At 70.4% G+C, this 57,671-nt stretch carries 48 protein-coding genes, 1 tRNA gene and 3 pseudogenes (1 of these 52 running past the window's edge); 41 read left to right on the plus strand and 11 right to left on the minus strand.

Features of this window, described 5'->3' with window-relative positions; translation table 11 throughout:
* Positions 1-285: pseudogene (locus tag IG62_RS49145) on the minus strand (hypothetical protein); the annotation flags it as partial.
* Positions 286-787: 502 nt separating this feature from the next.
* On the opposite strand from IG62_RS49145, the gene IG62_RS0129325 reads away from it, so the two are divergent.
* From IG62_RS0129325 to IG62_RS42445, 16 genes and pseudogenes are all read left to right on the plus strand, one after another.
* A complete protein-coding gene (locus IG62_RS0129325; protein WP_030809819.1) occupies positions 788-2,470 on the plus strand; it encodes a sigma-70 family RNA polymerase sigma factor in 1,683 nt (560 codons plus the stop codon).
* 187 nt (positions 2,471-2,657) lie between these two features.
* Positions 2,658-3,662 (plus strand): C1 family peptidase, encoded by a 1,005-nt coding sequence (locus IG62_RS0129330; protein ID WP_030809822.1) that lies wholly within the window; start codon positions 2,658-2,660, stop codon positions 3,660-3,662.
* 351 nt (positions 3,663-4,013) lie between these two features.
* A complete protein-coding gene (locus IG62_RS0129335) occupies positions 4,014-4,781 on the plus strand; it encodes a DUF4232 domain-containing protein (RefSeq protein WP_030809824.1) in 768 nt (255 codons plus the stop codon).
* A gap of 1,132 nt (positions 4,782-5,913) precedes the next feature.
* Positions 5,914-6,117 (plus strand): cold-shock protein, encoded by a 204-nt coding sequence (locus IG62_RS0129340; protein WP_030809828.1) that lies wholly within the window; start codon positions 5,914-5,916, stop codon positions 6,115-6,117.
* A gap of 280 nt (positions 6,118-6,397) precedes the next feature.
* Positions 6,398-7,912, plus strand: coding sequence for a DEAD/DEAH box helicase (locus IG62_RS0129345; protein ID WP_030809831.1), 1,515 nt, complete (start codon positions 6,398-6,400; stop codon positions 7,910-7,912).
* Positions 7,913-7,972: 60 nt separating this feature from the next.
* Positions 7,973-8,362, plus strand: a complete 390-nt coding sequence (locus tag IG62_RS0129350) for a CBS domain-containing protein (RefSeq protein ID WP_030809834.1) — start codon at positions 7,973-7,975, stop codon at positions 8,360-8,362.
* Between the two features lie 61 nt (positions 8,363-8,423).
* Positions 8,424-8,732: an SCO5918 family protein gene (locus IG62_RS0129355; RefSeq protein WP_030809837.1), complete on the plus strand. Its 309-nt coding sequence runs from the start codon at positions 8,424-8,426 to the stop codon at positions 8,730-8,732.
* A 1,229-nt stretch (positions 8,733-9,961) separates the two neighbouring features.
* A pseudogene (locus IG62_RS49150) lies at positions 9,962-10,126 on the plus strand (MerR family transcriptional regulator); the annotation flags it as partial.
* A 678-nt stretch (positions 10,127-10,804) separates the two neighbouring features.
* A complete protein-coding gene (locus IG62_RS0129360) occupies positions 10,805-12,133 on the plus strand; it encodes an IS701 family transposase (protein ID WP_420711126.1) in 1,329 nt (442 codons plus the stop codon).
* 330 nt (positions 12,134-12,463) lie between these two features.
* Positions 12,464-12,763: a WXG100 family type VII secretion target gene (locus tag IG62_RS0129365; protein WP_030809844.1), complete on the plus strand. Its 300-nt coding sequence runs from the start codon at positions 12,464-12,466 to the stop codon at positions 12,761-12,763.
* On the plus strand, positions 12,760-13,947 hold the full coding sequence (locus tag IG62_RS0129370) for a hypothetical protein (protein WP_158795140.1): 1,188 nt from the start codon (positions 12,760-12,762) through the stop codon (positions 13,945-13,947). Before IG62_RS0129365 ends, IG62_RS0129370 begins: the two co-directional genes overlap by 4 nt.
* A gap of 49 nt (positions 13,948-13,996) precedes the next feature.
* The gene (locus tag IG62_RS49155; RefSeq protein ID WP_234326801.1) at positions 13,997-14,257 is read left to right on the plus strand and encodes a hypothetical protein; all 261 of its coding nucleotides are present in this window, start codon (positions 13,997-13,999) and stop codon (positions 14,255-14,257) included.
* Positions 14,258-14,265: 8 nt separating this feature from the next.
* Positions 14,266-14,628 (plus strand): hypothetical protein, encoded by a 363-nt coding sequence (locus tag IG62_RS0129375; RefSeq protein WP_030809850.1) that lies wholly within the window; start codon positions 14,266-14,268, stop codon positions 14,626-14,628.
* 358 nt (positions 14,629-14,986) lie between these two features.
* Positions 14,987-15,970: a tyrosine-type recombinase/integrase gene (locus IG62_RS0129380; RefSeq protein WP_234326802.1), complete on the plus strand. Its 984-nt coding sequence runs from the start codon at positions 14,987-14,989 to the stop codon at positions 15,968-15,970.
* A gap of 171 nt (positions 15,971-16,141) precedes the next feature.
* Positions 16,142-18,208, plus strand: coding sequence for a GNAT family N-acetyltransferase (locus IG62_RS0129385; RefSeq protein WP_030809856.1), 2,067 nt, complete (start codon positions 16,142-16,144; stop codon positions 18,206-18,208).
* A complete protein-coding gene (locus IG62_RS42445) occupies positions 18,205-18,684 on the plus strand; it encodes an ASCH domain-containing protein (protein ID WP_234326803.1) in 480 nt (159 codons plus the stop codon). The genes IG62_RS0129385 and IG62_RS42445 overlap by 4 nt, the downstream gene beginning before the upstream one ends.
* A gap of 95 nt (positions 18,685-18,779) precedes the next feature.
* Here IG62_RS42445 and IG62_RS42450 read toward each other — a convergent pair whose 3' ends face one another.
* Positions 18,780-19,526: a TIGR02391 family protein gene (locus IG62_RS42450; protein ID WP_037839592.1), complete on the minus strand. Its 747-nt coding sequence runs from the start codon at positions 19,524-19,526 to the stop codon at positions 18,780-18,782.
* A 361-nt stretch (positions 19,527-19,887) separates the two neighbouring features.
* Positions 19,888-19,961: transfer RNA gene (locus IG62_RS0129400), tRNA-Gly, on the minus strand.
* A 668-nt stretch (positions 19,962-20,629) separates the two neighbouring features.
* Here IG62_RS0129400 and dcd point away from each other — a divergent pair.
* The 3 genes from dcd (at position 20,630) to IG62_RS0129420 (ending at position 23,572) form a co-directional block, all read left to right on the plus strand.
* Positions 20,630-21,205, plus strand: coding sequence for a dCTP deaminase (gene dcd, locus IG62_RS0129410; protein ID WP_030809865.1), 576 nt, complete (start codon positions 20,630-20,632; stop codon positions 21,203-21,205).
* Between the two features lie 93 nt (positions 21,206-21,298).
* A complete protein-coding gene (locus IG62_RS0129415; protein WP_078872318.1) occupies positions 21,299-21,796 on the plus strand; it encodes a phosphoribosyltransferase in 498 nt (165 codons plus the stop codon).
* Between the two features lie 207 nt (positions 21,797-22,003).
* A complete protein-coding gene (locus IG62_RS0129420; protein ID WP_420711127.1) occupies positions 22,004-23,572 on the plus strand; it encodes a ricin-type beta-trefoil lectin domain protein in 1,569 nt (522 codons plus the stop codon).
* Positions 23,573-23,684: 112 nt separating this feature from the next.
* Here the strand turns inward: IG62_RS0129420 and IG62_RS0129425 are convergent, their stop codons facing one another.
* Both IG62_RS0129425 and IG62_RS0129430 read right to left on the minus strand, forming a co-directional pair.
* Entirely contained in the window at positions 23,685-24,611 is a 927-nt protein-coding gene (locus tag IG62_RS0129425; protein ID WP_030809874.1) for a Yip1 family protein, read from the minus strand.
* A 232-nt stretch (positions 24,612-24,843) separates the two neighbouring features.
* Positions 24,844-27,111 (minus strand): (Fe-S)-binding protein, encoded by a 2,268-nt coding sequence (locus tag IG62_RS0129430; RefSeq protein ID WP_030809877.1) that lies wholly within the window; start codon positions 27,109-27,111, stop codon positions 24,844-24,846.
* A gap of 277 nt (positions 27,112-27,388) precedes the next feature.
* On the opposite strand from IG62_RS0129430, the pseudogene dnaK reads away from it, so the two are divergent.
* The 4 genes and pseudogenes from dnaK (at position 27,389) to IG62_RS0129450 (ending at position 31,490) form a co-directional block, all read left to right on the plus strand.
* Positions 27,389-29,156: pseudogene (gene dnaK, locus IG62_RS42455) on the plus strand (molecular chaperone DnaK).
* A complete protein-coding gene (gene grpE / locus IG62_RS0129440) occupies positions 29,153-29,818 on the plus strand; it encodes a nucleotide exchange factor GrpE (protein ID WP_030809880.1) in 666 nt (221 codons plus the stop codon). The pseudogene dnaK and the gene grpE overlap by 4 nt, the downstream one beginning before the upstream one ends.
* 45 nt (positions 29,819-29,863) lie before the next feature.
* On the plus strand, positions 29,864-31,036 hold the full coding sequence (gene dnaJ, locus IG62_RS0129445; protein ID WP_030809883.1) for a molecular chaperone DnaJ: 1,173 nt from the start codon (positions 29,864-29,866) through the stop codon (positions 31,034-31,036).
* Position 31,037: 1 nt separating this feature from the next.
* Positions 31,038-31,490: a heat shock protein transcriptional repressor HspR gene (locus IG62_RS0129450; RefSeq protein WP_030809886.1), complete on the plus strand. Its 453-nt coding sequence runs from the start codon at positions 31,038-31,040 to the stop codon at positions 31,488-31,490.
* Positions 31,491-31,613: 123 nt separating this feature from the next.
* Here the strand turns inward: IG62_RS0129450 and IG62_RS0129455 are convergent, their stop codons facing one another.
* Positions 31,614-32,018 carry a hypothetical protein gene (locus tag IG62_RS0129455; RefSeq protein ID WP_030809889.1) on the minus strand — a complete coding sequence of 135 codons (405 nt, stop codon included), beginning with the start codon at positions 32,016-32,018 and terminating at the stop codon, positions 31,614-31,616.
* Positions 32,019-32,413: 395 nt separating this feature from the next.
* Positions 32,414-32,818: a pyridoxamine 5'-phosphate oxidase family protein gene (locus IG62_RS0129460; protein WP_030809890.1), complete on the minus strand. Its 405-nt coding sequence runs from the start codon at positions 32,816-32,818 to the stop codon at positions 32,414-32,416.
* Positions 32,819-32,992: 174 nt separating this feature from the next.
* Here IG62_RS0129460 and clpB point away from each other — a divergent pair, with 174 nt between their 5' ends.
* The gene (clpB, locus tag IG62_RS0129465; protein WP_030809893.1) at positions 32,993-35,629 is read left to right on the plus strand and encodes an ATP-dependent chaperone ClpB; all 2,637 of its coding nucleotides are present in this window, start codon (positions 32,993-32,995) and stop codon (positions 35,627-35,629) included.
* Between the two features lie 162 nt (positions 35,630-35,791).
* Positions 35,792-36,328, plus strand: a complete 537-nt coding sequence (locus tag IG62_RS0129470) for a YbjN domain-containing protein (protein ID WP_030414448.1) — start codon at positions 35,792-35,794, stop codon at positions 36,326-36,328.
* Positions 36,329-36,422: 94 nt separating this feature from the next.
* On the opposite strand, the gene IG62_RS0129475 is transcribed toward IG62_RS0129470, so the two are convergent.
* Positions 36,423-37,625, minus strand: coding sequence for a pyridoxal phosphate-dependent aminotransferase (locus IG62_RS0129475; protein ID WP_030809896.1), 1,203 nt, complete (start codon positions 37,623-37,625; stop codon positions 36,423-36,425).
* Between the two features lie 233 nt (positions 37,626-37,858).
* On the opposite strand from IG62_RS0129475, the gene IG62_RS0129480 reads away from it, so the two are divergent.
* The 14 genes from IG62_RS0129480 to IG62_RS0129545 all read left to right on the plus strand — a co-directional run bounded on the left by IG62_RS0129480 (position 37,859) and on the right by IG62_RS0129545 (position 51,883).
* Positions 37,859-38,128 (plus strand): hypothetical protein, encoded by a 270-nt coding sequence (locus IG62_RS0129480; protein WP_234326805.1) that lies wholly within the window; start codon positions 37,859-37,861, stop codon positions 38,126-38,128.
* A gap of 307 nt (positions 38,129-38,435) precedes the next feature.
* Complete coding sequence (locus IG62_RS0129485) at positions 38,436-38,957, plus strand: DUF2617 family protein (protein WP_030414451.1); 522 nt, start codon at positions 38,436-38,438, stop codon at positions 38,955-38,957.
* Between the two features lie 199 nt (positions 38,958-39,156).
* Complete coding sequence (locus tag IG62_RS0129490; protein ID WP_030809902.1) at positions 39,157-40,854, plus strand: polyamine aminopropyltransferase; 1,698 nt, start codon at positions 39,157-39,159, stop codon at positions 40,852-40,854.
* A 126-nt stretch (positions 40,855-40,980) separates the two neighbouring features.
* Entirely contained in the window at positions 40,981-41,826 is an 846-nt protein-coding gene (locus IG62_RS0129495; protein ID WP_030809905.1) for an SRPBCC domain-containing protein, read from the plus strand.
* A 58-nt stretch (positions 41,827-41,884) separates the two neighbouring features.
* Entirely contained in the window at positions 41,885-42,733 is an 849-nt protein-coding gene (locus IG62_RS0129500) for an aldose epimerase (protein WP_030809908.1), read from the plus strand.
* A gap of 10 nt (positions 42,734-42,743) precedes the next feature.
* The gene (gene pyrE, locus IG62_RS0129505) at positions 42,744-43,286 is read left to right on the plus strand and encodes an orotate phosphoribosyltransferase (protein ID WP_030414455.1); all 543 of its coding nucleotides are present in this window, start codon (positions 42,744-42,746) and stop codon (positions 43,284-43,286) included.
* A 217-nt stretch (positions 43,287-43,503) separates the two neighbouring features.
* Positions 43,504-44,526 carry a class II fructose-bisphosphate aldolase gene (gene fbaA / locus IG62_RS0129510; RefSeq protein WP_030809911.1) on the plus strand — a complete coding sequence of 341 codons (1,023 nt, stop codon included), beginning with the start codon at positions 43,504-43,506 and terminating at the stop codon, positions 44,524-44,526.
* A gap of 111 nt (positions 44,527-44,637) precedes the next feature.
* Positions 44,638-46,191, plus strand: coding sequence for an MFS transporter (locus IG62_RS0129515; RefSeq protein ID WP_037839594.1), 1,554 nt, complete (start codon positions 44,638-44,640; stop codon positions 46,189-46,191).
* Positions 46,192-46,326: 135 nt separating this feature from the next.
* Positions 46,327-46,740, plus strand: a complete 414-nt coding sequence (locus tag IG62_RS0129520; RefSeq protein ID WP_030809918.1) for a DUF3151 domain-containing protein — start codon at positions 46,327-46,329, stop codon at positions 46,738-46,740.
* A gap of 175 nt (positions 46,741-46,915) precedes the next feature.
* The gene (locus IG62_RS0129525; protein WP_030809928.1) at positions 46,916-47,758 is read left to right on the plus strand and encodes a tryptophan 2,3-dioxygenase family protein; all 843 of its coding nucleotides are present in this window, start codon (positions 46,916-46,918) and stop codon (positions 47,756-47,758) included.
* Positions 47,751-49,010 carry a kynureninase gene (gene kynU, locus IG62_RS0129530; RefSeq protein ID WP_030809931.1) on the plus strand — a complete coding sequence of 420 codons (1,260 nt, stop codon included), beginning with the start codon at positions 47,751-47,753 and terminating at the stop codon, positions 49,008-49,010. Before IG62_RS0129525 ends, kynU begins: the two co-directional genes overlap by 8 nt.
* A complete protein-coding gene (locus IG62_RS0129535) occupies positions 49,007-49,768 on the plus strand; it encodes an alpha/beta hydrolase family protein (RefSeq protein ID WP_037839596.1) in 762 nt (253 codons plus the stop codon). The genes kynU and IG62_RS0129535 overlap by 4 nt, the downstream gene beginning before the upstream one ends.
* Positions 49,769-49,916: 148 nt before the next feature.
* Positions 49,917-51,230, plus strand: a complete 1,314-nt coding sequence (locus tag IG62_RS0129540; RefSeq protein ID WP_030809937.1) for a sensor histidine kinase — start codon at positions 49,917-49,919, stop codon at positions 51,228-51,230.
* Positions 51,227-51,883 carry a response regulator gene (locus IG62_RS0129545; protein ID WP_030414463.1) on the plus strand — a complete coding sequence of 219 codons (657 nt, stop codon included), beginning with the start codon at positions 51,227-51,229 and terminating at the stop codon, positions 51,881-51,883. The genes IG62_RS0129540 and IG62_RS0129545 overlap by 4 nt, the downstream gene beginning before the upstream one ends.
* 186 nt (positions 51,884-52,069) lie before the next feature.
* Here the strand turns inward: IG62_RS0129545 and IG62_RS0129550 are convergent, their stop codons facing one another.
* Both IG62_RS0129550 and IG62_RS0129555 read right to left on the minus strand, forming a co-directional pair.
* Positions 52,070-53,707 carry an ABC transporter permease gene (locus IG62_RS0129550; RefSeq protein ID WP_030809940.1) on the minus strand — a complete coding sequence of 546 codons (1,638 nt, stop codon included), beginning with the start codon at positions 53,705-53,707 and terminating at the stop codon, positions 52,070-52,072.
* Positions 53,704-54,672: an ABC transporter ATP-binding protein gene (locus IG62_RS0129555; protein ID WP_030809943.1), complete on the minus strand. Its 969-nt coding sequence runs from the start codon at positions 54,670-54,672 to the stop codon at positions 53,704-53,706. Before IG62_RS0129555 ends, IG62_RS0129550 begins: the two co-directional genes overlap by 4 nt.
* 94 nt (positions 54,673-54,766) lie before the next feature.
* Here IG62_RS0129555 and IG62_RS0129560 point away from each other — a divergent pair, with 94 nt between their 5' ends.
* Entirely contained in the window at positions 54,767-55,318 is a 552-nt protein-coding gene (locus tag IG62_RS0129560; RefSeq protein ID WP_030809946.1) for a GbsR/MarR family transcriptional regulator, read from the plus strand.
* 84 nt (positions 55,319-55,402) lie between these two features.
* Here the strand turns inward: IG62_RS0129560 and IG62_RS0129565 are convergent, their stop codons facing one another.
* On the minus strand, positions 55,403-56,476 hold the full coding sequence (locus IG62_RS0129565) for a hypothetical protein (protein ID WP_030809949.1): 1,074 nt from the start codon (positions 56,474-56,476) through the stop codon (positions 55,403-55,405).
* Positions 56,477-56,712: 236 nt separating this feature from the next.
* On the opposite strand from IG62_RS0129565, the gene IG62_RS0129570 reads away from it, so the two are divergent.
* On the plus strand, positions 56,713-57,671 hold the 5' portion of the coding sequence (locus IG62_RS0129570; RefSeq protein WP_030809951.1) for an adenylosuccinate synthase. It continues 328 nt past the right edge of the window; the window shows 959 of its 1,287 coding nt (coding positions 1-959); its start codon is at positions 56,713-56,715; its stop codon lies off the right edge, out of view.

Raw genomic sequence — 57,671 nt, forward strand, 5'->3', positions numbered from 1 at the left:
GAAGAGACCATTTCCCACCTCCCCCGCACCGTCCCAGGAAAACACCACGAACTGCGGCGGCTTCTGACCCGGCGCCAACCGCTCCGGCCTGGACGGCTGGTGAGGCTGCTTACCGGTGTACGCGGTCGAACCATCACCGATCGGCCTGCCCTGCGCCCCCTTCCCCGGCTTGGTCCCGACCTTGTCCGAGGCCGACGACCCGGCGGAGGAGCAACCGGCGACCGACAGCGCGGCCGCCGCCCCTGCGCCGAGCCCGAATATCCGGCGGCGGCTGAATTCACGCATGACGATCCCATCGCATTGGTTCGAAGTTCTGGTAAGTGGCGCGCCCAGCGAAGTGGGACACCCGAAGAGAGAGGGGGAGCCGGATACGGAGGTTCCGCGGACGCGGGCCGCAGTGCCCCTCAACCAACGCCCTTGGACGCGTACGACTCTCGCGGCGATCACTAGCGCACCGGTAACGCCCCACTAACAAGCGCTGCCGTGCGGACGGCCAAGCGGTCGGTCCCGGCTTCCGGCCGCTTTCCCTTTCCACAGCTGTGGACGGCGGAGGACGGGAGACCGGGCCCGGCCCGTACCGCACGCGCCTCGGCACCCACCTCCGGGCCCGCCTGCCCGCCCGCCTCCGTACCCGCGCCCGTACCCGCGCCCGTACCCGCGCCCGTACCCATCAAAGAAGCCGAGGTTTTCTGTTATCCGGCCAGGGCGGGAGGATCCCCAGGCATGGCACGACCGATCGCATGACCGATCGCACGACCGATTGCACAGCGAGGAAGGAAGCCGGAACGTGAACCCACATCCTGGAGCAGCGACTGTGGTGGCCGCGCGTGCTGGAGATCAGCAGGCGCAGGACGAGCTCGTGACCGGCTTCCTGCCGCTGGTCTACAACATCGTGGGCCGCGCCCTTCGCGGCCATGCCGATGTCGACGATGTGGTGCAGGAGGTCATGCTCCGCATGTTGCAGGGGCTCGACGGGCTGCGTGATCCCGACCGGTTCCGCTCCTGGCTGGTGGCCGTGACGATGAACGAGATACGCCGGCACTGGAACCGCAGGCAGGCGTCACCGACCGAGGCCAGGGTGGACGACGTCGCCGACCTCGCCGATCCGGCCACCGACTTCGTCGATCTGACCATTTTGCGCCTGGGCCTGGCCGGTCAGCGCCGGGAGGTCGCCGAGGCGACCCGGTGGCTGGACGAGGACGACCGCGCACTGCTGTCGCTGTGGTGGCTGGAGGCCGCGGGCGAGCTCACCCGGGAAGAGGTCGCGGTCGCCCTGGAGCTGACCCCGCAGCACACGGCGGTACGGGTGCAGCGGATGAAGACCCAGTTGGAGACGGCCAGGGTCGTCGTGCGTGCGCTGTCGGCGGAGCCGCGCTGCGGGGAACTGCTGGCGATGGTGGCCCACTGGGACGGCGTCCCCTCCGCACTGTGGCGTAAGCGAATAGCCCGGCACGCGCGTGGCTGCGCGGCGTGTTCGGGGTACTGGACCGGCCTGGTCCCGGCGGAAGGGCTGCTCGTCGGTCTGGGCCTGGTGCCCCCGGCGGCCGGTTTGATCTGGCTGCTGTCCGGCACGCACGGCGCGTCCGTCGTCAACCTCGCACCCGTCGCCTCCCGGCAGGACATCCCCGGCAACGGCGGCGAGCAGGTGGTCAGGGCGTCGGTACGGCGGGGAGCCCACCGCGCGCCCAAGGCGGGCGGCAGGGGCGTCCGCCGGATCCTCCAGGCCCGCCCCCGTGGCGCGGGTGCGGTCGCCGGAGGCGCCGCGGTGACCGCCACCGCCGCCGCGGCCGCCTTGTCCCTCGCCCTCATCCCCTCCGGCGGCGGCCACGACACCACGAGCGCGGCAGCCGCGCCCCGGCAGCTGCCCGCGACGGCCTCGGCGAACCCGCCCACCCCGGAACCCTCGGTCCGCCGTTCCACCAACACGACTCCCGCGCGTCCCACGGCTGCGCCGAGCCGCAGGTCGGCCCCCGCGGCGAGCCGGGACGAACGGCCCGCCCGTCCGCCGCTCACCCCATCGCCGACCCCGACTCCCCGGCCGAACCGGGCAGTTGACCCCGCCCAGCAGGTCCTCGCCGTGATCAACAAGGCGCGGGCCGACCACGGTCTGCCGCCCTACACCCTCGCCTCGGGCCTCACCCGCAGTGCACAGGCCCACAACAGCGTGATGGACGACGGATGCGGCCTGTCCCACCAGTGCGCGGGTGAAGCCGCGCTGGGGGACCGGGAGACGGCCCAGGGCGTGCACTGGGGAGCGGCCGGAGAAAACATCGGGCAGGCCGCAGCGGGTCCGGGCCCCCAGCAGATCGCCTCCGCCGCCGTCGGCCTGACCCAGGACATGCTGAACGAGAAGCCGCCCAACGACGGCCACCGGCAGAACATCCTCAGCCCGACGTTCCACCACGTCGGCATAGGCGTCCACCGGGACGCCAACGGCACCGTCTGGCTCACCCAGGACTTCTCCGACTGACCCAACGCGCGCCCGTAAACCGGGAGTTACCGCACCGGCGCCACTTTCCTGTTATCCACCCCAACCCGAGGGATCCCCTACAACTGTCAGGTCCCTGACACCCACTGCACTGCACTGCTGTGCACCGCCCTGCGCTGCACAGCACAGCACAGCACAGCACAGCACTGCGCAAGAAATGAGGACATCGATGAGCAACGGTTCGCACCGGTGGAAGGCGATGAGCGGCAGGTCGCGTGCGCTGATCGCACTGGCCTCAGCGGGTGTGGTCGGCGCCGTCACCGTCGGGGTGTCCTCGGCGGCCACCGAGGCGACCGCCCCCCGGAAGACCACCGACCACCGTGCGGCAACCGCCAAGGCGTCGCAGATACCCGGTACGGCGACCGGAAAGCAGAAACGCTTCGCCACCGGCGCGGTGCCGTCCCGGGAGAACGGGCGGACGAGCGCGCTCGGCAAGACCCTGGGGCCCAGGCTGGCGGCGCTCGCGCCCGGCGCCACGGTCGGAGCGAAGCCGTCGGCGACCCGGGCCGGCCTTCCCGAGAGCGTCGACCTGAGCAAGTACGCACCCGCCCCCGGCAACCAGGGCCAGGTCGGTTCCTGCGCCGCATGGGCCGTCGACTACACGGCGTACGGCGTCCTGGAGCGCGAGCAGAAGATCTCCGGCGGACCCCAGGCACCCATGTTCACCTACGCACAGGTCGTCAAGGGCCAGCAGCGGGGGACCTCCTTGGCCGATCACTTCAGGATCGCGATGAAGCAGGGCGTCGATGCCAAGTCCCACTACTGGCAAGGGGACTTCGACTACACCACCCAGCCCACTGCCGGCGAGACCAGCAACGCGGCGAAGTGGAAGCTGTCCGGGTACACCCCGCTGCACACCGGAAGCCGGCTGAAGAACGAGGTGAAGGCGGCGCTCGCCAAGGGACTGCCGGTCACCGTCGCGATGCCGGTACACAACAGCTTCTTCACCGTCACTCCCCGAGCAGCCGCCTCCTACACCTACTCCCCGACGGCCGGTGACCCCGTGGCAGGCGGTCACGCGATGGCCGTCATCGGCTACAACAGCAAGGGAGTGCGGGTGGAGAACTCCTGGGGCTCCGGCTGGGGCGACCACGGATTCATCAACCTGTCCTGGAAGTCCCTGACCGACGAGACATGGGAGGCCAACGCGGTCGGCAAACTCATCAAGCGCTGACCCCGCCCCCGCCGCCCCCCACGGCGCCCGAACAGCCAACAAGGCCCCGGCCCCCGCCGGGGCCTTCGCCGTGGCGCGGGCGACGGGGATCGAACCCGCGCTCCGAACTCGGGAACAGCGGCGGCCACCAGCTCCCTCGACCCGTTGACCAACCTGCGGACATGTCCCTGCATGCTTGCCGGTTGCGCCTCCATGGCCTGGTGCTTCGGTTCCTTTTGGTGTCCTCGCCCTGCTCCCATGTTGCCCGCGTTTGCCAGGCGTTAGCGGCGCGGCAGCCCTGCGATAGCGGTCCCGGCCAGAGTGGGTGCCGTACCGAGGAAACCTGACACCGACCGCCCTGGGGGACCCGAAATGAGCACCAACACCACTGCCGGCACCGCCCGTCGCCGCACCCTGCGCATTGCGGCCGCGGCTCTGACCGCAGCCGCCGCGCTGTCTCTGACCGCCTGCTCCGGCTCGGACGCCGCCGCCAGGCCCGCGGGCCGGACGGACACGGGCGTGGCCGCCGAGCCCAGCGGCGCGGGCTCCTCCGGGGCCGGTGGCGCGGACTCCTCGGCCGGAGCGCAGGGTTCCGACGCCAAGGCGGGGACCGGTGCCACAGCGGGCTCCGGTGCCAAGACCGGCACCAAGCCGGGTGCCGCGGGCAAGCAGTCGGGCGGTGCGCACGCAGCCGGCGGTGGTGGGGCGGGCTCGGGTGTGGAGCGCTGCCACACCTCCGGCCTGAAGGCGTCGTTCGCCACGGGCGGCGATGCGGCCCCGGACCCGAACGCGGCCGGGGCGACGACCACCAGCGTCGTGCTGACCAACAAGGGCAGCCGCACGTGCAGGATCGGCGGTTTCCCGGGGGTGGACCTCAAGTCCGAGAACGGCGGCCAGCGCTGGTCGCTGGCCCGCTCGTCGGCCAAGCACGGCTCGATCACCCTGGGGCCCGGGGACAGCACCGACTTCACGATCAACGTTGCCATGACCAAGAAAGACAAGGGCTTCTACCAGCCGGCCTACGCGGACATCACCCCACCCAACGAGACCAAGTCGATCACCATCGAGTGGCCCTGGGGCACCCTCGTCGACCAGCGCGGCGCCACCCACCCGGCCACCTTCGTCAACCCGATCGGCTGAGCACCGCGGCACCGCCCGGCGCTGCCCGGCACTGTCAGGATCAACCACCTGGCGCGCTCCCTTCAACGTCGCCACACCCCCGCAGTGCCACAGAGCCCAGCCGGGCCGATCAGGCGATCAAGTGTCGGGCAGTGCCGTGCTCGGCCGCAGCGTCAGCCGTCGAGTGAGATCGCGTTCTTGGCTCGGTCGACCGAGGCCTGGCCGGTTCGCCGGGGTTTTCGGTGGCCAGTGCCTGGTTGAGGTCGACGAACGGGCGCATGCGCTTCTCGTAGGAGGCGAAGGCCGAGAGGCCGCTCCGCCCCTCGCCCGCGTGATGGGGAGAGGTGCGACCGGTTGAAGGTCCGGCCGATGTCGACCGCCCGGAAGCCGCTCGGCACGGCGGTCAGCTGTCGGGTTTTTCTGCACATCTCGGCCCCACGGCTTCATTGGCCCTGCCGTGTCGTGCTCGCGGCAGTGGTGTCCGCCACTCTCACCGGCTTCGTTCGCCATGACAGAAACTGGCCACGCGAACGATGAATGTCTACTGCTGCCAGTCCAGTTTTGCCGTGGCTGCAGCAACAGAAGAAGACCGCCCCTCGATCGGCCGAGCGCCGCGTGCCGGGTTTCGGTCACTTGCATGAGCTCATGACTCCGGAGATGCCGTTGGGCCGAGCGGGAAGACGCCATGCCCTGCCCCCGCGAGCTCACCCGGCACGCCGCCGCTCCTGGTGTGCCGCGCCGCGCACCGTCCCCGACGGTTGTGCGGTGCCGTGTGGTTCGGCCAGGCGTGGTGGGGGCCCGGCCCGTGTCTGCGGAGCCTGGGCGGTGGCCGAGGAGGCGACCGTATTTCCGGTCGAATACGAGCGAGTGCTCTAAATATCTCATGCCGCAACTACAGAAATGGCTACCGGTGCGGTAAGGGTTTTTTGCGCTCTCGAAAGCTTCGGGATCATCTGCCGCGCATGGCCGCCAGTACCGTGCTACCTTCGATCTCAGTTGCAGTTGTGGTTCCCAAGACTTCAAGCGTGCTCGCCGTCGTACACGGCGGAGCGCTTTCGTATTTCCGGTGTTTATTTCCGGCAGGGGCAATCAACGCAGCGATACGGAGCTCACACGGTGTGGGCTCCGGGCACTGCCCCGAAGGAGATATGACATGGCTACTGGCACCGTGAAGTGGTTCAACGCGGAAAAGGGCTTCGGCTTCATCGAGCAGGAGGGTGGCGGCGCCGACGTCTTCGCCCACTACTCGAACATCGCCGCCCAGGGCTTCCGCGAGCTGCAGGAGGGCCAGAAGGTGAGCTTCGACGTCACGCAGGGCCAGAAGGGCCCGCAGGCCGAGAACATCGTTCCCGCCTGACGCTGACGCGCATCACTGCAGCTGGGGCCCGCACCTTGGGTGCGGGCCCCAGCTCGTTGCTTTTCGGTGTTCCCCGCGTGCCCCACAACGGCCGCACGCGGCGTGCGGGCAGCCAGTTGCTCTTCTTGCGGCGTTGCCGGTCCCGCTTCGGTGTGCCGGGTCGACATATTCCCGCCCCGCTTCGTTCCATCTCATTTCATCGGTTCGTTCTTGCGATTCTTCGTGTGCGGCTCATTGCCACCGGGAATTCCTCGACGCACCGCATCGAGGAAGGTTCTCCATGAACCGCACAGCTCGCACGAATGACCGCTACTCCCGCTCTGCCCGCTCGTCCGGCTCAGGCCGCGGCGGCTACCGCTCCGGTGGGCCGAACCGCTCGGGCACGGGCCGTTCAGGGGGCCCCGGACGGCGTCCCGCGTCACCGCAGGGCGAGTTCGCCCTGCCGGTCACCCACACTCCCGCCCTGCCCCCGGCCGAGGCCTTCGCCGAGCTGGACATGCCGTCGCCGCTGCTGGCGGCCCTCAAGGCGGAAGGCATGTCCGCCCCGTTCCCCATCCAGGCCGCCACGCTGCCGAACTCGCTGGCCGGGCGCGATGTTCTCGGCCGCGGTCGCACCGGATCCGGCAAGACGCTGGCCTTCGGTCTGGCCCTGCTGGCCCGTACCGCCGGGCAGCGCGCCGAGCCCCGCCAGCCGCTGGCACTGGTCCTGGTCCCCACCCGGGAACTGGCCCAGCAGGTCACCGACGCCCTCACCCCCTACGCCCGGCCGCTCAAGCTGCGGCTGGCCACCGTCGTCGGCGGAATGTCGATCGGCCGCCAGGCCGGCGCACTGCGCGGCGGGGCCGAGGTGGTCGTCGCCACGCCGGGACGGCTCAAGGACCTCATCGAGCGCGGTGACTGCCGGCTGAACCAGGTCGGCATCACCGTCCTGGACGAGGCCGACCAGATGGCCGACATGGGCTTCATGCCCCAGGTCACCGCGCTGCTCGACCAGGTTCGGCCCGAGGGGCAGCGGATGCTCTTCTCGGCCACCCTGGACCGCAACGTCGACCTCCTGGTCCGGCGCTACCTGACGGACCCGGTGGTCCACTCCGTCGATCCTTCGGCGGGCGCGGTCACGACGATGGAGCACCACGTGCTGCACGTCCACGGCGCCGACAAGCACGCCACGACCACCGAGATCGCCGCCCGCGACGGTCGGTCGATCATGTTCCTGGACACCAAGCACGCCGTGGACAACCTCACCCAACACCTGCTGAACAGCGGTGTCCGTGCCGCGGCCCTGCACGGTGGCAAGTCCCAGCCCCAGCGCACCCGCACCCTGGCCCAGTTCAAGGCCGGCCATGTCACCGTCCTGGTGGCCACCAACGTCGCCGCCCGCGGCATCCATGTCGACAACCTCGATCTCGTCGTCAACGTCGACCCGCCCAGCGACCACAAGGACTACCTGCACCGCGGTGGTCGTACCGCGCGGGCCGGCGAGTCCGGCAGCGTCGTCACCCTCGTCCTGCCCAACCAGCGCCGCACCATGAACCGCCTGATGGCGGACGCGGGCATCACCCCGCAGACCACCCAGGTCCGCTCCGGCGAGGCCGAACTGAGCCGCATCACCGGCGCACAGGCACCTTCCGGCACCCCGGTCACCATCGCCGCACCGGTTGTCGAACGTGCCAAGCGCAGCGGCTCCTCCACGCGAGGCCGTCGCAGCCGCCCCGCCCGGGCCCGCCGTGCCGCCGGATCAGCCCGGACCGCGGCACCGACTGCGCGACGGACCTCCTCGGCCCCGGCCGCCTAGGCCGGCCAGGACGATCACGCTCGGCTCGTCGGACCACCATCGTCGCGGAGGCTTTCGTTGATGCTGCAGAGCTACCCCCAGGGGAACCTTCCCGGCAAGACAGCCGGTGACGTCATGTCGTCGCCGGGCCCCCAGGTCGGCGACGACATGATCGTCGACGTGGCCCTGTCCGTCCTCATCGGAGCCGGTGCCGACCATCTCCTCGTCCGTGACGAGGACGGGCGGTGTACGGGCCTGATCACCCGTTCCCAGATGGCAGTCCACCACCACGGCTCCTGGTACACCGAGGAGACCCGGTTGCGGGACCTCGTCTACGACCGTGGGCCCTTCACTTCGCCCGTGATGTCGGCACACGACGCGGAACACGCCATGCGTCAACGCGCGCTGCGGGCCTCACCCGTGATCGGTGAGGACGGGCACGCCCTCGGCGTCGTCGTCCTCACCCGTTGATCGCTCTCCCGTCCGGGCCGGCGATCCGTTTCAGGCTTGTCCTCGACCTTGCGGAGGCACCATGCGCGTCGTCATCGCCCGCTTTCCCTTCGACCTGCTCAAGAGTGAGGTGCAGGAGGCGATGAAGGGCATCAAGGCCGAACCCGTCACGGGTGAGTCCGTGCTCATCGGCCGCCGCCATTACCCCGTCAAGCAGGTCGGGGAGATCATCACCGGGCAGGATCGCCGTGACTTCTCCGCCTGTGAAGTGACCCGAGCACTGAGCCGCCTCGGCTTCGTGTGTCGCCCGGCTGCCGCACTCGTGCCACCGACCGGTCTCACCCCACTGGAGACGGCGTCGGCCTTGCTGGGGCACCCGGCCCGAGGCTGACCGGACCGCTGTCGGCAAAGAAGCTACAAGCTGCCGCCACCGCCTCGGGGCCAGCCGTTTTTTCGGTGTTGATCGCGCCCTGGACGACCACGGTGAGAGACATCTGCTTGCCCTGCTCCGACGCGTTTGGGGGAGACCCCTCGCATGGAAGTGGGCCCCGAACGCCTCCGACCGGCCCGGGCCCCCGTCCGGGACCAGCGTTCACCTCCTGCCCCTGCCGGCAGCCTGTAGGAGTGGTGCCCGCGGTGGCGCGAGGCATACGAGGTCGGACGTTCTCAGCAATTCCCTTGAAGGATGTTGCGCACCCGAACTCCCGGCCCGGCAGCTCTCGGTGAGAGCAACGTGCACGGTCGTCGAATCTGCCTGATCCATTTGATCCCTTGCTCCGCAGGCGGCGACATCACCGAAGGTGAGTCGCCCGCCACGTATGAGTACGAGTTGCTGCCGAGCAGCGCAGTGCGGATCGTGTGGCGCCTGAAAGGACGGCCCCGACGGTCTCACCGGGGCCGTTTCGGCGTTCACGCCGAGCGATCCGTTGGAATTCGGCCTCTGCGGGCGCTCACTCGCTGCGTGGCTGCGCAGCGGACCGGTAGCCGCGGTCCTCAGCCAGGCGGCGATGGCCGGACCCCTCTGCGGCGGAATCACCAGCAGGTCGCCCGTAGGTCGTCTCCGTCACAGGCAGGCGTCACACGGTGAGCCGGAGCCCGGGGCCGGGGGTGGTGGTGACGTTGAGCAAGGCGTTGGTGAGCGGGCGACGCCGTGGGCACGTGCTCACCCCCCGCTCGCGTGGGTGGTGTCGCCGGACTCAGCTTGTGCCGCTGGGCCGGTCTTCCACCCGGATGGCAATCTTCCAGGTGCGCACGAGGCAGAAGCCCACTCACTGTCTGTTGAGAAAATCTGCCACGGCGAGAGTAGACATGGGTGCGTGCGGGAGTTAGTGTTTTCTCGTAGCCAAGAAGTCGAAGAGGGCACGGCAGAGACGAACTGCCGTGCAAGCAGGTCAAGCAGGATGCGGAACGGCAGTGGAGTGGCGGGGCCGGAATTGGTGGGTTCCTTCACTGGCTGCCGGGCCGAGCGGCCCCCGGTCACGCATTCGCGATCCCCGCACCTCCGCCCTCCCAGGCGGACCAGCGGAACAAGAGAGCCGGCGCAGTCAGCCGGTAGATGGTGTTGAAAGCTCGGGGCCCGGGTGCCAATACGGCACTCGGGCCCCTCGACGCGTCCCCGAAAGAAGAGGTCTATGCTACCAGCTGCGCATCGCCGCCCGCGCCCGCGAACTCGTCGACGCCGGCACTCCCATCGAAGCCGCCTGCCGCATCGTCATTCTCGAAGACCAGCTCGAAGAGGCCCAGCGCATCAACGAAGAACTGCGCACCGGCGGCGCCACCTCGTAACGGCGATCCGAGACCGACCTGCCCGAGCCGAGCACCGCTGCGGCCGTGACCTGACCCGCGACGGCAAACGTTGTCGCGGCGGCCGGGCGGCACCGTGAACCCGGCCCGTCCGCCGCGCCGAGGTTCAGGAGGGCCTTGTCTCGCTTGGCCAACTCGTCATGCCCCCACGCCTGGCCGACCACCGGCAGACCTGGCAGCCGGGCCGGCTCCGGTGCCACCGCCGGGTGGCGTGGTGCGGGTCAAGGGGAAGGCCGTCGCGCGGCGCCGAAGCACCCCTGGCACCCCTGATACTCCGCCCCACCGGACAACGCCGGCCCATCGACTACGCGGTGATGAACCCGTCACCCTCGACCAGCCGGAAACGGCGGCACTCGCCGCTTGGGGTACAGCAGCCACACATCAGACATCTTCCTTCCAAGAAATGCGTCACACGATTCGAGGCAACTCCGCTTGGATCGGGCGGGGTTCAGGCCTTCACAGCCCACTGGGTGGGGCATCCAGGCGAGTCAGGGCAGGGGCGCGCCGCCCCGCAAACAGGTCTGGACAACGAACACGCCCCAGACCGCCGGCCTGGGGCTTATGCATGGAGCGGGTGACCGTAGTCGACCGGGCTGAAGGGCACGGTTGGGGCACGGCGGCCCGCGGTCGCCGTCGTGCGGCGCCTGTGATCATCAATCGATGCGGGAGAACGCCGTCCGTAGGCGTCCCGTATCGCCGGATTGCGGCTGCAAGGCTCAAGGGCGGGGGGACCTTGCAGCCACCTGGTCCTCCGATGCGGCCGCGCCCGGGGGTTGCGGGGAGCGGGCAGGTGGACGGCTGCCTGTTGTTCACCCGATGGCGGGCGCGGACGGGCAGGTGCGGTGCCGGACCCAGGCGGCGCCGGCTGCGACGGCGCCGATCATTCCGGCCAGCGCGACGGGGACGGTGAACAGGAGCTGGAAGTACCCCACCGTGCCGGTCCAGCGGCGGATCGCTGAACGGACGCTCCCGCTGATCGATCCTGTGGCCTGGGTGATCGACGATGTGTCGGTGCCCAAGGACGGCCGGATGTCGGTCGGGGTGGCTCCGCAGTACTGCGGAGCGTTGGGGAAACGGGCGAACTGCCAGGTCGCGGTCAGCGTCCACGCCGCAACCGATTCGGCCTCCTGCGCGCTGCAATGGCGCCTGTTCCTGCCCCGGGAATGGGCGTCGGACACCGACCGCCGAACCGCAGCTCGCATCCCGGCGCAGGCCACGCATCGCGAGAAGTGGCGCCTGGCCCTGGACATGCTCGATACCCTCGCCACCTGGGGCATGAGGCCACCGGTCGTGGTGGCCGATGCCGCCTACGGCACGAACGCACACCTGCGAGCTGCACTGGACGACCGCCAACTCGCCTACATGCTCGCCGTCCGCGCGGATGTGACCGCCCACCCGTTCGATGCGAAGCCTCACACTCCGGACCGCAACGGAGCCATCGGCTGCTGGCCCCAGCCCCGCTACCGGAACCCCGCACCCTCAGTGGAAGCTCTCGCCGCCGACCTGGGACAAGAAGCCTTCACCACTCTCACCTGGCGGCAAGGCTCACGAGGGGCGTTACTCTCCCGCTTCGCAGCCGTGCGCGTCCGGCCCGCCGGCAAGGCGGTCGAGCGTCCGATCCGATCTGCTGCCTCAGCCGAACAGGGCTGGTGGGACGGGATCCTGCCCGACTGCTGGCTGCTGATCGAATGGCCCGCCGACAGCGAAGCACCGACCGATTACTGGCTGTCCAACCTGCCAGCGGACACACCGATCGCGGGCCTGGTCCGTCTGGCCAAGGTCCGCTGGCGCATCGAGCACGACTACCGCGAACTCAAGCACGGCCTGGGCCTGGACCACTTCGAAGGCCGCTCCTGGCCCGGGTGGCACCACCACGTCACCCTCGTGACCGCCGCCCACGCCTTCCTCACCGAACAACGCCTGGTCCCAAAAGTCTCCGCGCCGGCCTCACCCTCTACCAAGTCCTCGACACTCTCCAGGACGTCCTGAGGTGCTGGACCGGCATCTGCACCACCTGCCACCAACCCCTACCCAGCAGGCCCCCAAGATCGAGACGTACCTAACGGAGTCCTATTAGGCAGAACTGACCGACGGTGTCCCACCACTCCCGTCGGCGGGCAAGTCTGCTCACCTTGCGAGGGATCGTCCAGGCCGACGTCAACTTCCTTGAAAGGTAAGGGATCTACCAAGAGGCGATCAATTGCGATCCATAATCGCGCCAACATCTCCCACATCAAGACCTCACAACGGCATAGATGCTCCAAATCAGATCCCATCACTTGGCAGACTCCCTTCGGTTGTCCACCCGGGGGGAAGTGCATGCCAGGCAAATTGAAGGTCCATTTCGGGGCCTTGGCTGAGGCCACCGATGAGCTCGATTCCATAGCCAAGTCGCTCCAGGAGCACCTGACGGAGCTGGACCAGGCCGTGAGCCGGGTATCCGAGAGTTGGGACGGTGATGCCCGGCAGGCGTTCGACGCCTACTTCCAGCGATGGCGCGCCGCCTCACGCAGCCTTCACCGTGCCGTCCGCGCGCTGCACAAAACCGTGCACACCGCGCACGGCAACTACTCGGCGGCACGGACCGCCAACCTGCGCATGTGGGGAGGGGGCCGATGAGCCGCTCTTCCGGACATGGCGGGAAGCCGATCGATCTGCATCCTGATGACCTGCACCGCGTAGCTCTGATGTTCGCCAAGGGCCAGGACCGCCTCGAAACGGTCTCCGCAAAACTCAACGCTGCGCTTCAGAACTTCGCCGGCATGGCGGGCAATGACGATTACGGCCACAAGTTCGGCAAGAAGTACGACCCGGCCGCCAATGCTCTTTTCCGTACGCTGTCCGCCGCCGTACGCGCGATCGGTCAGCATTCCACCGGACTGGTGACCACGGCCAACAACTACCTCAAGGCCGACCACCACTCCAACGCCAAGGCGTCGAAGGGCGGGCCGGAGCAATATCCGGCACCCCCTGTGCTCACCGACGTGATGTATGCCGACCTGGACTCGGCCATCGGGCCGGGCGACAGCGGCGTCCCCGACGTCATCGCCAAGTACTGGCCCAACGGCCACCAGGACATGCTGCGTCTAGCAGCAACCGCCTACCGGAACGCAGCCTCCGAGATCGACAACATCGGGACCGGCCTGCATCAGCAGGTGCGATCGATCACGGACAACGGCGACGACGACTCCATCGACGCGATGGCCGACTTCTGGGCGCAGATCTGGCAAGGCGGCCAGCGCGCCGGCAAGGCACCGCTGTCCGCGGCCAAGCACGCCTGCGACGAACTCGCCAAAGCCTGCGAGTCCTTCGCCCACGCCATCGACGAAGCCCACAGCGATGCTGAATGGAAACTGGGTGCGGCAGGAGTCGCCATTACGGTCACCACTGCCCTGGGCCTCATTCTCACCCCCTTCACCGGCGGTACCTCGGACGCTGGGGCGGCCGCACTCGACGGCGCAGAGGCTGCCGCGATCCTCGGCGGGGTGGAAGTCGCCCTCGATGACGCCCTCGCCACCATCGGCACCGACATGATCGCCGACCTGGAAACCTACCTCCAAGCCGCTGCCTTCGAGGCGGTCGACGCCGAGACCACCGAAGTCGGCCAGGTCCTCGAACGCGAACTCGCCGAAACCGAAGCCCGCGAGCCCGCCGGAGTGGGCGGCCGAGGCGGCGGGGGAAGCAAGCCGCCAAAGAATGGTGGGGGGGGAAGAGCCGCCTCCCGAAGAACCAGAGCCCGGAAAAATCGACGAGTCGGAGAAGCCCTTCAACCCAGAGGAACGGAAGATTGCCGAACTGCTTGAGTCTGAGGGAAAGCATGTAAAGGCGATCAAGGAATCCGAAGTCGATGGAGTGAAGACCGCAGATTCCGAGGTTGACGGAACACCCACAGAGTTCAAGAGCCTACAGCCAGGCGCCCGCGCCAACACCGTAAAAAATCAGCTCAATTCGGCGAAGAAGCAGGCGCGGGATGCCATCATAGATACGCGTGGGAGCGGGCTCAGCGAAGGCGATGCGCGCGAAGGCTTGGAGAAATTCCTACGCAACAATCCGCCCGGCCGGATGGACTTCATTGGGATCGTTGGAGACGGCTTCAACATCGTTTGGCCATAGGAGTGCAAATGAGCAACTATCATTACATCTTCATTCATCCTGGCTATCCCGTCGACCCAATGATCGCGGACATCTCCACCGCCTGCGGGGTGACATTGCGCCCGGCAGAGGATGAATTCATAGACTTCAGCGCCCCTCTCGATCGAGCGGCGGTCGAAGTGGAGATCGATCATGAATATGAAGAAGATCACGGGATTCCGTTTGAAAAATACGACTCGATGCTGACCGTTCGAGATTTCGATCGCGACATCGAGCACCAGGAAGTTATTGCAAAGCAGATCTTCCGCAATCTCGCCGACACTGGTAAGTACTCACTTGTGCTCGTACTGGATCTTCAGAAATTGATCGACTCCGCTGGGCCTCCTCTCTAAACAGGGACCCTTCGAGGGTTGATGCACTCGCGCGTAATATGCACCTCTGATCCACCGCTTGCGTCACATCGGGCCGTTGGGCTCCGCACGCTGCCCCACGGCCCCCGGGCGCGAAGCCGCCGGTTTGCTTCCGCCAGTTTGGCGGGCTGATTGCGTCATGACGCAATACCCCCGGGCGGTCCCTTGAGCGGGATGGCCCTGGGGCGATGAGCTATCGACCTTGTCGGTGCTGCCGGTTGATGGGCGTGGCCGTCACTGCGGTCTGCGCCACCGTGTTGATTTGCCGGTTTGTCGGGCCGGTCGTGGTGCGGCGGCGGGCAGCTTCGGCGCGGCGGCTCGGTGTGGGATTGCGGCTGGCGTGCCGGATGCGTTCGCCGCGACCACGGACGAGCTGTACCGCAGGCTCCTGCGCCTGCACCTGGAGCCGACCTTCGGCGAGCTGGACGTCAACGAGCTCAGCACGGCGAAGGTGAGGACCTGGCGGGCCGAGCGCCTGGGCGTGACGGGGGCGACCACGGTCGCCAAGTCCTATCGCCTCCTCAAGGCGATCATGGAGACCGCGGTCGACGACGAGCTGATCCGGCGCAACCCGTGCCGCATCAAGGGCGCGGGCAAGGAGGAGGCCGACGAGCGTCCGATCGCCACCGTCGAGCAGGTCTTCGACCTCGCCGACGCCATCGGGCTGCGCTGGCGCCTGATGATCCTCCTCGGCGCGTTCGCCTCGATGCGCCCGGAGGAACTGGCGGAGCTGCGCCGCAAGGACATCGATTTGGAGGAGGGGTCGGTGTGGGTCAAGCGCGCAGCCACGGAGCTGACCACGGGCAAGCGCGTACTCGGCGACCCGAAGTCCCGTGCCGGCAAACGGGAGATCATGCTGCCCCAGTCCGTGCTGACCGACCTCCGCCAGCACCTGGACTGGTTCGCCGAGCCGGGCCCGGAGGGCCTGGTTTTCGTCGGAGAGCGCGGGGCGCCCTTCCGCCGGTCCACCTTCGGGCGCAAGTACCGCAAGGCGCGGAAGAAGGCGGGCCTGCCCGACGACTTCCGCTTCTACGACCTGCGGGGCACCGGCAACAACCTGGCCGCCGACACCGGCGCCAAGCTGAAGGACCTCATGGTCCGCGCCGGACATTCCAGCGCCCGAGCCCAGCTGATCTACCAGCACTCCAAGAGGAAGCATCAGCGCAAGATCGCCTCTGCCATGGACGCCGACGTACGCCGACAGCGCCAGCAGGCGACCGATCGCGGTGAGGAGGTCGGGGAGTTGGCCACCGTCCATCGCCTGGCCACTCGGACCAGCACCTCCGAGGTGCCAGGAGAGGCGATCGAGTCGGCCGAGCGATGAAGATGCATGACTGTGATCAGGGCCGGGCCGGCGAAGTCGGCCCGGCCCTTGTCATTCCCGCTCATCGTGCCGGTCTTGATCGAAGGCGGTCTTGGGTCGGCGCGGTTTTCACTGTATGTACTGACACGAGAGCCGAACTGGCCAGTGGCAAGTTCATGTGGAGGGGGACTCGTGGCGATCAAGATCCTGCCTGTGGCGGAGACGCAAGCCGAGTTAATCGATGCGGCCGTGGCCTTGGGCGACCGCTACACCAAGACGCTGGGGTTGCTCACGCCGCCCGCGTACCGCAAGCACGCGAGCGACGGCGGGCTGCTCGTCGCGGTCGACGAGGGGGAGGTGGTCGGGTACGCGCTCTTCGGGCTCCCGAAGCGAAACCCGCATGTCCGGCTCGCGCACCTGTGCATCGCGGAGGAACACCGCGGGAAGGGCGTGGCACGGCTGCTGGTGGAGGAGATCCGGCGCCGGCACTCGGATCGGCTGGGGATCAAGGCGAAGTGCCGTCGTGACTACGGGCTCAGCGATATGTGGACGAGCCTGGGATTCGTTCCGCAAGGGGAGGTGCGGGGACGCGGACAGGACGGGGAGACCCTGGACGGGTGGTGGCTCGACCACGGTCACCCGGACCTCTTCGCCGACGTGGAAAGCGAAGCGCTCTTGGTCGTGACCGTGGACCACGGCGTGTTCGCCGATCTGCGGGGGCGGTCGCCGGCAAGCGAAGCGGCACAGTCACAGGCTCTTGAGGCTGGCTGGCTGGCGGACCTCATCGAGATCGCCTTCACGCCGCAGCTTCTGCACGATCTCCGGGACATCGTCGACACGGCAGAGCGCAAGCATCAGCGGGCCGCCTCGCACGGGCTGCGTCGGGTCACTCCGGACGCAGAAGCAGTGGCTTCACGGCGTTGCGAGTTGCTGGAGGCGGCTCGGACGTCCGAGGTTCACGACCTGCCAGCCGACTCCGAGCTGCTGCCGCGCCTCCAGTACGTGGCTGAGACCTCGTGTGCCGGCCTCCAGGTTCTTGTGACTCGGGATCCACTGCTGAGGCAGCTGGCTGATGTTGCTTGGAGCGTCGCCAGGGTCAAGGTGGTGGCACCGTCGGCGGTGACGCTGCACGTGGACGAGTTGCGACAGGCGCAGATGTACAGGCCGGCCGACCTCATGGGCACGGAGTTCCGCGCCAGTAAGGTCTCGCCCGGGGCAGAGGCCGAACTCGTCGCGTTCTTCGACCAGTCAGGAGACGACAGGGGTTCGGCGTTCGCCAGGCGACTGCAAGTCTTGGCCGCGGACGCGGTCGTATGGAACCGCGAACTGCTTCGTGACGGTCAAGGCCGCCCGGTCGCGCTCTACGCATGGGCGATGGACGGCCGCACACTGAATGTGCCGGTGCTGCGGACCGCGGCGCACCCCCTGGAAGAGACGCTCGCGCGGCAGCTGTTGTTCTCACTGAAACGTCTCGGGCGGGAATGCGGGGCTCAGGCTGTACGAGTCACTGATGCTTTCCCGTCGCCCGCCACCAAGGCGGCCGCAGGTGATGACGGTTTCTTCGAGCACGATGGCGGCCTGGCGGCCCTGCTGGTCGACGTCTGCGGGAGCGCCCAAGAGGTGGCAGCCGTGGCCGGTCAGGCGGCCCGTGAGCTGGGGCGTGAGGAGACCGCACTCGAAGCCGGATTGCCGGCTGAGGTGGCCGGCTTCGTCGAGCGGGCCTGGTGGCCGGCCAAGGTTATGGACTCCCTGATGCCGTCCTTCCTGGTGCCGATCGAACCCCGCTGGTCCACCGAGCTGTTCAACACCCCTGCGACGCTGCTGCCACGCCCCGATGAACTGGGGATCAGCAGGGAACACGTCTACTACCGTTCCTCCGGGCGCCGTGGCGAGAGCGTCCCGGCGCGCCTGCTCTGGTACGTCAGCAGGGGCTCCTCCTACGAGGAGGGCCAAATGGTCATCGGATGCTCGCAGTTGGACGAGGTCGTGATCGACGCACCGGATGCCCTCCACTCGAAATTCGAACACCTGGGCGTATATGGTCGGGAGCAGGTGCGCGCAATCGCCCGCGGTGATGCTTCAGGCCGTGCGATGGCCTTGAGGTTTTCGGATACCGAGATCTTTCCGAGGACGGTGCCGCTGCGGCGATTGAAGTCACTGGCTCAGGGCCTGGGACTACAGTTTTCGCTGATGTCGCTGTCGAAGATCAGCAACAGGCTGTTCCAGGCGGTCTACGAAGAGGGACACCGAAGGACGTGAACGATCTGGACCGCGCGATGCTGCTGTCCGTACACCCCCGCTTCGCCACTGCGATCCTGGCGGGCAGCAAGACGGTCGAGGTGCGCCGACAGCGCGTCGCCGCGCCACCCGGCACCACCGTCGTTCTCTACGCCACCGCCCCCACGATGGCCTTGGTGGGGCTGGCGCGCATCGCGGCGGTCAAGGTCGGCTCCCCGCGGGAGGTGTGGAGCGCGCATCGGACCCAAACCGGGATCAGCCGACGGGAGTTCGACGAGTACATGAGTGGCGCTACCCAGGCCAGCGGACTCACCCTCGAAGCGCCGCAGCCCTTCGAGGAGCCGGTGCCGCTCAGCGCTCTGCGTGCCGCGGGGACCTTCCACCCGCCACAGAGCTACCGGTACCTCAAGGGCGAAGCCCTCAGGCAGGTAGCCGAAGCCTCGCCGTCCGCGGGTACGGTCCTCCGCGGAATCCTGGGAGTCCCTGTACCGGTGTAGGCGGGAGCTGGGCCTGGCTGACGACACGGCGGCCCGGCCCGTGTCGCACCCGTCCTGTGGCACCGAAGGCACAGCTGAATGATGTGGGTCAGTGCCTACTGGGATTTCCCGGATTGGCGTTGCTTGGCCCGCTCGATCTGTCGTAGCAGTAGGTCCGCGAACTGAATGATCTCGGCGGCCTCGATCGGGTCGTCGAAGTCGATGGTGCGATGGCTTGAGGGGTTCTTATACGCACCCATGGCGCCGGCGAACAGGGCCGAGGCTGCTTCCTGCTCGCCGCCCTCTGCTCCGGCATCAGCGAGCACGCCGCCGGCCTTGCCGTTCTGGTGTGGCTGGAACGCGGCACGCATCAGCTTCACTCCGACCAGGGAATTGTCCAGACCGGAGGCGTCCCGCACAGCCACTTCCACCGCCTTCATCGCGCCGAAGCAGGCCAGCTCGTAGTCCCCGAGGTTGAAGGTGGTGCGAACCGTCCCTTCGAGGCGGGGATGCAGCGGCCCAGAGAGCCGTTCGCGTGCCTCGAACTGAACTATCCCGGCCGGATTTTCCGCCAGCTCCTTGCCTTCCTGAGAGACTCTTCGGAAGGCGTCGGACTGTGTGTGGTCTCGTGACAACAGGGCGCGTGACTCCAGCCACGTCCAGGCGTCAGCGAGTCCGTCCAGTAGTGCATCTTCGTCGGGTTCGCTCTGGAAAGCCCGGCGTGCCGAACTGATCAGCCCGTCGAACTGAAGGTGTCGACTGTTGCTGTCCGCGAGGTGCTGCAGGAGGAGGAGCGCGACGTCTCTGGTGGGCAGCTGGCGGATCTTCTCCGCAGGGACCGGCGGCACGTACGTGAAGGTCATGGCCGCACGCTAGAGCCGTCCACCGACAGCGCACCTGGACTTTCGCGGTTCTCGTGCAATGGCAGGGTGCTCGATGCTCGGTGGCACGCGTTCAGCCGCAGGCGGTGCAGAACGGCCTCGGCCGCGGCCATGCCGGGCCTATTCGCAGGTGCATCGTTGCAGGCCACCCGGCAGTATGTGATGCAGGCCACGCAAATTGTGTCTCGCGATTCGAGATGGCGGTCGATCAGGTTGCCGTAGAAGGGGTTGCGGGCGCCAATTCGGCGCAGTAATCGGTGCGTTATGGCACGCGAATGGCACGCGGCCCCAAAATGGTCTAGACAACAAACAAGCCCCAGGCCACTGGCCTGGGGCTTTCACGTGGAGCGGGTGACGGGAATCGAACCCGCGCTCTGAGCTTGGGAAGCTCATGTTCTACCATTAAACTACACCCGCGTCATTCCGCCTCTTCCGAGAGCGGAACATCGTCGCACACTCTACCCCATCGCCGCCCCGCGGTGCATTTGGCATGTCCGGGTGGGTCGAGCCACGGCGGGGAGAGGGGATGGCGCGGGGGTGCGCCGGCCGCGGGATGCGGGTGTGCGGGGCGGGAGTTGGGGCGTACGGTGGGGGCTCGGAGTGCCGCGTGTGGTGGCGCCCAGTTCATCCCCTAATGTGGCTTTTGTTGTCCACGCAGTTGGGAGAGGGACTTGATGGAGCGCACCGTCGTACGTTGTGCCGAGGGCCACGTGTTCAGCACCGCTTCGTTCCCGATGCAGACCACCGACCGGCTCGGTCCCGGACGGCTGTTGCGCTGCCCGCGCTGTGCTCGGCTGCGGCATGCGGTGCCCGTCGAGCACGCGAAGCGGTAGTGATCAACCCGTAGTAGTGGTGGTGATCAGCGCGCAGCAGCGGTAGTGATCAGCGCGCGGCAGCGGTAGTGATCAGCCCGTAGCAGTGGGAGCGATCGACCCGTAGCAGTCGTGGTGATCGATCCGTAGCGGTGGCGATCTGCGTCGTCGGGCGCGAGTGGAATGATCGTCCGAGGGTGGTGGGCCCGGTCCCTGGTGGGACCGGGCCCTCGTCGTGCGGTGGGGGTGGTGCGGGCGCGTATCCTCGTCTGCGTGCTTCTCTCAGACAAGGACATCCGGGCCGAGATCGATGCCGGCCGGGTGCGCATCGACCCCTATGACGAGTCGATGGTGCAGCCGTCCAGTATCGACGTGCGTCTCGATCGCTACTTCCGGGTGTTCGAGAACCACCGCTACCCGCACATCGACCCCGCCGTCGAGCAGTCCGACCTGACCCGTGAGGTGGTCCCGGAGGGGGACGAGGCGTTCATCCTGCACCCGGGTGAGTTCGTGCTCGCCTCGACGTACGAGGTCATCACGCTGCCCGACGACCTCGCCTCGCGGCTGGAGGGCAAGAGCTCGCTCGGGCGGCTCGGGCTGCTGACGCATTCCACCGCCGGGTTCATCGACCCGGGGTTCAGCGGGCATGTGACGCTGGAGCTGAGCAACGTGGCCACGCTGCCGATCAAGCTGTGGCCGGGCATGAAGATCGGGCAGCTGTGCATGTTCCGGCTGACCTCGCCGGCCGAGCACCCGTACGGCAGTGAGCGGTACGGCTCCCGCTACCAGGGGCAGCGCGGCCCGACGCCGTCCCGGTCGTTCCGGAACTTCCACCGTTCGAAGGTGTGAGGCCGCCCGCGGCGGGGGCGCCGTGGGCCGGGCCGAGGTCGTCGGCCGAAGGCCAGGTCGTAGGTCGAAACAGAGAAGGTCTGAGAGAGATTCGTGAGTGACGTGCGGGAGAACCTGACGTACGAGCGGTTCGGCGGGGCGGTCCGCGAGCTGGCACAGACGATCGCGGACGACGGGTACGAGCCGGACATCGTGCTGTCGATCGCCCGGGGCGGCGTGTTCGTCGCGGGCGGTCTGGCGTACGCGCTGGACTGCAAGAACATCCACCTCGTGAACGTGGAGTTCTACACCGGCGTGGGGACCACCCTGGAGATGCCGGTCATGCTGGCGCCGGTCCCGAACGCGATCGACTTCTCGGAGAAGAAGGTGCTGATCGCCGATGACGTGGCCGACACCGGCAAGACGCTGAAGCTGGTGCGCGACTTCTGCCTGGAGACCGTGGCCGAGGTGCGCAGCGCGGTGATCTACGAGAAGTCGCACTCGCTGGTGAAGTGCGAGTACGTCTGGAAGCGCACGGACGACTGGATCAACTTCCCGTGGAGCGTCGAGCCGCCGGTGGTCCGGCGGGAGGGGCAGATCCTCGACGCGTGACCCGGTAAGTTCCTTATCGCACAAGGGAGTTGGCTTCGGCCGGCTCCCTTGTTGGTTGGGGGCGGTGCGTCGGTGTGCGCGCCGGCCTGTGTCCTGTGCGCGTCTTTCGGCCAATGGCGTTACCGGTGTTCCGCCGGGGCCTACTTGCGAGTACAACCCGCGGTAACAGCAGACCGGAGGGGAGGCCGCAGGATGCGTACGAGAGGCGTGAGACGGGCGGGGCACGGGTGGCGCGGGTTCGGTGGCTTACGGGGTGCGGTGGTGGGCTCGGCCGCGGCGCTGGGGGTGGTGTTCACCCTGGCGGCGGGCGGCGGGGCGAGTGCCGCCACCGGAGCCGCGAGCGGAAGCGGGCGGGCGACGATCACGGCCACCACACCGCTGTCGCCCGAGCTGGAGAGGATCCGGGCGCAGGAGGCGGTCAAGCTCTACGGGGACCCGGCCGAGCGGCCGCTCGCCGAGCGCAAGACCTCGCTGATCTCGCTGGGCGACAGCGAGATCTCCGGCGAGGGCGTCGGGACGTACGAGCCGGGGACCGACGGGCCCACCAACTGGTGCCACCGGTCCCCGGACGCGGCGATCCACCGCACCGGCATCGCGGCCGACGTCACGTACAACGTCGCGTGCTCGGGCGCGTCCAGCGGGAACATCGTCATCGGCGGCAGCAAGCAGTACGCCGATGAGCTGGTGCAGAGCGACAGCCTGGCGATCGCGGCCCGCAACACCCGGCTGAAGATGGTGCTCCTGATGGCCGGCGCCAACGACGACCTGCAGTTCGGGCCGGTGATGACGGACTGCGTGGAGCACTGGTTCCTGCTCCAGGGCACCTGCGAGCCGAAGTACCGGCCGGGGTGGCAGGCGCGGGTCGACGGCCTGGTGCCGAAGATCGAGCGGACGCTGAACGACCTGCGGACCGTGATGCGGAACGCGGGGTACGCGGACGGCGACTACCGGCTCGTGGTGATGTCGTACCCGAGCCCCATCGGGCCGGACGTGGAGGACAACCCGCACTTCCCCGGGAAGCTGCCGGGCGGCTGCACGGGCTACACCTCCGACGCCGGATGGGGGCGCAACACCGCCGTACCGGCCTTCGAACGCGGCGTCCGGAAGATCGCGCAGGACACCGGCGTGACCTACCTCGACGCCTCGCGGCTCTTCCACGGCCACGAGGTGTGCATGGAGGACACCTGGGCGCGCGGGCTGTACGTGAACCTCACCAACCCCTTCCCGCCCGACTCCAATTCGGTGCGGCAGTCCTTCCACCCCAACGCGCGCGGGCATGCGGCGTTCGCCTCCTGCCTGACCCAGCTGTACGCGGCGCCGGGACTGCGTGAGGCGTCCTGCACGGACCCGGCGAGCACCGGGCGGCCGAAGCTGTACCCGGGCGCCTGGGACGACGCGTACCGGCCGCTGCGGAACGCCGCCACCGGCAGCTGTGTGGACGCGACCGGCGGCGCCAGCCGCAACGGCACGGTGGTCGGCGGCTGGGACTGCAACGGCCAGCGCCACCAGGACTGGTGGTACGACGGTGACCAGCGGTCGGTGCACGTCGGACTGACCCAGGACCGGTGCCTGGACGTCCCGGGCGGACGGTACGAGCCGGGGGCCGGGCTGGTGCTGTGGAACTGCTCGGGCGCGGCCAACCAGCAGTTCGCCCGGCCGGCGGACGGCACGGTCCGGCCGGCCGCCGCGCAGTCGCTCTGCCTGACGCTGGACGGCGTGAAGGAGCCGCTGCGGCTGCGGGCGTGTGACGGGTCGACGGGGCAGCGGTTCGCGTAACGGCCGCTGCCGGTAGGCCGGCCGCACGCGGCGCCCCGTACGGCGAAGGGCCCGTCCCGGAGCGGAGTGCTCCGGGACGGGCCCCTGCCGTGTGGCCGGTCCGGGCCGTGGGCTACAGCGTGCCCAGTTTGAGCAGCGCCAGCAGCGCGACCAGCTGGATCGCGGAGGCGCCGAGCGCCTTCGGCCACGGCAGGTCGTGCGACTTGCTGACCATGGAGGTCAGGAGGTAGCCGGTGGCGAGCCAGGTCAGCCAGCCCAGGACCTGGACGAGCGCGGAGTCGCCGCCGAGGAACATCGCGAACAGCAGCCGGGGCGCGTCCGTGATCGTCATGATCAGCATGGCCAGGCCGATGGTCGGCTGCCAGGCACCGTCACCGCCGAGCTGGCGGGCCAGGGTGTGGGTGACCGCGCCCAGGATCAGGCTGCCGACGATGAACATCACGGCGGTGATCAGCACCCAGGGGATGCTGTTGGAGAGCGTGGCGTTCAGCACGTCCTCGCGGGCCTTGTCGAAGCCGAAGACCGCGAGCAGGCCGTAGACGAACGTGACGGTCAGGGCCGGGCCCCACACCTGGTGGTCCCGCATCTGCCAGAACGTCGGGTCGGGACGCAGCACGATGCCGGACAGCAGCTGCTTCCAGTGCAGCCGGGGGCCGGCCGGCGGGGCGGAGGACTGGCCGGCGCGGTACGTGCCGCCGTCGGCGTACTCACCGTCGGCCGGGCCGTTGCCGTACTGATCGGGGTACCCGCCGTACGCGTCCGGGGCCTCGCCGATGCTGAACTGCCGGGTGCTGCCGGGGTTGTTGTCGCCGCCGTACGGTGCGTAGCCGGCGCCGCCGGCGTCGCCGAAGTACTCGGGCTCGCCGTACTGCTGCGGCTGCCCCTGCGGGCCGCTGCCGTACTGCTGCCACTGCCCGTGCGGTGGCGGCGCGGCCTGCTGTCCGTACGGCCCCTGCTGCCCGTACGGCGCCTGCTGCGCCTGTCCCTGGTGCCCCTGCTGTCCGTTCTGCGCGGGGCGGGCGTCCCGTCCGCGACCCATCCTGAATCCAGCCACGCCTTCGAAAGTACCTGGTCCCCGGGGGCCGGGTGGCCGAGTGGGGAGATGGGGGTGCGTTTGGGGCTGAGCTGTGACAGTCCGCAGTTCGCTGCGCTTGGCTGTCGGCCCACGTACTCGGCTGCGGCGCCGTGCCGGGAAAAGCTGAGTGGGGGTGCGCGTGATTGCTCACGTGCACCCCCACTCGGGGTTTTCCTCAAGGTTCTTCAGGTGTGGGCTACTTCACCGGCTCGGGCTCCGGCTCGTTCGCCGTTTCCGGCTCGTCCGTCGGGTCGGTGGGCGTCTTGACGGAGTCCAGCAGGAGCTGGGCGACGTCAACGACCTGGATGGATTCCTTCGCCTTGCCGTCGTTCTTCTTGCCGTTGACCGAGTCGGTGAGCATGACCAGGCAGAAGGGGCAGGCGGTGGAGACGATGTCGGGGTTGAGGGAGAGGGCTTCGTCGACGCGTTCGTTGTTGATGCGCTTGCCGATGCGCTCTTCCATCCACATGCGGGCACCGCCGGCGCCGCAGCAGAAGCCGCGCTCCTTGTGGCGGTGCATCTCCTCGTTCCGCAGGCCCGGCACCTTGGCGATGATCTCGCGCGGCGGGGTGTAGACCTTGTTGTGGCGGCCCAGGTAGCAGGGGTCGTGGTAGGTGATCAGGCCCTCGACCGGGGTGACGGGGATGAGCTTGCCCTCGTCGATGAGGTGCTGCAGCAGCTGCGTGTGGTGGATGACCTCGAACTCGCCGCCCAGCTGGGGGTACTCGTTCGCGATGGTGTTGAAGCAGTGCGGGCAGGTCGCGACGATCTTCTTCTTGGACTTCGGCTTCTTCGTCGACTCGTCCTCCGAGTCCTCGCCGAAGGCCATGTTCAGCATCTCGACGTTCTGCTGACCGAGCTGCTGGAAGAGGAACTCGTTGCCCAGGCGGCGGGCCGAGTCACCGGTGCACGCCTCGTCGCCACCCATGATGGCGAACTTCACGCCCGCGATGTGGAGGAGTTCGGCGAAGGCCTTGGTGGTCTTCTTGGCGCGGTCCTCCAGGGCTCCGGCGCAGCCGACCCAGTACAGGTACTCGACCTCGGTGAGGTCCTCGATGTCCTTGCCGACGACCGGGACCTCGAAGTCGACCTCCTTGGTCCAGGCGAGGCGCTGCTTCTTGGCCAGGCCCCAGGGGTTGCCCTTCTTCTCCAGGTTCTTGAGCATGGTGCCGGCTTCGGAGGGGAAGCTGGACTCGATCATGACCTGGTAGCGGCGCATGTCGACGATGTGGTCGACGTGCTCGATGTCGACCGGGCACTGCTCGACGCAGGCACCGCAGGTGGTGCAGGACCACAGCACGTCCGGGTCGATGACGCCGTTCTCCTCCAGCGTCCCGATCAGCGGGCGCTCGGCCTCGGCCAGCGCCGACGCGGGCACGTCCTTGAGCTGCTCCTCGGTGGCCTGCTCCGTGCCCTCCATGTCCTTGCCGCCGCCGGCGAGCAGGTAGGGGGCCTTGGCGTGCGAGTGGTCGCGCAGGGCCATGATCAGCAGCTTGGGGGAGAGCGGCTTGCCGGTGTTCCACGCGGGGCACTGCGACTGGCAGCGGCCGCACTCGGTGCAGGTGGAGAAGTCCAGCAGGCCCTTCCAGGAGAAGTGCTCGATCTGGGAGACGCCGAACTGGTCGTCCTCGCCCGGGTCCTCGAAGTCGATCGGCTTGCCCGCCGAGGTCATCGGCTGCAGCGCGCCCAGGGCGACGTCGCCGTCGGCCTCGCGCTTGAACCAGATGTTGGGGAAGGCCAGGAAGCGGTGCCAGGCGATGCTCATGTCGGTGTTGAGGCCGACCGTGATCGCCCACGTCATCGTCACGCCGAGCTTGATCATGGCGACGAAGTAGGTCAGGTTCTGCAGGGTGCCGAGGCTGAGCCCCTTGAACGCCGCGACGAGGGGGTACGAGGCGAAGTACGCGGGCTCGTAACCGTCGACGTGGTGCAGGGCGCCTTCGAGGCCGCGCAGCGTCATGATGGCCAGACCGATGACGAGGATGACGTACTCGACGAAGTACGCCTGCCAGGCGGTCGAACCGGCGAAGCGGGATTTGCGGCCGGCCCGCGAGGGCAGGTTCATCAGCCGGATCGCGATCAGCACGATGATGCCGAGCGTGGTGGCCGTACCGATGAACTCGGTGTAGAGCTCGTACGGCAGCCAGTTGCCGATGACCGGCAGCACCCAGTCGGCCTTGAAGAGCTGGCCGTAGGCGTTGACGATCGTCAGCCCCAGAGTGAGGAAGCCGACGGCGACGAACCAGTGGGCGATGCCGATGACACCCCACTTGTTCATACGTGTGTGGCCGACGAACTCTTTGCCGAGGGTGATCGTGCGCTGCTTCGGGTCGTCGGTGCGGGTGCCCGCCGGAACCGGCGAACCGAGCCGGAAGAACCGGATGAACCGGGCGATGGCTCGGCCGACGAGCGCAACACCGACTGCCGTGAGGACCAGCACCACGATGATCGCGGCGAGTTGCATTGGGGGCTCCTCGAACCTGCGAGAGCGGAATTACTAAGCAGTAACTTTTTGGGTCTGACGCTGAGGTTACCCATTCTCCCCGGTGCCATGAAGGCGCGCGGCCGGTGATCTGTGTCGCGCAGGCAACCCTGCGTCGCGGGTGGACGTCCTCGGGGAGGGCCGGGTGACGATAAGGGCGACATAAAAGTTGAGTGGGCTCGACTCAGCTCTGTTGACAGGTTTTTCTTGGTGTTGCACTCTTGAGCCTGTTCCACTCAAGTCAGCTGGAGGAATCGAAATGGCACGTGCGGTCGGCATCGACCTGGGCACGACGAACTCCGTCGTCAGTGTTCTTGAAGGCGGTGAGCCCACCGTCATCACCAACGCCGAGGGCGCCAGGACCACGCCGTCCGTCGTCGCTTTCGCGAAGAACGGCGAGGTGCTGGTCGGCGAGGTCGCCAAGCGCCAGGCGGTCACCAACGTCGACAGGACCATCCGGTCGGTCAAGCGCCACATGGGCACCGACTGGAAGATCGGCATTGACGGCAAGGACTTCAACCCGCAGCAGATGAGCGCCTTCATCCTGCAGAAGCTCAAGCGGGATGCAGAGGCGTACCTGGGCGAGAAGGTCGTCGACGCGGTCATCACCGTTCCGGCCTACTTCAACGACTCCGAGCGCCAGGCCACCAAGGAGGCCGGTGAGATCGCGGGCCTCAACGTCCTGCGCATCGTCAACGAGCCCACCGCGGCCGCCCTGGCCTACGGCCTGGAGAAGGACGACCAGACCATTCTGGTCTTCGACCTCGGTGGCGGCACCTTCGACGTCTCGCTGCTGGAGATCGGCGACGGCGTCGTCGAGGTGAAGGCCACCAACGGTGACAACCACCTCGGTGGTGACGACTGGGACCAGCGCGTCGTCGACTACCTGGTCAAGCAGTTCCAGAACGGCCACGGCGTCGACCTGTCCAAGGACAAGATGGCGCTGCAGCGTCTGCGCGAGGCCGCCGAGAAGGCGAAGATCGAGCTGTCGTCGTCCACCGAGACGACGATCAACCTGCCGTACATCACCGCCTCGGCCGAGGGCCCGCTGCACCTGGACGAGAAGCTCACCCGCTCGCAGTTCCAGCAGCTGACCGCGGACCTCCTGGAGCGCTGCAAGACCCCGTTCCACAACGTGATCAAGGACGCCGGCATCCAGCTGGCCGAGATCGACCACGTGGTCCTGGTCGGCGGTTCGACCCGTATGCCGGCCGTCGCCGAGCTCGTCAAGGAGCTGACCGGCGGCAAGGACGCCAACAAGGGCGTCAACCCGGACGAGGTCGTGGCCATCGGCGCCACCCTGCAGGCCGGTGTCCTCAAGGGTGAGGTCAAGGACGTCCTCCTGCTGGACGTCACCCCGCTGTCCCTGGGCATCGAGACCAAGGGCGGCATCATGACCAAGCTCATCGAGCGGAACACGACGATCCCGACCAAGCGGTCCGAGATCTTCACCACCGCCGAGGACAACCAGCCGTCCGTGCAGATCCAGGTCTACCAGGGCGAGCGCGAGATCGCGGCGTACAACAAGAAGCTCGGGATGTTCGAGCTGACCGGTCTGCCGCCGGCCCCGCGTGGCGTCCCGCAGATCGAGGTCTCCTTCGACATCGACGCCAACGGCATCATGCACGTGACCGCGAAGGACCTGGGCACGGGCAAGGAGCAGAAGATGACCGTCACCGGCCGCCGAGGCCCGCAACCAGGGCGAGCAGCTCGTCTACCAGACCGAGAAGTTCCTCAAGGACAACGAGGACAAGGTCCCCGCTGAGGTCAAGACCGAGGTCGAGGAAGCCGTCACCGAGCTGAAGGAGAAGCTCAAGGGCGAGGACACCGCGGAGATCCGCACCGCCACCGAGAAGGTCGCGGCCGTCTCCCAGAAGCTCGGCCAGGCCATGTACGCCGACGCCCAGGCCGCGCAGGGCGCCGAGGGTGCTCCGGCCGGTGACCAGGCCAAGGCCGACGCCGCCGACGACGTCGTGGACGCCGAGATCGTCGACGACGAGAAGCCCAAGAAGGACGGTGCCGCGTGACGGAGGAGACCCCGGGCTTTGAAGAGAAGCCCGACGTCCCCTCTGACGCCGCAACCCCCGAAGACGCGGCGCAGGAGGCCGAGTCCGCCGACAAGGCGGGCTCGGCCCCGGCCGGGGACGTACAGGACGTAGCGCTCCAGGCGCAGCTGGACCAGGTGCGTACGGCGCTCAACGAGCGCACGGCGGACCTCCAGCGGCTCCAGGCGGAGTACCAGAACTACCGTCGTCGGGTGGAACGGGACCGGGTCGCGGTCAAGGAGATCGCGGTGGCGAACCTCCTGTCCGAGCTCCTTCCCGTGCTCGACGACGTCGGCCGGGCGCGTGAACACGGCGAGCTGGTCGGCGGCTTCAAGTCGGTCGCCGAGTCGCTGGAAACCGTGGTCGCCAAGCTCGGTCTGCAGCAGTTCGGCAAGGAGGGCGAGCCCTTCGACCCGACGATCCACGAGGCCCTGATGCACTCGTACGCGCCCGACGTCACGGAGACGACGTGCGTGGCGATTCTGCAGCCCGGGTATCGCATCGGTGAGCGAACGATCCGCCCCGCGCGGGTCGCCGTCGCCGAACCGCAGCCGGGCGCGCAGAGCGCCAAGTCCGGATCGGATGACGACGCCAAGGGTGCCAAGGCTTCGGACGAGGAGAGCGGTGGCCCGGAAGAGGGCTGACGTGGGGACAAATAGAAGAACCGCGCGGGAGGAGGGACGTCGAGGATGAGCACCAAGGACTTCGTCGAGAAGGACTATTACAAGGTCCTCGGCGTCCCGAAGGACGCCACCGAAGCGGAGATCAAGAAGGCGTACCGCAAGCTGGCCCGGGAGAACCACCCGGACGCCAACAAGGGCGACGCCAAGGCCGAGGAGCGCTTCAAGGAGATCTCCGAGGCCAATGACGTCCTGGGGGACGCCAAGCGCCGCAAGGAGTACGACGAGGCGCGCGCGCTGTTCGGCAACGGCGGCTTCCGGCCGGGGCCGGGCGGTGGCGGCAGCTTCAACTTCGACCTGGGCGACCTGTTCGGGGGATCGGCCGGGGGCGGCGGTGCCGGCGGCTTCGGCGGCGGGCTCGGCGACGTCTTCGGCGGTCTGTTCAACCGCGGCGGTGCCACGGGTACGCGTACCCAGCCGCGGCGCGGCCAGGACGTCGAGTCCGAGGTGACGCTGAGCTTCACCGAGGCGGTCGACGGGGCCACGGTCCCGCTGCGGATGTCCAGCCAGGCGGCCTGCAAGGCATGTTCGGGCACCGGCGACAAAAACGGTACGCCTCGGGTCTGCCCGACGTGTGTCGGCACCGGCCAGGTCAGCCGGGGCGCGGGCGGCGGCTTCTCGCTCACCGACCCGTGCGCCGACTGCAAGGGCCGCGGCCTGATCGCGCAGGACCCGTGCGACGTCTGCAAGGGCAGCGGACGGGCCACCAGCGCGCGCACGATGCAGGTCCGCATCCCCGCGGGCGTCTCCGACGGGCAGCGGATCCGGCTGCGCGGCAAGGGCGCTCCCGGTGAGCGGGGCGGCCCGGCCGGCGACCTGTACGTGGTCGTGCACGTCGGCGCCCACCCGGTCTTCGGCCGCAAGGGCGACAACCTCACCGTCACGGTGCCGGTCACCTTCCCGGAGGCGGCGCTCGGCGGCGAGGTGAAGGTGCCGACGCTGGGCGGCCCGCCGGTGACGCTGAAGGTGCCGGCCGGCACTCCCAACGGACGCACGATGCGGGCCCGGGGCAAGGGCGCGGCCCGCAAGGACGGCACCCGGGGTGATCTGCTGGTCACCATCGAGGTCGTCGTTCCCCAGGACCTCAGCGACGAGGCGAGGGAAGCGCTGGAGTCCTATCGCGAGGCGACCGCGGGGGCCGACCCGCGGGCGGAGCTGTTCCAGGCCGCGAAGGGAGCTTGAGATGGAGAGCCGGGGCGGGCAGCGTCGTAACCCGTATGAACTGACCGAAGAGTCGCCGGTGTACGTCATCTCCGTCGCGGCTCAGCTCTCCGGCCTGCATCCGCAGACCCTTCGGCAGTACGACCGGCTGGGGCTGGTCTCGCCCGACCGCACGGCCGGGCGGGGCCGCCGCTACTCCGCCCGGGACATCGAGCTGCTCCGCACGGTGCAGCAGCTGTCCCAGGACGAGGGCATCAACCTCGCCGGCATCAAACGCATCATCGAGCTGGAGAACCAGGTCGCGGCCCTGCAGCAGCGGATCGCCGAGCTGCAGGGCGCCCTGGAGGGCGCGGCCAGCGCGATGCAGCAGCGGGAGGCCGCGGTGCACGCCTCCTATCGGCGCGATCTGGTGCCCTATCAGGACGTGCAGCAGACCAGCGCGCTGGTGGTGTGGCGGCCGAAGCGGTCCGACTGACGGGCGCCGCGTCCGGCGGTTTCACGGCCGAGGGCCGGGGTGGTGACGACCGCCCCGGCCCTCGGTCGTGTCCGGTGCGGGCCGCACGGGCGTGCCGGGCCGGGAGCGGCCCCGGCGGGGCGCTCAGCTGCCGTTGTAGCCCGCCGTCGGCATCGACAGCCGGCGGTGTACCTGTGACTTCATCGCGAGCGTGTAGACCGGCTCGTCGAGGTCGGCGGTCTCCAGCCGGACGCCGGCCGCCGCGCAGCGGGCGCTGAACTCGTCGGCGCCGTCGATGGCGTTCTCCAGCGCCCGCCGATTGGGCGTCACGAACACGTCGACCAGGCCCTTTTCGACGTCGCGCCACAGCGCGCTGTGGTCGGCGCGCAGGTGATGCAGGGTGAGCTGGCAGGTCAGGTGGTAATCACGGGCCGCCGCCCACTGCTTGCACATGTCGTGCTGGCTGCGGTCGTCGACCAGGAACGGGTCCTCGTCCAGCTCGGACAGCGGCATCAGGCAGGCGATCGCCGTCACTCGGACCGAGTTCATCGTGCCCTCCGGTGCGTGGCGACTGTGGGGGCGACGATACCCCCGAGGGCGGCCCGTGGTGGAGGGGCTGTACCGGGTGGCGAGGCGTATCCGCAGGCGTGGCAGATCTTCCAGCCGTCCTGGTTGACCGCGAGCTGGCCGCCGCAGCGCGGACAGAGCTCGGCGTGCGGGCAGGGACGGGCGGGGTGCGGACGGCGCGGAACGGTCGTCACGATGCGCAAAGCCGACGCCATGGCGCCTCCAGCTGCCTTCTTCCGGCCGGGACGACGCCGAAGTTGCCCGTCGTTGTCCGGTGCTGTTCGGTCCCCGTCGTACTTGGGTACCAGGTGACGTGGTGACACCGGATGCGGAGGATCCGTTTTCGGACAGGTCTGGACCAGAGCGCTCTCGGGCGCTCAGGCCCGTCCCATGGCCCTGGTCACCGCGATCTCGATCATGACCCGATCGGGGTTGGGGGCCGGCGTCCGCCCGTACCGCTCGGCGTACCGCGCGACGGCATCGGCCACCACCTCGGTCTCGGTCCGCACCCGCGCGACGCCCTCCAGGGTCGCCCAGCGGCCCCGGTCGACCTGGCACACCGCGACCCGCGCCCCGTCCGGCCCGGCGGCGAGCACGTTCTTGACCTTGGTGCTGTCCTTGCGGGTGATGACCCGCGCGATCCGCTGCCCGGCGTCGTAGGTGACCCCCACCGGAACGACGTGCGGCGTCCCGTCGGGCCGCGGCGTGGTGAGCGTCGGCATCAGGTACTCGCCCCAGAAGGCGAGGTACTCGGGACTGAGGGCGCTGAGGTCGTGGGCCATGGGCGTCAGGGTAATTGGGGGGGCAGGGTGGGGGAGCGCCGGTGCCCGGATCGGGCCGGAGCGGGCTTGAGTGGAATAGACTCAACTTATCGCATGTTGGCATAGGCAGGATGGGCTCAGGGCACGTGCGCCAGTACCGGGTACGGGCACGAGTACGAGGAGGATCACAAGGCCGTGGACGCCGAGCTGACCAACAAGAGCCGGGAGGCGCTGAGCGCCGCCAACGAGCGGGCGATCACCGCCGGGCACGCGGACATGACGTCCGCGCATCTTCTGCTCGCGCTGCTGGCCGGGCAGGACAACGAGAACATCATGGACCTGCTGGCCGCCGTGGAGGCGGACGCCGCCGCGCTGCGCAACGGTGCCGAGCGCCTGCTCGCGGGGCTGCCCAGCGCGCAGGGCTCGACGGTCGCCCCGCCGCAGCCGGACCGCGAGCTGCTGACCGCCATCGCGGACGCCACCCAGCGGGCCAGGGACCTCGGGGACGACTACGTCTCCACCGAGCACCTGCTGATCGGGATCGCCGCCAAGGGCGGGCGCACCGGCGAGCTGCTGGAGCAGCAGGGCGCCTCCGCCAAGACGCTGCTGGCCGCCTTCGAGGCGACGCGCGGCGGGCAGCGGGTGACCAACCCCGACCCGGAGGGCACGTACAAGGCGCTGGAGAAGTTCGGTACGGACTTCACCGCGGCCGCCCGCGAGGGCAAGCTCGACCCGGTCATCGGCCGGGACCACGAGATCCGGCGGGTGGTGCAGGTGCTCTCCCGCCGTACGAAGAACAACCCGGTGCTGATCGGCGAGCCGGGCGTCGGCAAGACCGCCGTCGTCGAGGGGCTGGCGCAGCGGATCGTCAAGGGCGACGTGCCCGAGTCGCTGCGCAACAAGCGGCTGGTCGCGCTGGACCTGGGGGCGATGGTCGCGGGCGCGAAGTACCGCGGTGAGTTCGAGGAGCGGCTGAAGACCGTCCTTGCGGAGATCAAGTCCAGCGAGGGCCAGATCATCACCTTCATCGACGAGCTGCACACCGTCGTCGGCGCGGGCGCCGGCGGGGACTCGTCGATGGACGCGGGCAACATGCTCAAGCCCATGCTGGCCCGTGGTGAGCTGCGGATGGTCGGTGCGACCACGCTCGACGAGTACCGCGAGCGGATCGAGAAGGACGCCGCGCTGGAGCGGCGCTTCCAGCAGGTGCTGGTCGCCGAGCCGACCGTCGAGGACACGGTGGCGATCCTGCGCGGCCTCAAGGGCCGCTACGAGGCACACCACAAGGTGCAGATCGCCGACTCCGCGCTGGTCGCCGCGGCCACCCTCTCCGACCGCTACATCACCTCCCGCTTCCTGCCGGACAAGGCGATCGACCTGGTCGACGAGGCCGCGTCCCGGCTCCGGATGGAGATCGACTCCTCGCCCGTGGAGATCGACGAGCTCCAGCGCGCCGTCGACCGCCTCAAGATGGAGGAGCTGGCGCTGCGCAACGAGACCGACGCCGGCTCCCTCGCGCGCCTGGAGAAGCTGCGCAAGGACCTCGCCGACAAGGAGGAGGAGCTGCGCGGACTGACCGCCCGGTGGGAGAAGGAGAAGCAGAGCCTCAACCGCGTCGGTGAGCTGAAGGAGAAGCTCGACGAACTGCGCGGTCAGGCCGAGCGCGCCCAGCGGGACGGCGACTTCGACACCGCGTCCAAGCTGCTCTACGGCGAGATCCCGGGCGTCGAGCGGGAGCTGGAGGAGGCCGCGGCCGCCGAGGCCGTGCAGGAGGCCGCCAAGGAATCCATGGTCAAGGAGGAGGTCGGCCCGGACGACATCGCGGACGTGGTCGGCTCCTGGACCGGCATCCCGGCCGGCCGCCTCCTGGAGGGCGAGACCCAGAAGCTGCTCCGTATGGAGGAGGAGATCGGCAAGCGGCTGATCGGCCAGAACGAGGCCGTCCGCTCGGTGTCGGACGCGGTCCGCCGCACCCGCGCCGGGATCGCCGACCCGGACCGGCCCACCGGCTCGTTCCTCTTCCTCGGCCCGACCGGCGTCGGCAAGACCGAGCTGGCCAAGGCGCTCGCCGACTTCCTCTTCGACGACGAGCGGGCGATGGTCCGGATCGACATGTCGGAGTACGGCGAGAAGCACAGCGTCGCCCGCCTGGTCGGCGCGCCGCCCGGTTACGTGGGCTACGAGGAGGGCGGCCAGCTGACGGAGGCGGTCCGCCGCCGCCCGTACAGCGTGATCCTGCTCGACGAGGTGGAGAAGGCGCACACCGAGGTCTTCGACGTCCTGCTCCAGGTGCTCGACGACGGCCGGCTCACGGACGGCCAGGGCCGCACGGTCGACTTCCGGAACACCATCCTGATCCTCACCTCCAACCTGGGCTCCGTCTTCCTGATGGACCCGCTGCTGAAGGAGGAGGAGAAGAAGCAGAAGGTGCTGGAGACCGTCCGCGCGTCCTTCCGGCCCGAATTCCTCAACCGGCTCGACGACGTGGTGGTCTTCCACCCGCTCGGCACGGAACAGCTGCAGCGGATCGCCCGGCTCCAGCTGGACCACCTCCAGCACCGGCTCGGCGACCGCAGGCTCACCCTGGACGTCACCGACCGCGCCCTGGACTGGCTCGCCTGGCTCGGCCACGAACCGGCCATCGACGCACCCGCGCCCGACCTGTCGTACGGTGCCCGGCCGCTGCGCCGCCTGGTGCAGACGGCCATCGGCGACCAGCTCGCCCGGGCCATCCTGGCCGGCGAGGTGCTCGACGGCGACACCGTACGGGTGGACGTGGACGGCGACGGGGAGCGGCTGACGGTGGCGGCCACCGGGCACGCCGCGGCCTGAGCCGGGGCCGGCCCGGGTGGGGGATCGCCCGCCCGGGCCGCCGGAGCCGCCGGTGGATCGTCCCCTTGACCTACACGTTGCCCGCACCGGCACCGTCCGGGCTTGCCAGGACGGGGCGGATGTGGGGGAGGATGGCAGGGACCATACGAAGGGAATTCCACGGTGAGCATCGACCCGTCCTCGATTCCGAATTTCGGGGGCCAGCCCGAACCGCAGCCGTCGGGGCCTGATGGTCCCGTGCTGCCAGACCAGGACCTGGTCAAGCAGCTCCTCGACCAGATGGAGCTGAAGTACGTAGTCGACGAGGAGGGTGACCTCGCCGCGCCGTGGGAGCAGTTCCGCACGTACTTCATGTTCCGGGGCGAGGAGGAGCAGCAGATCTTCTCCGTCCGCACGTTCTACGACCGTGTCCACGGCCTCGATGAGAAGTCGAAGCTGCTGGAGGCGATCGACGACTGGAACCGCCGGACGCTGTGGCCCAAGGCCTACACCCACACCCATGACGACGGCACGGTCCGTCTGATCGGTGAGGCATCGATGCTGATCGGCACCGGTGTTTCGCTCGAACACTTCGTGTCGAGCACGGTCAGCTGGGTTCGCGCCTCGATCGAATTCGACAAGTGGATCGTCGAGCAGCTCGGTTTGGAGGCCGAGATCGACGGCGATTCCGACGACAAGCCGGGCGAGGAGGAGGGCTGACGCCCCCTTTCACCCCCGGACCCGGCTGCGCGGGCCCAGGAGCATCCGCTCCGGGGCCCGCGTCGTCGTGTGTGGGGGGCTTTCCCGCCGCCGGCTAGCCGGCCGCCAGCGCCTTCAGCCGCCCCGCCGCCTCCTGGAGGACCTCGATGCTCTTGCAGAAGGCGAAGCGCACGAACGGGGCGCCCTCGTCCTTGTGGTCGTAGAAGACCGCGTTGGGGATGGCGACGACGCCGGCGCGCTCGGGCAGGGACCGGCAGAAGGCGAAGCCGTCGCCGTCGTGGGACAGCTCGGCTCCCAGGGGGCGGATGTCGGTGGTGATGAAGTACGTGCCGGTGGGACGGAAGACCTGGAAGCCGGCGTCGGCCAGGCCGGCGGCGAGCACATCGCGCTTGGCGCGCAGGTCGTCGCGCAGGCCGCTGTAGTAGCCGTCGGGCAGGGCCAGTGCCTCGGCGACGGCGTACTGGAAGGGGCCGGCGGAGACGTAGGTGAGGAACTGCTTGGCCGAGCGGACCGCGGTGATCAGCTCCGGCGCCGCGGTGACCCAGCCGACCTTCCAGCCGGTGAAGGAGAAGGTCTTGCCGGCCGAGCTGATCGTGACGGTGCGGTCGCGCATCCCGGGGAAGGACGCGAGGGGCAGGTGCTCGCCCTCGAAGACCAGGTGCTCGTAGACCTCGTCGGTGATCACGAGGAGGTTCCGCTCCACGGCCAGCTCGGCGATCGCGGAGAGCTCCTCGCGGGTCAGGACGGTGCCGGTGGGGTTGTGGGGGGTGTTGAGGAGGATGAGGCGGGTGGCGTCGGTGACCGCGTCCCGCAGCTCTTCGAGGTCGAGGCGGTACGTACCGGATTCCGGCTCGGCGCGCAGGGTCACCGGCACCCGGCGGCCGCCCGCCATGGCGATGCAGGCGGCGTAGGAGTCGTAGTACGGCTCCAGCGCGACGACCTCGTCGCCCGGTTCGAGGAGGGCGAGCAGCGCGGCCGCGATGGCTTCGGTGGCGCCGGCGGTGACCAGGACCTCGGTGTCGGGGTCGTACGAGAGGCCCAGGTGGCCGTAGAAGCGCTCCTGGTGGGCGGCGACGGCGGTGCGCAGCTCGGGGACGCCGGGGCCGGGCGGGTACTGGTTGCCGCGGCCGTCGCGCAGGGCGCGCACCGCGGCCTCCCTGACCTCTTCGGGGCCGTCGGCGTCCGGGAAGCCCTGGCCGAGGTTGAGGGAGCCGGTGCGCACGGCGAGCGCCGACATCTCGGCGAAGATCGTGGTGCCGAATTCGGCGAGGCGGCGGTTGAGCAGCGGTCGGTCCATGCGCGCCATCCTGCGCCGAACCTCTGGAGTTCCTCAACTGTGCTTTGAGACGCGGAGGGCGGGGGCATCAGCCCCAGCACACAAGGACGGAAGCGGTCGCCGACGCGGCGGCCGGCGGCCCGGGAGGGGCCGTGGCGGCGCACCGGGCGCCGGACGGAGCGATGCAGCCCCACTGCCTGAAGGGCGTGGGAGGTGCGCCCACGCTTCGGGGGAGCGAAAGGAGTGTGAGGCAGATGATGGGGCTCGTGTTCTTCGGGCTGATCTGCGCGGCGGTGATCGGGGTCGTGGCCCTGGCCGTGCGGAACGGGAGCGGCACCGGACGCGGCGGGAGCTCGGCCGGCGCCAGCTGGTGGGCGGGTGGCGACTCGGGGTCGGGCGGCCACCACGGCGGGCATCATGGCGGGCACCACGGCGGTGGCCACGGCGGCGGGCACCACGGCGGGCACTCGTGCGGCGGCGGCGGTGGCTGCGGTGGTGGCGGGGGCTGCGGCGGAGGGTCCTGAACCGTACACATGCGGGTGGCCCATGCCCTTCCGCATATGCGCCCGGCGGGCCGGGAAACGAGCGTCAACGCCCGCTGGGCGCAAGGTAGTTGAACAGATGAACTGCTAGGCCCTCTAGGGGATGGAAACCCCCGGGAGATGGGTAAAACTGCTGTGGGTGACCGGGCATTCATGATTCCCTCTTCAGAGAGAATCCCCCACGTTCTCCCCTTCCCACGTGGGCACGAGCCGGCAGGCAGACGTACATTCCTGATCCTTCACGGGCGGGCCGGCCCACCATTCCACTGCGTGCTTGCGGAGCCGACCCATGCTCACCACTTTGAAGACGGCGTACACCGATACCCGTGCATCCGACCTGGCCTGGGCGCTGGGCAGGGAACCCCTGCCGGCCCTGGCCGTGCTCGATCTCCAACACCACGACGTCCAGGTCCAGTTGAGGCTGCTCGGCGCCTCCCACCAGGTCATCCTCGAAGAGGAACGCGGGACGTGTTCCGAGACCGTCGCCTGCATGCCGGGCAGCAGCACCCCGTTGCCGCTCGGCGTGGCCAAGCGCCTGGGGGACTGGGAGTACGAGTTCGCCGCGCATGTGGAGACCCTGTCGCGCGGTTCGTTCGCGGGGCGCGCGCAGGAGTTGCTCGCGCTGGTCGCCGAGCATCCGTACGGGCTCGCCGGGACGTTCCCCGGTTCGCCGCACGCCTTCACGGCGCTGCTGGCGCAGTGCCAGCGGGACCAGGTGCGCTGGCGGACCTGGCACGCGTATCCGCAGGAGGGCCGTTTGGTGGCCACCCGGACCCGGGTGGGCGTACGCGCAGCGGTCGCGGCCGTCTAGGGACGGCGACTCCCCCTGCGGTACGCGCCCGGCGGGTGCAAGGGCGGCGGGGCGCGCGCGGTGGTGCGCACGCGGGCGCGCAACCGCCGCCGTCCGCCGTGGACTTGCGCTCCGACGTCGCTCAACTGACGCGTGTAGCCCGCAGAGTGCACTCGTGTGGGTGACCAAGAGGTACGGAATCGTCACGTAGCGTTCACTCATGATCGACCCGCCAGAGTCCGCTCTCACCGGCACCCTGGAGCCGTCGGAGGCCATGACGTCGGCGCGGCTGCCCGTCGCGGCCGGGCTCGGCCGGCTGCTCGTGCTCTGCGTGGTCTTCGTCTGCGCCGCCTGCGGACTGGTCTACGAACTCGAACTCGTCGCGCTGGCCACCTACTTGGTGGGCGACTCGGTCACCCAGGCGTCGGTCGTGCTGTCCGTCATGGTCTTCGCGATGGGCGTCGGCGCGCTGCTCGCCAAGCGGCTGCGGTGCCGGGCGGCGGTCGGCTTCGGCGTGGTCGAGGCCGGCCTCGCACTGGTCGGCGGCAGCTCCGCGATGGCGCTCTACGCCTGTTTCGCCTGGTTCGCCCAGTCCCGCTCCGCGCTGGTCGCCTTCTCCCTGGTCATCGGCGTCCTGATCGGCGCCGAGGTGCCGCTGCTGATGACCCTGATCCAGCGGGTGCGGCGCCAGGACGCCGGCGGGGCGGTCGCCGACCTGTTCGCCGCGGACTACGTCGGCGCGCTCGTCGGCGGCCTGGCCTTTCCCTTCCTGCTGCTGCCGAGCCTCGGCCAGCTGACCGGCGCGCTGGTCACCGGCACCGTCAACGACGTGGCCGGCGGCGCCCTGGTGCTCTGGCTGTTCCGCCGCGACCTGACCGCCCGCGCCCGCTGGACCCTGCTCGTGGTGAACATCCTCGTGCTGGCGCTGCTCGCCGCCGGCGTGCTGCTGGCCGCGCCCTTCGAACGGGCCGCACGCCGGGCGGTGTACGGCTCGGCGGCCCGGGTCGCGGTGCAGACCGGCGTCCAGGAGGTGGTGCTGACCGGCGGTACCGGAAGCGGTGCGGGACGGTCGAGGAAAGGTTCCGGCCGGCCGCTGGAGCTCTATCTCGACGGCCGGCTGCGGGTCAGCGCGGACACCGAATTCCGCTACCACGAAGCGCTGGTGCACCCGGCGATGGCCGCCGGGCCGCACGCCCGGGTCCTGGTCCTCGGCGGCGGCGACGGCCTCGCCGTACGCGAGATCCTCCGCTACCGCGCGGTCCGCTCGGTGACCGTCGTCGAGCTCGACCCCGGCGTCCTCCGGCTGGCCCGTACGGACCCCGGCCTGACCCGCCTGAACGACCACTCGCTCGGCGACCCCCGGGTCCACGTCGTCACCGCCGACGCCTTCGACTGGCTGCGCGACCGGCACGCCCCCGGCCACCGCACGGCACCGTACGACGTCATCGTCTCCGACCTCCCCGACCCCGGCATCACCGCCAGCACCAAGCTGTACTCCCAGGAGTTCTACGGTCTGGCCGCGCGGCTGCTGGCCGACCGCGGACGCCTGGTGGTGCACGCCGGACCGCCGGTCGCCCGGGCCCGGGCGTACTGGACGGTGGACGCGACGGTCCGCTCGGTGGGTCTGGCCACCGACCCGTACCGCATGCCCGGCCGCCCCGCGTCCTCCTTCGGCCCGGACCGCTCGGCCGACCCCACCCCGGGCCCGACCGGCGAACCGCTCACCGTCGGACCGGCCGCCGGCTACTGGGGCTTCGTGCTCGCCGCCCGGCACCGCCCCCGCTTCGGCCCGGCGCCCGACGCGCCCCCGCCACCGGTGACCCGCGAGGCGCTCCGGGCCGCCGGGCACGGCGACCTCCGCGACCGCATCCCCGGCCTGCCGGCCTCCACGCTGATGCGTCCGCGCTACCAGGACTGAGCACCAGGACCGAGCCGTTCCGCGACCCGGGGCAGGGTACGCGCGGCGGCACCGACCCGCGCCGGAGTGCAGAAAGTTGTGCGTGGGCGGGCACGGTTCCGGGGGCGCTGGGTAGGCTCCGTTGTCATGGAGCATGAGGTGTACGTTCCGTTTCCCGTCCGGACCGTGCGGCAGGCGCTCACCGATCCGGAGCGGGTGGCGCGCTGTGTCCCCGGAGTCCAGCTCGACGCCGATGCCGCCCCGCACCGCCCCGAGGGCCGGCTGCGGCTGCGCATCGGAAGCTCCACCATCACCTACCGCGGCAGTCTCACGGTCGGCGAACCGGCGGACGGCGGCCCCGGCGACGCCGCCACCGCCGAACTGACCGTCGAGGCGAAGGGCACCGAATCCGTGGGCGACGGGGCGGTCGCGCTCACCCTGACCGTACGGCTGTCCCCGGCCACCGATCCCGGCCCCGGCACCACCCTGGCCTGCGCCGGCACCGTCCACAGCGACGGCCGGCTGGCCGAGGCCACTGACCGGTCCGCCGAGGCCGCCGGGCGCCGGCTGCTGGACCGGTTCGCCGAGAACCTCGCGGACGACCTGCGGCAGCGCCCGGTGGCCGAAGGCCCCGCCCGGACCGGGGTCTTGGACGCCGAGGTGCCGCCGCCCTCCCTGGACCCGCTCAGCGACGAGGACGCCATCGAGGAGGCCGACCTGGCCGACGCGGGCGACGCCGCCGAGGAGCCCGGGTTCGCCTACGACGACGACCTGGACGAGGTCGCCCCGGCCGAGGCCGCGCACGCCCGCCGCACGATGATCGGGCGCAGCGCCGAGGAGGTCGACCACGCCCCGCCGCGCGGCCGGTACGCGCCGGTGCCCGCACCCGAGCCCAACGCCACCTCGCTGACCCTGCGCTGGGCGGCGCCGGCCGCCGCGGTGGTGCTGGCGTCCGCCGTCGTCGTCAGCCGGGTGCTGCGCCGCCGCCGCTGACCGCGACCCCCGGCGACTTCCCCCGGCGCGGCCCGGCACACCGCTAGGGTCGGGCCCCGTGAGTACCGACAACACCACGCAGGGCGGCGCGCCGGACGGGGTACGGCTGGCCGCCGGAGACACCGAAGTGACCGTCCGGCCGGACCGCGGCTGCCGGATCGAAAGCCTCCGGGTCGGCGGTACGGAACTGCTGCGGCAGGGCGACAAGTACGGCTGTTTCCCGGTGGTTCCGTGGTGCGGCCGGCTCGCGCACGGCGAGTTCCGCAACGGCGGCGAGCTGCACCGCATGCCGCTGAACGCCCCGCCGCACGCGATCCACGGCACCGGCCGCGACCTTTGCTGGCACACCGCCCGCACCGGCCCGACGGAGGCGGTCTTCACCTACGACCTCGCCGACCCGGCGGCGCCCTGGCCGTACCCGGGGCGGGTCACCCAGCTCGTCCAGCTCGGCGCGGACGGCACCTCGCTCACCCTCACCATGGGCGTCGAGGCGACCGGCGACTCCTTCCCGGCACAGGCCGGCTGGCACCCGTGGTTCCGGCGGAACCTCGGCGAGGGGAGGGACGTACACCTCGACTTCCTGCCCGAGTGGCAGGAGGAGCGGGGCCCCGACCACCTCCCGACCGGCCGCCGGATCACCCCGCGGCCCGGCCCCTGGGACGACTGCTTCGGCGTGCCGCGCGGGGTGGCCGCCACCCTCACCTGGCCGGGCCGGCTGGAACTGAAGGTCACCAGCCGCGCCGAGTGGGTGGTGGTCTACGACGAGCAGGAGGCCGCGGTCTGCGTCGAGCCGCAGACCGGCCCGCCCAACGGCCTCAACACCCTGCCGCGCCTGGTCACCCCCATCGACCCGCTGGAGATCTCCATGACCTGGAGCTGGCGGAGCCTGTCCGGGGACACCGCATAAGCTCGGGACCATGAGTGACGACGTGCGCGGCGAGCTGCTGCAGCAGATCAAGGACAAGGCCGTGGTGCACGGCAAGGTGACGCTTTCCTCCGGCAAGGAGGCCGACTACTACATCGACCTGCGCCGGATCACCCTGGACGGCGAGGCCGCGCCGCTGGTGGGGCAGCTGATGCTGGACATCACCGCCGACCTGGACTACGACGCGGTGGGCGGGCTGACGCTGGGCGCCGACCCGGTGGCGACCTCGATGCTGCACGCCTCCGCCGCGCGCGGCCGGCGGCTGGACTCCTTCGTCGTCCGCAAGGCCCAGAAGGCGCACGGCATGCAGCGTCGCATCGAGGGCCCGGACATCACGGGCCGCCGGGTCCTGGTCGTCGAGGACACCTCCACCACCGGCGGCTCCCCGCTGACCGCCGTCGAGGCGGCCCGCGAGGCGGGCGCCGAGGTCGTCGCGGTGGCCACCATCGTCGACCGCGGCGCCGCGTCCGCGATCGCCGACGCCGGACTGCCCTATATCACGGGCTTCCAGCTCGCCGACCTCGGCCTCGCCTGAGGGCCGTCCGGCACCCGGCGCTGACGCGGACGTACCGCGCTGACCTGGGGATTCGCCGAGGGGTGGCCGGTTTCACGTGAAACCGACCACCCCTTTCGCGTGGTGGCCGGATGGGGGAGGTGGAGCAATCCGCGGAGTCTGGGAAGATGTGCTCGGCAACGTCGCCGTCCCAGGTCAGGGCCAAGAACGCACACCCGCACATACAAGGAGCGGACAGATGCCCATCGCAACCCCCGAGGTCTACAACGAGATGCTGGACCGGGCGAAGGCAGGCAAGTTCGCCTACCCGGCCATCAACGTCACGTCGACGCAGACGCTGCACGCCGCACTGCGAGGGTTCGCCGAGGCCGAGAGCGACGGCATCATCCAGATCTCCACCGGCGGTGCGGAGTTCCTGGGTGGTCAGCACAACAAGGACATGGTGACCGGCGCGGTCGCGCTCGCCGAGTTCGCGCACGTCGTGGCCGACAAGTACGGCATCACCGTCGCGCTGCACACCGACCACTGCCCCAAGGACAAGCTCGACGGCTATGTCCGCCCGCTGCTCGACATCTCCGCCGAGCGCGTCGCCAAGGGCCAGAACCCGCTGTTCCAGTCGCACATGTGGGACGGCTCGGCCGAGACCCTCGCCGACAACCTGGCCATCGGCCAGGAGCTGCTCGCCAAGGCCGCCGCCGCCAAGATCATCCTTGAGGTCGAGATCACCCCGACCGGCGGCGAGGAGGACGGCGTCACCCACGAGATCAACGACGAGCTCTACACCACGGTCGACGACGCGCTGCGCACCGCCGAGGCGCTGGGCCTGGGCGAGAAGGGCCGCTACCTGCTCGCCGCCTCCTTCGGCAACGTCCACGGCGTCTACAAGCCGGGCAACGTCGTGCTCCGCCCCGAGCTCCTCAAGGACCTCCAGGAGGGCGTCGGCGCCAAGTACGGCAAGACCGCGCCGTTCGACTTCGTCTTCCACGGCGGCTCCGGCTCCACCGAGCAGGAGATCGCCACCGCGCTGGAGAACGGCGTGGTCAAGATGAACCTCGACACGGACACGCAGTACGCGTTCTCCCGTCCGATCGCGGACCACATGTTCCGCAACTACGACGGTGTGCTGAAGGTCGACGGCGAGGTCGGCAACAAGAAGACCTACGACCCGCGCAGCTGGGGCAAGCTGGCCGAGGCCGGCATGGCCAAGCGGGTGACGGAGGCTTGCGCGAACCTTCGCTCGACGGGCACGAAGATCAAGTAACGCGCCGTCCCCTCCCGTGAGGGGGTGGAAGAACGGTGTGTGGGGGCGGGCGTCTGCGGGCGTCCGCCCCTTCGTCGTGCGAGGGGCCCGGTTGGCGGGCAGGCTCGGGCTATGGGTGACGTGGGGCTGAGGTCCTCGCAGGGCCGGTGGGTGTTGCTGACCGCCGTGCTGGGGTCCGGGATGGCGATGCTGGACAGCACCGTCGTCAATGTCGCGCTGCCGCGGATCGGGCAGGATCTGCATGCCGATCTGGCGGTGCTGCAGTGGACGGTGACCGCCTATCTGCTCACCCTCTCCGCGCTGATCCTGCTGGGCGGGGCGCTGGGGGACCGGTACGGGCGGCGGCGGGTCTTCGTCATCGGGGTGGTCTGGTTCGCCACGGCCTCGCTGTTGTGCGGGCTGGCGCCGCAGGCCGGGGTGCTGATCGCGGCCCGGGCGTTGCAGGGGGTCGGCGGGGCGCTGCTCACGCCCGGTTCGCTCGCCCTGATCCAGGCGGTCTTCCGGCCGGACGACCGGGCCCGGGCGGTCGGTGCCTGGTCCGGGCTGGGCGGGGTGGCCGCGGCGATCGGCCCGTTCGTGGGCGGCTGGCTGGTGGACGGGCCCGGCTGGCGCTGGGTGTTCTTCGTGAACGTACCGCTGGCGCTGGTGTGCGTACCGGTGGCGCTGCGGCACGTCCCCGAGACCCGGGAGCGGGACGCGGAGGCGCGCCGCGGGTTCGACGTGGCGGGCGCGGTGCTGGGCGCGCTGGCGCTGGCCGGGGTGACGTACGCGCTGATCTCCGCGCCCGGCCGGGGTCTCTCGCCCGGGGTGGTCGTCCCCGCGGTGGCCGGTGTGTTGCTCGGGGTGGCCTTCGTCCGCGTCGAGGGGCGCCGTACGGACCCGATGCTGCCGCCCTCGATCTTCCGCATCCGCCTGTTCTCCGCGATCAACGCGGTGACGGTGTGCGTCTACGCGGCGTTCAGCGGCTTCTTCTTCCTGGCCGTCCTCCAGTTCCAGGTCGTCGTGGGCTATTCGGCACTCCAGGCCGGCGTCGCCCTGCTGCCCACCACGGTGCTGATGCTTCTGCTGTCCGCCCGCTCCGGTGAACTCGGCCAGCGCATCGGGCCACGGATCCCGCTCACCGTCGGACCGGTGCTGTGTGCCGCCGGGATGCTGCTGATGGTCCGGGTGGGACCGGGCGCCTCCTATTCGGCGGATGTGCTGCCCGCGCTGGTGGTGCTGGGCATGGGAATGGTGGCGCTGGTGGCGCCGCTCACCGCGACCGTGCTGGCCTCGGTGGACGTGGACCGGGCCGGTCTGGCCAGCGGCATCAACAACGCGGCGGCCCGGGCCGCGGGCCTGGTCGCGGTGGCCGCCCTGCCCCTCCTGGCGGGCATGGGCCCCGAGGCGTACCGCTCGGCCGACGAATTCGCCGCCACCTTCCGCCGCGCCATGCCCCTGTGCGCCGCCGTCCTCTTGGCCGGCGCCCTGATCGCCTGGCTGACGGTGCGGCCCGCGGCCCGCCCTCCGGCCCCACCCACCAAGGAACCCTGCCACCCCGAATGCACCTACCACTGCGGAGTGGCCGCCCCGCCTTTGGACCCCGGCGACGAACCACAGCAGCCCCCACCCACCTCCACTTCTCCCCCAACGGGAAGGGGCGGGCCGGAGGGGCCTGGTTCGTGAAGGTAAGGCGAAGCAGTCCACCAACCAGGCCCCGGAGGCCAGGCAGGGGGGAGCAACGGCGAGAAACCACCGCGGCGGGAAAGCCGACCACGTGCGCAGGCCCGCCGCAGGCACGCCGTGGGGGAGACTAAGGACATGCCCATTCACGAAAACCTGCTGGGGGGACCGCCCCCCACTCATCTCCCCGACGACCCCGGGCCCCGGGAGGCGCTCGCGGCCGGTACCGCGCCGGCCGATGTCGCCGCGAAGTACCCGACGTCCTCCCTCGCCTGGGCGCAGCTCGCGGACGACGCGTTCGAGGGCGGCCGGGTCGTCGAGTCGTACGCGTACGCCCGCACCGGCTACCACCGCGGTCTGGACGCGCTGCGCCGGGCCGGCTGGAAGGGCCACGGCCCGGTGCCGTTCGAGCACGAGCCCAACCGCGGCTTCCTGCGGGCGCTGCACGCCCTCGCCCGGGCCGCCGGGGCGATCGGCGAGCAGGACGAGTACGAGCGCTGCACGCAGTTCCTGAAGGACTCCTCGCCGACGGCCGCCCAGACCCTGGGCTGACCGCGACGCGACGCCGCGCCCGCGAAGGCGCCCGCTGGCCCGCCTGGCCCTCTGACCAGGCGGGCCTTGCACATGCCGGGGACCATTGCGGAAGATGCCCGGTGGGGACCGGGGCCCCCGTGCCGGAATCGGCAGGGGCGGACCGCTACCCGGAGTACGTTTCGAGGAGACAGCGATGTCCCACGAGGTAACCGGCGGGGCTCAGGAGCCTGAGACCCCGAACCTCGACTTCGCAGGTACCACCCCGTACGAGGACTACGTCCAGGCGGACGTCCTCACCCATCTCCAGCAGCCGCTCTCCGACGATCCCGGCGAGATGGTCTTCCTGGTCACCACCCAGGTCATGGAGCTGTGGTTCACCGTCATCGTCCACGAGTGGCGGACCGCGGCCGAGGCGCTGCGCCGCGACGACCTGCCGGTGGCCATCGACGCGCTGCGGCGCTCCGCGTACGAGCTGGAGGCGCTGAACGCCGCCTGGAAGCCGCTGGCCAAGCTGACCCCGGCCCAGTTCAACGCCTACCGCAGTGCGCTGGGCGAGGGTTCGGGGTTCCAGTCGGCGATGTACCGGCGGCTGGAGTTCCTGCTCGGTGAGAAGTCCGCGTCGATGCTGGTGCCGCACCGCGGCGCCCCCCGCGCGCACGCCGAGCTGGAGAAGGCGCTGCACGAGCCGAGCCTGTGGGACGAGGTGCTGCGGCTGCTGGCCCGCCGCGGCCACCCGGTCCCGGCGGCCGTACTGGAGCGGGATCCCGCGCAGCGCTACGAGCCGGACCCGGCGGTGGAGGCCGTCTGGGCGGAGATCTACGCGGGGGAGCAGGAGTCCGAGCTGGTCCGGCTGGGCGAGGCGCTGACCGAGGTGGCCGAGCTGGTCTGGCGATGGCGCAACGACCATCTGGTCGCGACCCGGCGGGCGATGGGCGCGAAAATGGGTACCGGTGGTTCCGCGGGCGTCGCCTGGCTGGAGAAGCGGGCCCGCAAGAACGTGTTCCCCGAGCTGTGGACGGCGCGCAGCCATGTCTGAGACCCCCGAGATGCCCGCGGCTCCCATGCCCGGGAGCGAACTGGCGATACGCGCGACGGAGTTGGACGCCGCCGATCCGCTCGCCGCGGTCCGTGAGCGGTTCGTCCTCGACGACACCGTCTATCTGGACGGCAATTCCCTCGGCGCGCTGCCCCGCGCGGTGCCCGGCCGGATCGCCGACGTCGTCGCCCGCGAGTGGGGCGAGCTGCGCATCCGCTCGTGGACCGAATCCGGCTGGTGGACCGCCCCCGAGCGGATCGGCGACAAGATCGCTCCGCTGATCGGGGCCGGCCCGGGCCGGGTGGTGGTCGGCGACTCGACCAGCGTGAACATCTTCAAGGCCGTGGTCGGCGGGGTCCGGATGGCCGGGAAGGGCTGTACGGAGATCCTCGTCGACGCCACGACCTTCCCGACCGACGGCTACATCGCCCGGTCGGCGGCCCGGATGACCGGACTCGCGGTGCGGCCGGTGGAGCCGGCCCGGATCGCCGACGAGGTCACCGAACGCACCGCGGTCGCGCTGGTCAACCACGTCGACTACCGCACCGGGCGGCTCAACGACCTGCCGTCCATCACCACCGCGCTGCACTCCGCGGGCGCGCTGGCCATCTGGGACCTGTGCCACAGCGCGGGCGCCCTGCCGGTCGGCCTCGACGCCCACGGCGTGGACCTCGCGGTCGGCTGCACGTACAAGTACCTCAACGGCGGCCCGGGTTCGCCCGCGTACCTCTACGTCCGCGAGGGGCTCCAGGAACGGTTCGAGTCGCCGCTGCCGGGCTGGAACTCGCACGCCGACCCGTTCGCGATGGACCCCGGCTACACCCCCGGCGACGGCATCGTGCGCGGCCGGGTCGGCACCCCCGACATCCTGTCGCTGCTGGCGCTGGAGGCGGCGCTGGAGGCCTGGGACGGGGTGTCCATGGACGACGTACGGGCCAAGAGCCTGGCGCTGACCGACTTCTTCCTGGAGTGCGTGGCCGCCCATGTGCCGCCGGGCCGGGTCCGGTCGGTCACCCCGGCCGACCACCGGCAGCGCGGCAGCCAGGTGGCGCTGCAGTGCCCGGGGGCCGGTGAGGTGATGGACGAGCTGATCCGCCGCGGTGTGGTCGGCGACTTCCGCCACCCGGACGTGCTGCGCTTCGGCTTCACCCCGCTCTACACCTCCTTCGCGGACGCGGAGCGGGCGGCGCGGGTGCTCGGCGAGGTGCTGGGCGCGCAGCCGGACGCGGTGGCGCCCGGGACCGTCGGGTGAGCGCGGCGGACGAGGAGTCGGCGCTGCTGGGGCTCGCCCCGGTGGCGCCGGACCGCACGCTGGCCTACGGGCCGCACCCGGACCAGGTCGTCGACCTCTACGGCCCGTGGGGCGCCGCCGCCGGTCCACCGGTGGTGCTGCTGCACGGCGGGTTCTGGCGCGCGGCCTACGACCGGTGTCATCTGTCGCCGCTGGCCGCCGCGCTGGCCGGGCAGGGGCGGCCGGTCGCGCTCGTCGAGTACCGCAGGGTCGGTGCGGGCGGCGGCGCACCGGGGACCTTCGAGGACGTGGCGGCCGGCATCGAGGCGGTGGCGGCGCAGGATCCCGGCGCCGGCGGTCCGGTGCTGGTCGGGCACTCGGCGGGCGGCCATCTCGCGCTGCTCGCCGCGGCCCGGCCCGGCACCCCGCTCGCCCACGTGCTGGCCGTCTCGCCGGTCGCCGACCTGGCGCGCGCCCATGAGCTGGGCCTCAGCGACGGGGCGGTGGCGGAGCTGCTCGGACCGGCACCCGGTCTGGCGGAGCGCCTGGCCGCCGCCGACCCGATGCGCCATCCGCCGGCCGGCGTCCCGGTGACGCTCCTGCACGGCACCGACGACCCGGACGTCCCCCTGGAGCTCTCCCGCCGGTACGCCGCGGCGCACCCCGGCAGCGCCGAGCTGAGGGAGCTGCCGGGCGTCGGGCACTACGCCCCGGTGACACCGGGCACCCCGGCCTGCGCCACGCTGTGCGGGCTGCTGCCGGGGCCCGTTCCGCGGTGATCCCCGGCACCGCGCCGACCAGGTAGTACTTGAGACGGACCCCGGCAGATCCCCTTCGGTGGGGACGCCCGGCGGTCCGTCTCTGCTTACCGTTGTCTGCGTGAACGAGAAGACCCAGTCGCAGGGCACCCTGCGCTCAGAGGCCCGGATAGCCCGCGGTGCGCTGCACCGGCTGCGCCAGGACCTGTTCGTCGACGCCTTCGCCTTCCGCCCGATGCCGCCGCTGGAGGACGCCAAGGTGTCCCGGTGGGTCCCCTGGCTGCCGGAGCGGCTGCGGCACTGGCTGCGCTGGCTGCCGCACCTCATGGTCGGTTTCTTCTCGGTGTGCGTCTTCCTGGCGTCCTTCACCATGGGCTACGACATGGGGCCGGTGCGCGGCACCCTGGTCGGCGGCTTCTCCCTGCTGGTGGCCGCCGCGCCGGCGCTCACGCTGTTCCGGCCGGTGGGCGCCTACTGGCTGGCGCTGGGCGCGTTCGTGGCGTCGGTCGTGGGCGTTGCGCTCATCTCCGACTACCCCAGTGCCTTCAGCGGCACCGCCTTTCCCACGCTGCTGGCCGTGATGACGCTGGTGGTGCTGCGCACCCGGCCCCGGATGGCGGTGGAGATGTGGCTGGTCACCCTTGCGGTGGGAGCCGTGGTGCTGGCGGTCACCAGGAACGACTCGGGGGATCTGGGGCCGGTGATGGTCTTCAGCGGCATGGTGCTGATCTGCGCCGCCGCGGTCCGCGCCTGGCGCGAGGAGCGCCGGCAGGTCGTCGAGACGCTGACCGCGACCGCCGAGGAGCGGTCCCGGCGCACGCTCCTGGAGGAGCGCGCCACGATCGCCCGTGAGCTGCACGACGTGGTGGCCCACCACATGTCCGTGATCGCCATCCAGGCGGAGGCAGCCCCGTACCGGGTCGAGAACACCCCGCCCGAGCTCGCCACGTCCTTCGCCACGATCCGCGAGAACGCCGTCGCCGCGCTGACCGAACTGCGCCGCATCCTGGGCGTGGTCCGCTCCGAGGATCCGGACGCCTTCGCAGAGGTCGATCCGGAGGCCCCGCAGCCGACGCTGGCCAGCCTCGAATCGCTGCTGGACAGCGTCCGCGGCGCCGGGCTGACCGTCGAGGCGGTGATCACCGGTGCGCCGCGTCCGCTGCCGCAGGGCGTCGAGCTCTCCGCCTACCGGATCGTTCAGGAGGCGCTGAGCAACACGCTGCGCCATGCGCCGGGCGCCGACGCCCGGGTGGAGATCTCCTACGTGCTCGGCGGGCTCGGCCTGCGGATCATCAACGGCGCCCCGAGCCGGCTGGCCAAGCCCTCCCCGGGCGCGGGCCACGGCGTGCTGGGCATGCGCGAGCGGGTACAGATGCTGGGCGGCGAGATGACCGCCGACCACACCGAGGACGGCGGTTTCGAGGTCGCGGCGTTCATCCCGGTCGCCGCGTCCGAGGCCACTGCGAAGGGGGGTGCCGCATGATCCGGGTGCTGATCGTCGACGACCAGGTGATGGTTCGCGAGGGGTTCTCCGTCCTGCTCAACGCCATGCCGGACATCGAGGTCGTCGGGGAGGCCGTGGACGGCCGCCAGGCGGTGCGGAAGGTCGCGGAGCTCAAGCCCGACGTCGTCCTGATGGACATTCGCATGCCGGAGATGAACGGTCTGGACGCGACCCGCGAGATCGTCGCCGCCGACGCGGACGCCAAGGTCCTGGTCCTGACGACCTTCGATCTGGACGAGTACGTGTACCAGGCGCTGCGCGCCGGGGCCAGCGGCTTCCTGCTGAAGGACGCCTCGGCCGGTCAGCTCGCCGAGGGCGTGCGGATCGTCGCCTCCGGCGAGGCACTGCTGGCCCCGACCGTCACCAAGCGGCTGATCTCGGAGTTCTCCCGGCTGGGGACGCCCCGCGCCCCCGCCCAGGAGCGCATCGCCGATCTGACGGAACGCGAGACCGAGGTGCTGGTGCTGGTCGCCCAGGGCCTGTCGAACGGGGAGATCGCGGCCCATCTCGTCGTCGCCGAATCGACGGTGAAGACGCACGTCAGCCGCATCCTGGTGAAGCTCGGCCTGCGCGACCGCACGCAGGCGGCGGTCTTCGCGTACGAGGCCCGGCTGGTGACACCGGGGGCCTGACCCGCCTCTGCGTCCACAGCCTGTGGACACGAGTACGCGGCCGGAGTCCGCTACAGCTCCGGCCGCGTACGTCTGTGGGTGGTGGTTTCACGTGAAACGGCGCCCTACGTCGGCGAGTTGGGGTTTCACGTGAAACGGCGGCGTGCATCCGTGCGTTGCCGTTTCACGTGAAACCGCCGGGCGGGATCAGCCGATGTCGCGCCGGCGGAACCCGGCCAGGCCGGCGGCGAGGAAGACGGCGGAGAGCGCGAGCAGCCAGACGAACGGGGCGGCGGTGGCGTGGGTGCCCGGGAGCTTGGGCAGGTGGCCGTAGGGCGAGAGGTCCATGGCCCACTGGGGGAGCCTCAGCGACGGGCCGATCCAGCCGAGCGCCAGGCAGCCCCCGACCACCGCCCACACGGCCGTGGTGGCCCGGGGCAGCAGCCCGAAGGCCAGCACCGCCAGGCCGGTGAGCGTCCAGACTGCCGGCACCTGGGCGAGCGCGGCGGCCAGCACCGGCCCCACCCGGCCGGCGTCGCCGACCGAGATGCCGTACGAGATGCCGAGCGCCAACCCGCCGAAGCCGAGGACGACGACCGTGCCGGCGTAGGCGACGGCCAGGTGGCCGGCGGCCCAGCGGAGCCGGCCCACCGCGCCGGCCAGCACCGGTTCGGCCCGGTCGGCGGTCTCCTCGCCGCGCAGCCGGAGCACCGCACCGGCCGCGTAGATCGCGGCGACCATGCCGAGCATGCCGACCATCGTGGCCAGGAAGGCGTCGGTCAGCCGCGCCTGCCCGCCCATCCGCTCGAAGATCTCGCGGGTCCGCTGGTTGCCGCCGACCATGTCGGACGCGCCCTTCGCGATCCCGCCGAAGACCGCGCCGGCGCACACGTAACCGAGCGTCCAGCCGCCGAGGGTCGTCCGCTGCAGCCGCCAGGCCAGGCCGAACGGCCCGGCCAGCGAGCGCGGGGCCCGGGCCGGACCGGGCCGGGCCGGCAGGAAGCTCATGCCGAGGTCGCGGCGGGCGGTGAGCGCGTAGGCGGCGGCCACGGTGAGCGCGGTGCCCGCCAGGAAGAGCAGCAGCGCCCCCCAGCGCTCGTCGGCGTACGCCCGCAGGTTCTCCGCCCAACCGAGCGGCGCGGCCCAGGTGAGCGGGGAGCCGGCGGTGGCGTCGGCGGCATCGCCCGCGCCGCGCAGCGCGAAGGCGAGGCCGAGCACCGCGCCGGTCAGCCCCTTCGCCATCCGGGCGCTCTCGGTGAGCTGCGCGGCGATGGCGGCCAGACCGGCGAACAGCATGCCGGTGCCGCCGATGGCGAGCCCGAGGGCCAGCGAACCGGCGGCCGGCCGACCGGACCGGGCGAGCCCCGCCGCGATCAGCACGACGAGCACGGCGTTGGCGAGCAGCGCCGCCAGCAGGGCCGCGGTCAGCGGCGCCCGACGGCCCACCATCGCGGCGGACAGCAGCTCCTGACGGCCCGTCTCCTCCTCCTCACGGGTGTGCCGCACGACGATCAGCAGGCTCATCACCGCGGCCAGCACCGCCCCGAACCCGGCCATCCGCCAGGCGATCAGGCCGCCGAGGGAGTCGCTGAAGACGGGGCCGTACAGCGCGCGCATCGAGCCGTTGGTGGTCATCGAGCCGGCCAGTTGGGCGCGCTCGGCGGCGGTGCCGTAGAGCGCTTCGAAGGACGAGCCCAGGCTCGCCACGACCAGGCCGAGGCCGAGCACCCAGGCCGGGATCATCACCCGGTCGCGGCGCAGCGCGAGCCGCAACAGGACGCCGGTACCGGCCAGTTGGCGGGAGCGGGCGGTGCCGGCGGGCACCGCGGCGGCCACCGCGGTCATCGGGCGACCGCCGTCTCGTCGCGGTCGGCCCCGCCGCGTACGTCGTCCTGGTAGTGCCGCAGGAACAGCTCTTCCAGGGTGGGCGGGGTGCTGGTCAGGCTGCGTACCCCGGAGGTGGCCAGCGACCGCAGCACGGCGTCGAGCTTGCCGGTGTCGACCTGCAGCCTGACCCGGTGCCCCTGGACGTCCAGGTCGTGGACACCGGGGAGCGCGGCCAAACCTCCCCCGGCTACCGCTGGGGGGACCCCGTCAGGGCCGGCCAGTTCGGCGACGATCGACGTACGGGTCAGGTGCCGCAGCTCGCCGAGCGAACCGGACTCGACCGTCCGCCCCTTGCGGATGATGCTGACCCGGTCGCAGAGCGCTTCCACCTCGGACAGTACGTGGCTGGAGAGCAGCACCGTACGGCCGCGGTCGCGCTCCTCGATGACGCAGGTCTGGAAGACCTCCTCCATCAACGGGTCGAGCCCGGAGGTCGGTTCGTCGAGGATCAGCAGGTCGACGTCGGAGGCGAAGGCGGCGACCAGGGCGACCTTCTGCCGGTTGCCCTTGGAGTACGTGCGCCCCTTCTTGGTCGGGTCGAGCTCGAAGCGCTCCAGCAGCTCGTCCCGCCGCGCCCGGTCCATCCCGCCGCGGAGCCGCCCGTAGAGATCGATGACCTCGCCGCCGGAGAGGTTGCGCCACAGGGTGACATCGCCGGGGACGTAGGCGACGCGGCGGTGCAGGGCGACGGCGTCGTGCCAGGGATCGCGGTCCAGGAGCCGGGCGGTGCCGCGGTCGGCGCGCAGCAGACCGAGCAGCACGCGGATGGTGGTGGACTTCCCGGCGCCGTTGGGCCCCAGGAATCCGTGTACCTCGCCGGCCTCGACGGTGAGGTCGAGGCCGTCCAGCGCACGGGTCCGCCCGAAGGACTTGTGGAGACCGTCCACCCGGATCGCGGGAGCGGGAGCGATTGGCTTGGTCATGCTTCGGAAGCTACGCGAGTTTCACAAATTTGTGAAGTTAAGAAACCGTATAAAGTTGAGCGGGGTGGCGCTGATCAGGGGAGAGGATGCGGACATGAGCAATGCGGAACGTGCGGCAGGTACGGACAGCGGCGACGGGCGGCGGACTGCCGACCCACGCGCCCAGGAGGCGATCTCCCAGTTCGTCGAACGGTTCGCGGCCCAGATGGTGGACGCCGGGATGGCCCGCATGCCGGCCCGCGTCTTCGCCTGCCTGCTCGCCTCCGACTCCGGCGTCCTGACCTCCGCCGAGCTGGGCGAACGGCTCCAGATCAGCCCCGCCGCGGTGTCCGGCGCGGTGCGCTACCTCTCCCAGGTCGACATGATCAGCCGCGAACGCGAGCCGGGCTCCCGCCGCGACCGCTACCGCGTGCACAGCGACCAGTGGTACGAGGCGCTGACCCGCCGGGAGAACGTCATCGCCCGCTGGGAGGGCACCCTGCGCGAGGGCGTGGAGAGCCTCGGCCCCGACTCCCCGGCCGGCCGCCGGCTCAACGAGACCCTGGTCTTCTTCGCCTTCCTGCAGAAGGAGCTGCCCGCCCTGCTGGACCGCTGGCGCGACCACCGCGACCAGCTGCGCGCCGGTTACGACGGCGCCGACGGCTGAGCCCGGCGGCCGACGGCCCCACCGCTCGGCGCGCAGACGAGAGCCTCACCCCCGCCGCTCCCAGCTCATCCCCGCCGCTCCCCGCTACCCCCGCCGCGGCAGCTGCAGCCGCCAGGCCCCCGGCTGCACCGTCCACGTACGGGTCCGCACCGGCCCGCCGACCACCGCGTCCGCCCGGTAGTGGAAGTCCGCGCCGGACACCGTCACGGTCCGCGCCCGGGCCCGTATCGGATGCCCGCCGCCCGGCCAGTGCACCACGACCTCGGCCAGCTCCCCGCCGCCGTCCCGGCGGTCCCCCTGACCGTCGCCGTCACCCACGCCGCGACCGGCCCCGGTCCCCGGCCACCCCGTCCCGGCCTGCCCGCCCGGCACCACCGACACCCCGCGCACCGGCCGGTCCAGATCCGCCAGCAGCACCCCGTCCGCCTCGATCCGCAGCCGCTGCTCCGGCACCCGCACGCGCCGCCCGCCCGCCGCCCCGGCCTCCGTACGGGACGACCCCCAGAACCCGGCCGCCGGTGCCAGCAGCGCCAGCGCTGACCGCGCGGTCCGGGCGGCCGGCCCCCACCACGGCCGGTGCCCGTCGGCGCCCGGCCCCCCGGCCGACGGCCCGTCCGCCCCGGCGGACCCCGCGCCCACCGCGCCCTCCGTGTGCTCCCCGGCATCCACCGGCCCGGCCGCACCCGGCACGAACACCCGGTGTCCCGGGCCGTCCGCCGCCCGCCGCCCGCCGTTCCGTCCGCCGTCCCGCCCGCACGGGATCCGCAGCCCGCCCAGCACGATCCCGCCGCTGTCGTCCGTCAGCAGGTCCATCGCCCGCTCCACGCCGTCCAGCACCGTCCGTGCCGCGGCGACGGTGTCCTGCGGGACACCCAGCGAGCGGCTCAGCGCCACCGCGGCCGGCGCCCCCACCGGGACCATCGACACCGGCACCCCGGCCAGCTCCCGCTCCCTGTGCAGCAGCCCCACGACCCGCAGCAGCGCCCGGTCGTCGCCGATCACCACCGGCCGCCGCTGCCCCCGCCGGGCCAGCGCCCGCGCGAACTCCTCCGGCCCCTCCGGCAGGCAGATCTTCGCTCCCGCGCCCGCACACAGGACGTCCTTCGCGATGCGCACGGATTCGCCGTCGGTCCTGCGCGCGACCGGATCGATGACCACGAGCAGGGGGTACCCCCGAACGGAGTCCACGGGAGAGTGCCCAGAAGGCTGCGCCGACACCTCGGTCCTTCCTCAGGTAGCATCTCGGTGCAAGAGCCCCTTGCGCTATTGCGCCAGGGGCTTCGTCTATTCCGGGGCACCGGTTCGACGGCTGCAGCGATGACGGACGCGTGAACACGCAACGCCACGCCATCCACGCACGTTGGACATGCCCCGCCCGGAAGGGGTGTACGCCTGTGCCCGCACTTGTGCTGCTCGGTGCTCAGTGGGGTGATGAGGGCAAGGGGAAGGCCACCGACCTGCTCGGTGGATCCGTCGATTACGTGGTGCGCTACCAGGGCGGCAACAACGCCGGCCACACGGTCGTCGTGGGCGACCAGAAGTACGCGCTGCATCTCCTCCCCTCCGGAATCCTCTCGCCGGGGTGCACCCCGGTCATCGGCAACGGTGTCGTGGTCGACCCGGCGGTCCTGCTCTCCGAGCTGAGCGGACTCAACGAGCGCGGCGTCGACACGTCCAAGCTGCTGCTCAGCGGTAACGCGCACCTGATCACGCCGTACAACATCACCGTCGACAAGGTGACGGAACGGTTCCTCGGCAAGCGGAAGATCGGCACCACCGGTCGCGGCATCGGCCCGACCTACGCCGACAAGATCAACCGCGTCGGCATCCGCGTCCAGGACCTCTACGACGAGTCGATCCTCACGCAGAAGGTCGAGGCGGCGCTCGACGTCAAGAACCAGCTGCTGACCAAGCTCTACAACCGCCGCGCCATCGAGGCCGGCCAGGTCGTCGAGGAGCTGCTCGGCTACGCCGACCAGATCAAGGGCTACGTCGCCGACACCACCCTGATCCTCAACAACGCCCTCGCCGAGGACAAGGTCGTCCTCTTCGAAGGCGGCCAGGGCACGCTGCTGGACATCGACCACGGCACGTACCCCTTCGTGACGTCCTCGAACCCGACCGCCGGCGGCGCCTGCACCGGCACCGGCGTCGGCCCGACGAAGATCAGCCGGGTCATCGGCATCCTCAAGGCGTACACCACCCGCGTCGGCGCCGGCCCGTTCCCCACCGAGCTCTTCGACGAGGACGGCGAGGCCCTGCGCCGCATCGGCGGCGAGCGGGGCGTCACCACCGGCCGCGACCGCCGCTGCGGCTGGTTCGACGCGGTCATCGCCCGCTACGCGACCCGCGT

The organism is Streptomyces sp. NRRL S-337 (assembly GCF_000720175.1).
Lineage (GTDB): Bacteria > Actinomycetota > Actinomycetes > Streptomycetales > Streptomycetaceae > Streptomyces > Streptomyces siderophoricus.

Coding starts and splice junctions, on each gene's coding strand:
- IG62_RS0129330 (WP_030809822.1), top strand. CDS start 2,658: ATGAGCAACGGTTCGCACCGGTGGAAGGCGATGAGCGGCAGGTCGCGT.
- IG62_RS0129335 (WP_030809824.1), top strand. CDS start 4,014: ATGAGCACCAACACCACTGCCGGCACCGCCCGTCGCCGCACCCTGCGC.
- IG62_RS0129340 (WP_030809828.1), top strand. CDS start 5,914: ATGGCTACTGGCACCGTGAAGTGGTTCAACGCGGAAAAGGGCTTCGGC.
- IG62_RS0129345 (WP_030809831.1), top strand. CDS start 6,398: ATGAACCGCACAGCTCGCACGAATGACCGCTACTCCCGCTCTGCCCGC.
- IG62_RS0129350 (WP_030809834.1), top strand. CDS start 7,973: ATGCTGCAGAGCTACCCCCAGGGGAACCTTCCCGGCAAGACAGCCGGT.
- IG62_RS0129355 (WP_030809837.1), top strand. CDS start 8,424: ATGCGCGTCGTCATCGCCCGCTTTCCCTTCGACCTGCTCAAGAGTGAG.
- IG62_RS0129360 (WP_420711126.1), top strand. CDS start 10,805: ATGCGGGAGAACGCCGTCCGTAGGCGTCCCGTATCGCCGGATTGCGGC.
- IG62_RS0129365 (WP_030809844.1), top strand. CDS start 12,464: ATGCCAGGCAAATTGAAGGTCCATTTCGGGGCCTTGGCTGAGGCCACC.
- IG62_RS0129370 (WP_158795140.1), top strand. CDS start 12,760: ATGAGCCGCTCTTCCGGACATGGCGGGAAGCCGATCGATCTGCATCCT.
- IG62_RS0129375 (WP_030809850.1), top strand. CDS start 14,266: ATGAGCAACTATCATTACATCTTCATTCATCCTGGCTATCCCGTCGAC.
- IG62_RS42450 (WP_037839592.1), bottom strand. CDS start 19,526: ATGACCTTCACGTACGTGCCGCCGGTCCCTGCGGAGAAGATCCGCCAG.
- IG62_RS0129425 (WP_030809874.1), bottom strand. CDS start 24,611: ATGGGTCGCGGACGGGACGCCCGCCCCGCGCAGAACGGACAGCAGGGG.
- IG62_RS0129430 (WP_030809877.1), bottom strand. CDS start 27,111: ATGCAACTCGCCGCGATCATCGTGGTGCTGGTCCTCACGGCAGTCGGT.
- dnaJ (WP_030809883.1), top strand. CDS start 29,864: ATGAGCACCAAGGACTTCGTCGAGAAGGACTATTACAAGGTCCTCGGC.
- IG62_RS0129450 (WP_030809886.1), top strand. CDS start 31,038: ATGGAGAGCCGGGGCGGGCAGCGTCGTAACCCGTATGAACTGACCGAA.
- IG62_RS0129455 (WP_030809889.1), bottom strand. CDS start 32,018: ATGAACTCGGTCCGAGTGACGGCGATCGCCTGCCTGATGCCGCTGTCC.
- IG62_RS0129460 (WP_030809890.1), bottom strand. CDS start 32,818: ATGGCCCACGACCTCAGCGCCCTCAGTCCCGAGTACCTCGCCTTCTGG.
- IG62_RS0129475 (WP_030809896.1), bottom strand. CDS start 37,625: ATGGACCGACCGCTGCTCAACCGCCGCCTCGCCGAATTCGGCACCACG.
- IG62_RS0129480 (WP_234326805.1), top strand. CDS start 37,859: ATGATGGGGCTCGTGTTCTTCGGGCTGATCTGCGCGGCGGTGATCGGG.
- IG62_RS0129485 (WP_030414451.1), top strand. CDS start 38,436: ATGCTCACCACTTTGAAGACGGCGTACACCGATACCCGTGCATCCGAC.
- IG62_RS0129490 (WP_030809902.1), top strand. CDS start 39,157: ATGATCGACCCGCCAGAGTCCGCTCTCACCGGCACCCTGGAGCCGTCG.
- IG62_RS0129495 (WP_030809905.1), top strand. CDS start 40,981: ATGGAGCATGAGGTGTACGTTCCGTTTCCCGTCCGGACCGTGCGGCAG.
- pyrE (WP_030414455.1), top strand. CDS start 42,744: ATGAGTGACGACGTGCGCGGCGAGCTGCTGCAGCAGATCAAGGACAAG.
- fbaA (WP_030809911.1), top strand. CDS start 43,504: ATGCCCATCGCAACCCCCGAGGTCTACAACGAGATGCTGGACCGGGCG.
- IG62_RS0129515 (WP_037839594.1), top strand. CDS start 44,638: ATGGGTGACGTGGGGCTGAGGTCCTCGCAGGGCCGGTGGGTGTTGCTG.
- IG62_RS0129520 (WP_030809918.1), top strand. CDS start 46,327: ATGCCCATTCACGAAAACCTGCTGGGGGGACCGCCCCCCACTCATCTC.
- IG62_RS0129525 (WP_030809928.1), top strand. CDS start 46,916: ATGTCCCACGAGGTAACCGGCGGGGCTCAGGAGCCTGAGACCCCGAAC.
- kynU (WP_030809931.1), top strand. CDS start 47,751: ATGTCTGAGACCCCCGAGATGCCCGCGGCTCCCATGCCCGGGAGCGAA.
- IG62_RS0129545 (WP_030414463.1), top strand. CDS start 51,227: ATGATCCGGGTGCTGATCGTCGACGACCAGGTGATGGTTCGCGAGGGG.
- IG62_RS0129550 (WP_030809940.1), bottom strand. CDS start 53,707: ATGACCGCGGTGGCCGCCGCGGTGCCCGCCGGCACCGCCCGCTCCCGC.
- IG62_RS0129555 (WP_030809943.1), bottom strand. CDS start 54,672: ATGACCAAGCCAATCGCTCCCGCTCCCGCGATCCGGGTGGACGGTCTC.
- IG62_RS0129560 (WP_030809946.1), top strand. CDS start 54,767: ATGAGCAATGCGGAACGTGCGGCAGGTACGGACAGCGGCGACGGGCGG.